The sequence below is a fragment of the Methanosarcina baltica genome (genome assembly GCF_055394095.1).
Genome location: NZ_AP042463.1, coordinates 1,095,754 through 1,153,424 on the forward strand (window position 1 = coordinate 1,095,754; position 57,671 = coordinate 1,153,424).

The 57,671-nt window shown below is 45.2% G+C and carries 40 protein-coding genes, 2 tRNA genes and 3 pseudogenes (2 of these 45 only partly in view); 20 read left to right on the plus strand and 25 right to left on the minus strand.

What is annotated here, in order from left to right; all coding sequences use genetic code 11:
- The 4 genes from ACZ5QV_RS04795 to ACZ5QV_RS04810 form a co-directional block, all read left to right on the plus strand.
- On the plus strand, positions 1 to 1,303 hold the 3' portion of the coding sequence (locus ACZ5QV_RS04795) for a U32 family peptidase (protein WP_464601466.1). 1,358 nt of this gene lie to the left of the window's left edge; only the last 1,303 of its 2,661 coding nucleotides appear in the window; the start codon falls outside the window, past its left edge; the stop codon is at positions 1,301 to 1,303.
- A gap of 38 nt (positions 1,304 to 1,341) precedes the next feature.
- Positions 1,342 to 1,860: a nucleoside 2-deoxyribosyltransferase gene (locus ACZ5QV_RS04800; protein WP_464601467.1), complete on the plus strand. Its 519-nt coding sequence runs from the start codon at positions 1,342 to 1,344 to the stop codon at positions 1,858 to 1,860.
- A gap of 63 nt (positions 1,861 to 1,923) precedes the next feature.
- Positions 1,924 to 2,172 carry a pro-sigmaK processing inhibitor BofA family protein gene (locus ACZ5QV_RS04805; protein ID WP_464601468.1) on the plus strand — a complete coding sequence of 83 codons (249 nt, stop codon included), beginning with the start codon at positions 1,924 to 1,926 and terminating at the stop codon, positions 2,170 to 2,172.
- A 798-nt stretch (positions 2,173 to 2,970) separates the two neighbouring features.
- Complete coding sequence (locus tag ACZ5QV_RS04810) at positions 2,971 to 4,083, plus strand: uroporphyrinogen decarboxylase family protein (RefSeq protein ID WP_464601469.1); 1,113 nt, start codon at positions 2,971 to 2,973, stop codon at positions 4,081 to 4,083.
- A gap of 100 nt (positions 4,084 to 4,183) precedes the next feature.
- Here the strand turns inward: ACZ5QV_RS04810 and ACZ5QV_RS04815 are convergent, their stop codons facing one another.
- The 10 genes and pseudogenes from ACZ5QV_RS04815 to ACZ5QV_RS04860 all read right to left on the minus strand — a co-directional run bounded on the left by ACZ5QV_RS04815 (position 4,184) and on the right by ACZ5QV_RS04860 (position 16,258).
- A complete protein-coding gene (locus tag ACZ5QV_RS04815) occupies positions 4,184 to 4,870 on the minus strand; it encodes a class I SAM-dependent methyltransferase (RefSeq protein ID WP_464601470.1) in 687 nt (228 codons plus the stop codon).
- A gap of 341 nt (positions 4,871 to 5,211) precedes the next feature.
- Positions 5,212 to 6,822 (minus strand): lysine--tRNA ligase, encoded by a 1,611-nt coding sequence (gene lysS / locus ACZ5QV_RS04820; RefSeq protein WP_464601471.1) that lies wholly within the window; start codon positions 6,820 to 6,822, stop codon positions 5,212 to 5,214.
- A 1,023-nt stretch (positions 6,823 to 7,845) separates the two neighbouring features.
- Positions 7,846 to 9,249, minus strand: a pseudogene (gene mtbB, locus ACZ5QV_RS04825) ([dimethylamine--corrinoid protein] Co-methyltransferase).
- A 187-nt stretch (positions 9,250 to 9,436) separates the two neighbouring features.
- Positions 9,437 to 9,586, minus strand: a complete 150-nt coding sequence (locus tag ACZ5QV_RS04830; protein WP_464601472.1) for a hypothetical protein — start codon at positions 9,584 to 9,586, stop codon at positions 9,437 to 9,439.
- A gap of 18 nt (positions 9,587 to 9,604) precedes the next feature.
- On the minus strand, positions 9,605 to 9,898 hold the full coding sequence (locus tag ACZ5QV_RS04835) for a hypothetical protein (RefSeq protein WP_464601473.1): 294 nt from the start codon (positions 9,896 to 9,898) through the stop codon (positions 9,605 to 9,607).
- A gap of 1 nt (position 9,899) precedes the next feature.
- The gene (locus tag ACZ5QV_RS04840; protein ID WP_464601474.1) at positions 9,900 to 10,946 is read right to left on the minus strand and encodes an EamA family transporter; all 1,047 of its coding nucleotides are present in this window, start codon (positions 10,944 to 10,946) and stop codon (positions 9,900 to 9,902) included.
- A gap of 270 nt (positions 10,947 to 11,216) precedes the next feature.
- The gene (locus ACZ5QV_RS04845) at positions 11,217 to 11,867 is read right to left on the minus strand and encodes a methyltransferase cognate corrinoid protein (RefSeq protein ID WP_464601475.1); all 651 of its coding nucleotides are present in this window, start codon (positions 11,865 to 11,867) and stop codon (positions 11,217 to 11,219) included.
- A 47-nt stretch (positions 11,868 to 11,914) separates the two neighbouring features.
- Positions 11,915 to 13,408, minus strand: a pseudogene (gene mttB, locus ACZ5QV_RS04850) ([trimethylamine--corrinoid protein] Co-methyltransferase).
- 27 nt (positions 13,409 to 13,435) lie between these two features.
- Positions 13,436 to 14,077, minus strand: coding sequence for a dimethylamine corrinoid protein MtbC (gene mtbC / locus ACZ5QV_RS04855; protein WP_464602033.1), 642 nt, complete (start codon positions 14,075 to 14,077; stop codon positions 13,436 to 13,438).
- Positions 14,078 to 15,085: 1,008 nt separating this feature from the next.
- Positions 15,086 to 16,258 (minus strand): (Fe-S)-binding protein, encoded by a 1,173-nt coding sequence (locus ACZ5QV_RS04860; protein WP_464601476.1) that lies wholly within the window; start codon positions 16,256 to 16,258, stop codon positions 15,086 to 15,088.
- Positions 16,259 to 16,542: 284 nt separating this feature from the next.
- Between ACZ5QV_RS04860 and ACZ5QV_RS04865 the strand changes: the two genes are divergently transcribed.
- From ACZ5QV_RS04865 to ACZ5QV_RS04880, 4 genes are all read left to right on the plus strand, one after another.
- A complete protein-coding gene (locus tag ACZ5QV_RS04865; protein WP_464601477.1) occupies positions 16,543 to 17,106 on the plus strand; it encodes a CDP-alcohol phosphatidyltransferase family protein in 564 nt (187 codons plus the stop codon).
- 194 nt (positions 17,107 to 17,300) lie between these two features.
- Positions 17,301 to 17,375 (plus strand) — tRNA-Pro (locus ACZ5QV_RS04870).
- A gap of 246 nt (positions 17,376 to 17,621) precedes the next feature.
- Positions 17,622 to 19,094 carry an IS66 family transposase gene (gene tnpC, locus ACZ5QV_RS04875; protein WP_464599339.1) on the plus strand — a complete coding sequence of 491 codons (1,473 nt, stop codon included), beginning with the start codon at positions 17,622 to 17,624 and terminating at the stop codon, positions 19,092 to 19,094.
- Positions 19,095 to 19,460: 366 nt separating this feature from the next.
- Complete coding sequence (locus ACZ5QV_RS04880; protein WP_464601478.1) at positions 19,461 to 20,333, plus strand: DUF2971 domain-containing protein; 873 nt, start codon at positions 19,461 to 19,463, stop codon at positions 20,331 to 20,333.
- Between the two features lie 364 nt (positions 20,334 to 20,697).
- Here ACZ5QV_RS04880 and ACZ5QV_RS04885 read toward each other — a convergent pair whose 3' ends face one another.
- From ACZ5QV_RS04885 to ACZ5QV_RS04905, 5 genes are all read right to left on the minus strand, one after another.
- Positions 20,698 to 21,093, minus strand: a complete 396-nt coding sequence (locus ACZ5QV_RS04885; protein ID WP_464601479.1) for a DUF1699 family protein — start codon at positions 21,091 to 21,093, stop codon at positions 20,698 to 20,700.
- 234 nt (positions 21,094 to 21,327) lie between these two features.
- Entirely contained in the window at positions 21,328 to 22,896 is a 1,569-nt protein-coding gene (locus tag ACZ5QV_RS04890) for an MAST domain-containing protein (protein WP_464601480.1), read from the minus strand.
- A gap of 91 nt (positions 22,897 to 22,987) precedes the next feature.
- Entirely contained in the window at positions 22,988 to 23,488 is a 501-nt protein-coding gene (locus ACZ5QV_RS04895) for a c-type cytochrome (protein ID WP_464601481.1), read from the minus strand.
- A gap of 9 nt (positions 23,489 to 23,497) precedes the next feature.
- Positions 23,498 to 23,722 carry an SHOCT domain-containing protein gene (locus ACZ5QV_RS04900; protein WP_464601482.1) on the minus strand — a complete coding sequence of 75 codons (225 nt, stop codon included), beginning with the start codon at positions 23,720 to 23,722 and terminating at the stop codon, positions 23,498 to 23,500.
- A 327-nt stretch (positions 23,723 to 24,049) separates the two neighbouring features.
- Positions 24,050 to 24,445 (minus strand): DUF1699 family protein, encoded by a 396-nt coding sequence (locus ACZ5QV_RS04905; RefSeq protein ID WP_464601483.1) that lies wholly within the window; start codon positions 24,443 to 24,445, stop codon positions 24,050 to 24,052.
- A gap of 1,148 nt (positions 24,446 to 25,593) precedes the next feature.
- Between ACZ5QV_RS04905 and ACZ5QV_RS04910 the strand changes: the two genes are divergently transcribed.
- On the plus strand, positions 25,594 to 27,018 hold the full coding sequence (locus ACZ5QV_RS04910; RefSeq protein ID WP_464601484.1) for a P-loop ATPase, Sll1717 family: 1,425 nt from the start codon (positions 25,594 to 25,596) through the stop codon (positions 27,016 to 27,018).
- A gap of 296 nt (positions 27,019 to 27,314) precedes the next feature.
- Here ACZ5QV_RS04910 and ACZ5QV_RS04915 read toward each other — a convergent pair whose 3' ends face one another.
- Positions 27,315 to 27,530 (minus strand): hypothetical protein, encoded by a 216-nt coding sequence (locus ACZ5QV_RS04915; protein ID WP_464601485.1) that lies wholly within the window; start codon positions 27,528 to 27,530, stop codon positions 27,315 to 27,317.
- 286 nt (positions 27,531 to 27,816) lie between these two features.
- Between ACZ5QV_RS04915 and iscB the strand changes: the two genes are divergently transcribed.
- The 7 genes from iscB (at position 27,817) to ACZ5QV_RS04950 (ending at position 46,781) form a co-directional block, all read left to right on the plus strand.
- Positions 27,817 to 29,166: an RNA-guided endonuclease IscB gene (gene iscB / locus ACZ5QV_RS04920; RefSeq protein WP_464601486.1), complete on the plus strand. Its 1,350-nt coding sequence runs from the start codon at positions 27,817 to 27,819 to the stop codon at positions 29,164 to 29,166.
- Positions 29,167 to 29,424: 258 nt separating this feature from the next.
- Positions 29,425 to 32,301, plus strand: coding sequence for a DNA mismatch repair protein MutS (gene mutS, locus ACZ5QV_RS04925; RefSeq protein ID WP_464601487.1), 2,877 nt, complete (start codon positions 29,425 to 29,427; stop codon positions 32,299 to 32,301).
- 43 nt (positions 32,302 to 32,344) lie between these two features.
- A complete protein-coding gene (gene mutL / locus ACZ5QV_RS04930) occupies positions 32,345 to 34,393 on the plus strand; it encodes a DNA mismatch repair endonuclease MutL (RefSeq protein ID WP_464602034.1) in 2,049 nt (682 codons plus the stop codon).
- Positions 34,394 to 35,327: 934 nt separating this feature from the next.
- Positions 35,328 to 44,090, plus strand: a complete 8,763-nt coding sequence (locus ACZ5QV_RS04935) for a DUF7507 domain-containing protein (RefSeq protein ID WP_464601488.1) — start codon at positions 35,328 to 35,330, stop codon at positions 44,088 to 44,090.
- A 64-nt stretch (positions 44,091 to 44,154) separates the two neighbouring features.
- Positions 44,155 to 44,634 (plus strand): hypothetical protein, encoded by a 480-nt coding sequence (locus tag ACZ5QV_RS04940; RefSeq protein ID WP_464601489.1) that lies wholly within the window; start codon positions 44,155 to 44,157, stop codon positions 44,632 to 44,634.
- Positions 44,635 to 45,133: 499 nt separating this feature from the next.
- Positions 45,134 to 46,162, plus strand: coding sequence for a cobalt-precorrin-5B (C(1))-methyltransferase (locus tag ACZ5QV_RS04945; RefSeq protein WP_464601490.1), 1,029 nt, complete (start codon positions 45,134 to 45,136; stop codon positions 46,160 to 46,162).
- Between the two features lie 31 nt (positions 46,163 to 46,193).
- Complete coding sequence (locus tag ACZ5QV_RS04950; RefSeq protein WP_464601491.1) at positions 46,194 to 46,781, plus strand: cobalt-precorrin-7 (C(5))-methyltransferase; 588 nt, start codon at positions 46,194 to 46,196, stop codon at positions 46,779 to 46,781.
- A 645-nt stretch (positions 46,782 to 47,426) separates the two neighbouring features.
- Here ACZ5QV_RS04950 and ACZ5QV_RS04955 read toward each other — a convergent pair.
- Complete coding sequence (locus ACZ5QV_RS04955; RefSeq protein WP_464601492.1) at positions 47,427 to 48,200, minus strand: A24 family peptidase C-terminal domain-containing protein; 774 nt, start codon at positions 48,198 to 48,200, stop codon at positions 47,427 to 47,429.
- Between the two features lie 303 nt (positions 48,201 to 48,503).
- Between ACZ5QV_RS04955 and ACZ5QV_RS04960 the strand changes: the two genes are divergently transcribed.
- Positions 48,504 to 48,577: transfer RNA gene (locus ACZ5QV_RS04960), tRNA-Val, on the plus strand.
- 126 nt (positions 48,578 to 48,703) lie between these two features.
- Positions 48,704 to 48,904 (plus strand): annotated as a pseudogene (locus ACZ5QV_RS04965) (hypothetical protein); the annotation flags it as partial.
- Positions 48,905 to 48,972: 68 nt separating this feature from the next.
- Here the strand turns inward: ACZ5QV_RS04965 and ACZ5QV_RS04970 are convergent.
- On the minus strand, positions 48,973 to 49,212 hold the full coding sequence (locus tag ACZ5QV_RS04970) for an MTH865 family protein (protein ID WP_464601493.1): 240 nt from the start codon (positions 49,210 to 49,212) through the stop codon (positions 48,973 to 48,975).
- 191 nt (positions 49,213 to 49,403) lie between these two features.
- On the opposite strand from ACZ5QV_RS04970, the gene ACZ5QV_RS04975 reads away from it, so the two are divergent.
- Positions 49,404 to 50,156, plus strand: coding sequence for a winged helix-turn-helix domain-containing protein (locus ACZ5QV_RS04975; RefSeq protein WP_464601494.1), 753 nt, complete (start codon positions 49,404 to 49,406; stop codon positions 50,154 to 50,156).
- A gap of 67 nt (positions 50,157 to 50,223) precedes the next feature.
- Here the strand turns inward: ACZ5QV_RS04975 and ACZ5QV_RS04980 are convergent, their stop codons facing one another.
- The 3 genes from ACZ5QV_RS04980 to ACZ5QV_RS04990 form a co-directional block, all read right to left on the minus strand.
- Positions 50,224 to 50,874, minus strand: a complete 651-nt coding sequence (locus ACZ5QV_RS04980; RefSeq protein WP_464601495.1) for a YggS family pyridoxal phosphate-dependent enzyme — start codon at positions 50,872 to 50,874, stop codon at positions 50,224 to 50,226.
- Between the two features lie 79 nt (positions 50,875 to 50,953).
- Positions 50,954 to 51,451, minus strand: a complete 498-nt coding sequence (locus ACZ5QV_RS04985; RefSeq protein ID WP_464601496.1) for an inorganic diphosphatase — start codon at positions 51,449 to 51,451, stop codon at positions 50,954 to 50,956.
- A gap of 66 nt (positions 51,452 to 51,517) precedes the next feature.
- On the minus strand, positions 51,518 to 52,174 hold the full coding sequence (locus tag ACZ5QV_RS04990) for a DUF2284 domain-containing protein (protein ID WP_464601497.1): 657 nt from the start codon (positions 52,172 to 52,174) through the stop codon (positions 51,518 to 51,520).
- A gap of 255 nt (positions 52,175 to 52,429) precedes the next feature.
- On the opposite strand from ACZ5QV_RS04990, the gene ACZ5QV_RS04995 reads away from it, so the two are divergent.
- Complete coding sequence (locus ACZ5QV_RS04995) at positions 52,430 to 53,584, plus strand: ribonuclease III domain-containing protein (protein WP_464601498.1); 1,155 nt, start codon at positions 52,430 to 52,432, stop codon at positions 53,582 to 53,584.
- 336 nt (positions 53,585 to 53,920) lie between these two features.
- On the opposite strand, the gene ACZ5QV_RS05000 is transcribed toward ACZ5QV_RS04995, so the two are convergent.
- From ACZ5QV_RS05000 to ACZ5QV_RS05015, 4 genes are all read right to left on the minus strand, one after another.
- Entirely contained in the window at positions 53,921 to 54,391 is a 471-nt protein-coding gene (locus ACZ5QV_RS05000; protein WP_464601499.1) for a hypothetical protein, read from the minus strand.
- A 382-nt stretch (positions 54,392 to 54,773) separates the two neighbouring features.
- Entirely contained in the window at positions 54,774 to 55,748 is a 975-nt protein-coding gene (locus ACZ5QV_RS05005; RefSeq protein ID WP_464601500.1) for a PGF-CTERM sorting domain-containing protein, read from the minus strand.
- An 8-nt stretch (positions 55,749 to 55,756) separates the two neighbouring features.
- Complete coding sequence (locus ACZ5QV_RS05010) at positions 55,757 to 56,455, minus strand: hypothetical protein (RefSeq protein ID WP_464601501.1); 699 nt, start codon at positions 56,453 to 56,455, stop codon at positions 55,757 to 55,759.
- A 407-nt stretch (positions 56,456 to 56,862) separates the two neighbouring features.
- A protein-coding gene (locus ACZ5QV_RS05015; RefSeq protein ID WP_464601502.1) for a type I restriction-modification system subunit M crosses the window boundary here: on the minus strand, positions 56,863 to 57,671 show its 3' portion. The gene runs 688 nt beyond the window's last position; only the last 809 of its 1,497 coding nucleotides appear in the window; its start codon lies off the right edge, out of view; its stop codon occupies positions 56,863 to 56,865.

Genomic DNA, 57,671 nt, shown 5'->3' on the forward strand with positions numbered 1-57,671 from the left:
AGTGGAGATTGCCGCAGGCCGGCCCCTTGCCCTCACCCTCTCGGACTTTGATTCCGACAGTGTGAGCGTCGAGTCCGAATACCTGGTCGAAAAACCCCTCAAAAAACCCACGGAAAAAGAGCAGATAGTCCAGCAGTTTTCCAAACTCGGAAACACGGGCTTCAGGCCGGAAAAAATTGATATTGACCTTAAAGAAGAGGTCTTCATCCCGATAAAAGAGATAAACCTGCTCAGGAACCGGGCCGTGGCCGAACTTGAGAAACTAAGGATATCAAAGGCAAAACGTGAGGAAGGAAACCTGTGCCAGGACTTCCAGCTGCCCGCAGTTCCGGAGAGGCCTGAAAATGGGGAGGAGAAGGGAGAAGAGAAGGGAGAGGAAAAAACCTCCACGGAAAAGCCTGTGCTTTCAGTTTCCGTGTATTCCCCGGAAGCCCTCGAAGCCGCACTTACAGGTGGGGTGGACCTTGTCTACTACGGAGAAGGGCTCTTCTCTCCCGGAAGAAGAAGAGAAAAAGAAAGGGAAAAAGAAAACCCTGAACAAAACCTCGAAAGTGCAGTCCTGCTGGCCCGGGAAGCCGGAAAGAAGATCTACTTTATGACCCCCGGGATAGTGAAAGATTCCGAAATGGAAGCCGCAACCGAAATTATTCAGGCCGCAAAAAGTCTGAAAGCGGACGGGGTGCTCGTCGCAAACCTCGGGGTGCTCAGGCGGGCAAAGGCCCTCAAGGTCCCATTTATTGTGGACAGCCCCCTGAACGTCTTTAACAGTTATTCTCTGGACTTTTTCAGCAGGGAGGGCGCGGAAAGGACGACTCTTTCCCCGGAGCTGACCCTGAAAGAAATAAGCCCGATTGCAGCAAGAGGACCCGTGGAGTGCATTGTCCACGGCAGGCTGGAACTGATGGAGTCCGAACACTGCGTTGTGGGAGGCCTTTTGGGTGGGAATAAAAAGCGCTGCTCGTCCCCATGCAGGACCGGGAACTTTTCCCTTACGGATGAGAAAAACTACGAATTCCCCCTTCTCCTGGACTCGTCATGCAGGATGCACCTTTTAAATTCCAGACCCCTCTGCATGATCGACCAGATCCCCAGACTGATCGAAGCCGGAATCTCAGGCCTTAGAATCGAGACCCTGGGAATGGATGACGGAGAAGAAGAAAGCGGAGAGAAAATCCGGGCCCTGACCGGGGCTTACAGAAAAGCAATCGACCTGTACCTTGAAAATGGGAAAACCGGACCCGAAAATTGTGAGGATTCGGGAAGAGAATTTACGACCGGGCACTATTTCAGAGGGGTCCAGTAAAAAATCAGGAAGTGTCGGAAAAGGGAAGGGGAAACAAGATGCTCGATCAAAGAAAGGAAGACAAAAAAATGGAAGTGGAAACAGCAGGCTCGAAAACCCCGTTAAAAATATTCCTTTCAGGCTCGATCCGGGGAGGCCGGGACCTCCTCCCAACCTACCGCCTCATATACGAGCTCCTGCAGGAAGCCGGGGCTGAGGTTGTGAGCTGGCACGTTGTGGACCCCGACCTCGAAACTGTTGAATCGGAAATGACGGAAGAAGATATCTATGCGCGAGACATGGGCCTGCTTTTTGAAAGTGACGCCCTTGTGGCCGAGGTCACGCTGCCTTCCCTCGGGGTGGGCTACGAAATCTGCCGGGCCCTTGCAAAGGGTTTGCCGGTGCTCTGTCTCCACCGACCGGAGGCTGCCGTATCCGCCATGCTGCTCGGAAACCCGGGGCCGGACCTGAAGGTTCTGGAGTATTCGGGCCCGGAGGAACTAGAGAAATATATTATAGAGTTTATAGAATGTATCGAATCAGGCAAAAAGAGAAACTCGACCCGGAAGACCGGATAAACCGGACTTCCCGGGCTCCTGACATTAACAATAATTAAATAACCGGATTCCATACTATAAGCCATGGAAGTAACGGTAATAGCAAGTCTGATACTTGCGCTGATAGCGGCCTTCATCCTGTACAAGGTCCTAAAGACCATCAAAAATATGGTGGTAAACACTGTCATCGGCTTAGTAATTCTTTTTGCGGCAAAGTTTTTACTCGGGCTTGACATAGCAATAAACGCGATAACCATCATGATCTGCGCAATTGCGGGCGTTGTCGGGGCCCTGATAGTCATCCTCCTGAGCTATCTGGGAGTAGGTTTCTGAAGAAAAATCCGGCCCCCTGTTTTTAAAAACAGACACGATTATTTAAACGGAGCTGCCCTGAATGGCACCTTCCATGATTTCTTCTTTTTCGGAGTTCTTCTTTTCCGTATTTTTTTTGATGACCTGCACTTAGGAATGAGTCAAATATAATATCAAGTATTTTTGTTTACCATTCCTTAACCACGGAAAAGCACGGAAGGACACGGAAACCGGCCTGATGGCCGGTGAGTAAGTTGGATCTTTATGCAATAGGATTCAAAAAATGCCCAGGATTCTTTAAAAAGGACGAAAAAATGCTGGAAAAAACGTAATTGCCGTCTTCCCCGAGTTCCGTTTCGGCACCCAAGTTTCGCTTCGGGATCACAGGAAATCGAAGATTTCCTGGGAGTTGCACTGCAAGTGCAACAGCACGGGGTCCGTTTCGCTCGCTTTGCGAGCTCAAGCGGACGAAAAAACGCCAGAACAACCTTAAATATTGTATTCCTGCCGTCTTTTTCCGTGTATTCCGTGTTTTCCGTGGTTTGAATGCACACACACCAAACACCCCCTCACACAAAAACACAACATGTATGAGTATGAAGCAACTCCCAAAATAAAACATGAAGTTATATTTTCACCATTCCTTAGTTTTCTCACATAATTTTGGAACTGAGTCATCGGACCGGACAGTTATATTATTTGTGAACTACCCCTGAGCTAAAGGCTCAGGGATTTTCTGCTATATTTTTATAAAATTAATTATATAATGATTGTCTGAAAACCCCTGGCTGAAACATTCAGGAGGAGGAGACAAAATTCATGGTTGAAAAGATGAGCTCCAGGGAGCGTTTTATCAATGCGCTCGAAAGAAAAGAAGTGGACCGGGTCCCTTACGGATACCTCTGGTTTGGCGCAGGACATGCGGTGCTGGAGCGGATGGGGAAAAGTCTCAAAGATGTTTATTATTCGGCAGAGGGAATTGCAAGGGCGCAAATCCTTGCCCGGGAGATGTACCACCACGATAACGTGATGTCCCCCTGGGGCTGCCTCCTTGTGGAAGCTGAGGCGCTTGGATCGAAGATGAAGATCAAGGAAAACGGGTACCCGACCGTGGAGAAATACGCTCTGAAATCTGCTGGAGAACATGAAAAGCTTGATCCTGAAGCCATCGGGCGGTCCGAACGGGTAAAGACCGTAGCCGGGTCAATCGAAATCCTCAAAAAGGAAATCGGGGACGAGGCCTTTATTAGCGGGGCAACGCTGGCTCCCCTGATGCTGGCGTCTCAGGTCCTGGGAGGGAGCAGGCTCTGCATTGACATGCTTAGAGCTCCCGAAGCCTTCCATGCCCTGCTCGAAAAACTTACGGAAAGCTGCATCCTCTTTGCCGACTCCATGCTTGAAGCCGGAGCTGATGGCATCTTTGTCGAAAACGGAGAGAGTACGGCCGACCTCTTCAGCCCTCAAATGGCAGAAGAGTTCATGCTGCCCTACACTAAGAAACTCTACGACCATATCAAGGCAAAGGGAGGATACGTAATTTCCCACAACTGCGCAGCCCTTGCCTTCCACGACCTGGAAATGAAACTTGAGCCCCATGCCCTCAACTTTGCCTTCGGGGATGTCAAACTGCTTGGGAAAAAGTACGGGGTCGAATGCATGAAACTCCACAACCACAACAATATAGGCTGCGGCCCCAGGCATTGCTTCAAAGAGTTTAAAGCTTTCTCCGAGGCCGGGATCTGCCTCATGGGCAACATCATCCCGGACGCCCCCCTGACCGGTTCCAGAGTCGAGATCGAGCATGAAGTGAAAAGCTGCCTTGAAGCTGCTCCCGAAAAAGGTTTTATCCTTTCCACAGGCTGCGAAATCCCACTGAACACACCGCCTGAGAAAATGGAAATGCTCTGGGATGCTGTAAAAGCAAGGATTTAAGATTACACTACAGACAACTGGCCAGTCAGATAGATAAAAGGGGCCTCCGAAATCCAAAAAGCACAGACTCCGGAAACAGCCCCATGAATACGAAAAAGAATCAGAGCAGCCGGAAAATGCCCCGGAACTGCTGCCTGAGGTAGACCTCACCCCTGAATTTTTTTTCTCTTTTAACTTCCTGAAAGTCAAGGACCTCAAAACCCTCAAAAAGCGAGAGGATTTCATCTTCCGTGAAATAGTGGTAAATAATCCCGGTCTGCCTCAAAAAAGTATTTTTTTCCGCAGGCTCACCCGCAGGCCCGGCAGGTTCCCCTCCATAACGCATGTCTTCGGAGCCAAAGGCCTCGAAAAAGACCAGGCCACCTTTCCTGAGCACCCGCTTAAATTCCCTGACCGCGACATTTCGCTCGGACTGGAAAAGGTGCTGAAGGACTCCGTAGCAGAGTACGGCATCAAAAGAGCCGGGCCTGAAAGGAAGGGTGTGGATGCTGGCTGCCACGTGTTCAGCCGCAAACCTGCTTTTTGCAAGTCTGGTCCTTGAGCTTTGAAGGGCCGTAAAGGAGACATCGGCCCCAACCGCACGGTAATATTTCGCAAGCTCTTTGAGGTAGCGGCCATTTCCGGAGCCTGCATCGAGAAGGCCGGAGCCTTCGGGCAGATACTCTTTTACCTGGGCGATAGAATTGGGGCCACCCCACTGGAGATGGGCATATTCCTTATCCCAGGCCAAAAAGTGAGCCATTGAAGAAAGTCCTTCTTTTTCAGGCCGGTCCGTTTTTTCTGTCATGATCATATCTCAAATCCCTTAACCACGGAAAGACACGGAAACCGGCCTGATGGCCGGGGAGTAAGTCGGATCGTTATATAATCGGATTCAAAAACACCATGGATTCTTGAAAGAGGACGAAAAAATGCCAGCACAACCTTAACTGTCGTCTTCCGGCCGTTTTTTTCCGTGTGTTCCGTGTGTTCCGTGGTTTCTGAGTTTTGCCAGGAATTTTTTAACCACAAAAGGACACGGAAACGGTTAACTGAATACTCCAAATTTTAATTATCCGTCCGTGTTTTTCCGTACCTTCTGTAGTTTTCAGGTTTTGCTTTTTCAAATACCAGGAAGATCTGAATTATTTATTCAGGACCGGAAACGGAAGCTTCTCTGAACCTTTCGACCAGGAAAGGCTGCTCGAAGGAGGAGAGGAACCAGCCGGCTTTGGGCCCTGAGGCCTGCCCGAGGATTGCGGTGTAGATTGCCTGGAAGAGCTCTTTCGGGTTGACCTCGATCTCTTCGGGAGAAACGCCCAGAGTTGCGGCAATTTTGCCCATCAGTTCGGAGTCCGGGGTCTTTGCGGAGTAGACGAGAGCATGGTAGTCTTCCCCTGTGAGTTCGCCGCTTTCCTCGATCATTTCTGCAAAAGCGCCCAGGAAGGCCTTCTGGAAGTCCGAAAGGGTCACGACCTCAGCGGGCATGGTTTCTTTTACGCTGAACTTCGCAAAGGGAGGAGCATATTGTTCCAGCCAGTTCGAGACATTTTCCGCAAGCTGCTTGACGGACTTTTCGTCCTCGTCTTTGAAGCCCGAGCGTTTCACGATCTTCAGGATCTGGTCGAAATCCCCGCTGGCCGCCTGGAAGATTGTGACCATATGCTTGAAGGGGATTTCGGACTGGACGATCCCGCTTGCTCTGGAAAGCTCGTAAATGCGGCGGTCAAAATCCCCGAGTTTCGGGTCTTCCTCCCTGAAACGGTCCCTGAGCTTTTCGTACTCGTCCACGAGGGTGAGGAGGGGCTGACCGGGGTCGAACTTGATGTGCTTTTCAGGCTTTGTCCTTATGATAAGGTAGCGCAGGACCTCAGGAGGCACGACTTTCAGCATCTCGCTAATCGAAACCACAACCCCTGTTGAAGAGGACATGGCCCCTTTCTGCCCGAGCATTATCCATTCATAAACAATCGGTGAGGGGGGCTGATGGGAGAAAATCTCTTCCGCGATGCGAATTCCGGTATCGTAGGAGCCGCCCCTTGAGGCGTGGTCTTTTCCGAAAGGCTCGATTGTAACGCCCAGAATACCCCAGCGAGCGGGCCAGTCCACGCGCCAGGTAAGCTTGCCTCCTCCTTTCATGAGTGCGGTCCCCTTATGCCCGCAGGAACATTCGTAATCCACGCTCTCCGCGTCAACATCAAAGCCCGTTACCTTCGTGCTGGTAATTTTGCCACATTCGGAACAGAGAGGGTTAAAGGGGCTCCAGTCCTCTAACACGGTTTTTCCGGAAACTTCTTCGAGAATTTTTGCGATTTCGTCTCTTTTCTGAAGGGCGGTCTTGATCGCTTCCACATACATGCCGCTCTTATACATATCGGCGGCCCGGTAAACTGTCGGGGAAATCCCGAGGCTCTTTAAGGCCTCCAGAAAGGGTTTGAGGAAATGCTCGGCATAATTTGCACATTCCCCGCAGGGGCAGGGGACTTCGGAAAGGGGTTTTCCGACGTGTTCAGCGTAACTTTCCGGCAGGAAAGGATAGACCTTTCTGAGAGGGTCGTAGGTATCGGCGATGTAGATGAACTCGGCCTCCGCGCCCCTGTCCAGGAGTGCCCTGTATGCAGCGTCCGCTGTCACAACTTCCCTCATGTTGCCGATATGGATGTGGCCCGAGGGGGTAATCCCTGTAGCAACGAGGTGCTTGCTGCTCTTTTTAAACGTATCTTCAGCAATAACATCTGCCCAGTGAATGATATCTGTCATAGTTCCACCATTTTTTTTAGAATAATAAGGAGATTTTTTTAAATGATAATAGTATCAGTATGAAAAATTGCCAGGAAAACCAGAACAAGCCTGCCTTTTCGGATCAGGCGACCTTATAAGGTCCGGGCATAGAGGGGGCTGCATTAAGTGTTTTAGTCCTTTCCGGCATTTTCCGGCCAGGCCTGAATACAGTTAGTATCAGGGCCGTTTTTGCCTCCTTTAATTATCCTGTATTATTATAAACTTTGGTTCTGCCGCAGGCTCCCGCAAAAACAAAACAGGAAAAATACGAAATAATGTTTTAGGCCCCTGGAGTTCCCACTATTATAAAACAAGAAAAAACAAAACAGAATTTGTTTTGGGAACATAGAGAAAAAAAGAAAAATGGAGGTTTAAAGGCAAGCATACTCTGGCATTTTTCAGATAAATTGAGATTTAAAAATGGCCCAAATTCAGCAAAACAAGTAAACTTGAGTTGCTAATCAAATATAGTACAGTACTAGTATATAAAGATATCGAACGATAAAAAATAAGCAAAACCCCCGAAAAAGGTAATGGGTTTTGAGGAGAGTTGTTGATCATTCCAAAAACTGAAAGTCACGAATAACTGGAAGCCAAAACCATATGCGAATAACCTGAAAAAAGAGAACAGTTCCAGAACGAAATAACCTGAAAAGGAAAATAAATCCAGACAGGCCTGAAACCTGCCTGAAAATAGGCCCTGAAAAGAAAGCCCCCAAAACGGAGAGGGGCCTCTGATCGTTTAAGCCGTTTTTAAGCCGTTTTTTAAGCCGTTTTTTAAACCGTTTTTTAAACCGTTTTTTAAACCGTTTTTTAAGCCGTTTTTTAAACCGTTTTTTAAACCGTTTTTTAAGCCGTTTTTTAAACCGTTTTTTAAGCCGTTTTTTAAACCGTTTTTTAAACCGTTTTTTAAGCCGTTTTTTAAGCCGTTTTTTAAGCCGTTTTTTAAGCCGTTTTTTAAGCCGTTTTTTAAGCCGTTTTTTAAGCCGTTTTTAAATGAAATTATGCGATCTGCTTCCTGAACTTATCACAGCAGTTGATCTCAATATCGAGGAGTTTCTCGATGTTCATCTTTGCGGCGATGCCCTTTGCGGCACCTGGCACAGAGGTGATGACCCCGATGTCGAGTTCCTCACGGAGTTCTCTCATGACGTACTCGTCGGAGAGGTCCATGGATTCGACGCCAAGTTTCTTTGCTACGAATTCCTTTGCTTCCCCGATTCTCATGTTCTTTGAGAATTCCATCCTTGCAACAAGGTCACCGGCTGCGCGGATACCGGTCATACCGGAGGCCATGATGTGGGAGATTGGCATACCCAGTGGGTCGCCAACTCCGATCTATATGCCGTCTACGCCTGCGATTTCAACCATTGCCTTGCTGGCTCTGGTCACAGCGTCGATAGGTGGGGTCTCAAGCATTGGGATACCGCCGACACCCATTCCCATGTCAACATGGCAAGGGAGGTTGGAGGCTTCGACTGCTGCCTTCATGAAGGTAACAGAGCGGGAGAGGTTCCAGGCTGAGGTCTTACTGGTGTTGGTGTTGCACACAGGTCCGAAGACGTTTGCGCCAGCTTTTTCAAGCAATGGAGCCTGCTCGTGGGGCCAGAGACCTGCGAGGGTTGTGCCGTCGTACTTGAGTTCTCCGTGCATACCGAGTACACATTCCCCGGCCATACCGGCTTCAATGTACATGTTCGGGAATTCTTTCCTGAGAGCTTCGATTGCGTGGAGGGAACCGTACATGTCCCCATCTCCTGCTGCCCCGACGGTGTCGAAGTTAATCCCGTCTGCTCCGCAGGCGAAGAGTTTCTGCATAATCCACACGGTGTCCCTGGTAAGGTGTTCTGCTGCGTGTTCCATGGCGTCCCAGGCTTCCTGAATCTTGAAAGCCTTCATGAGGTCGCCGGGGTTCTCGAAAGGACCGTCAGGAGTATAGTACAATCCCATGTTAGGCATTGCGCCGTAGAACATAGGAACGATCATGTTCTGCTGGCAGGTCTCCATTGTCTGGCACTCGTTGGAAATAACGGTCTTGACAGGTTTGTAACTGTAGTCGATGTGGCCGAGTTCCATTGTGTCGGCCCCAAAGGCTCTCTCGTGCATCATGCAACCGACAAGACGGCTGGAGGGGATACCCACACCGCTGTTACCTTGATCTCCATCAAGCCTGAGGGTCCCGATATCGTGGGTGACAGGTACTTCCATACCCTGTTCCACACTCACGGTCTTTCCGGGCATCATGATGATTTCTGCCAGCTTGTCCATCTCGTTGCCGGAAAGAGCGGAGATTGCACCGAGGTCTGCAGCGTCTGCGGAACCTGCTACGATCTCTTCAAGGATCCTTTCCTTTGTCAGGAAGATACGCTTACCGTCTCCCATCCTTAAAGTATATTCTTTTGCCATTTTTTTCACCTTATAATCTTAATAAAAGAAAGCTTTCAGGAAAACTCAGAACTGTAGTATTAAGATTCCAAAGTATCTCAGTAAATAAGAACCACAAATGGACACGGATACACACGGATTAAAGTTATCTGTGTTCATCTGTGTTCATCCGTAGTTTATTCTTAAATTTTGGAATCGATGTAGTAGCTTAGAACTGAGACACGAAGGTCCTTGCCTGATAAAGGGCGAGTACCGCCAGGACCACGATAAGAACCATCCATGTGATGTGCCCTGCGGGTACGAAAGAATTTGCCCAGTAGGCGTTGTACGCTTCCATTGCAGCTGCGGTTTGTACCATTTATTGAGCCTCCTTTGCTTACACATACCTTATGCAGGCATCTGAACTCCGGACTTTCCCGAAGTCAGTGATCACATACCGGTGCAGAAGGAAACCTTTTTTGTAGGTCCCATCCTCATCGACCTTCTGCTCGATATCCTTGAGCATCCCACCGGATGCCAGTTCTATGATGTCGAAGTTGATGCTGTCCCTGCAGTAGTCACTTTCCATGCAATACTCATCCTGGACCTTTGAGACAATATCATAGTTCCAGTGTTCTTTTTCATCCAGGAAAAGTTCCAGGATCCTGAACTTAATAGGCCTATTTCCCATCTTAATCACCTCTCAGAGATTCAAGTTCACTTGTGTCTTCCGTAATCATAATGAAACTCCCGGCAACACAAAGCGCTCCTCCGACCAGGATCGTCCAGCTCGGAGCATCTCCGAAGAAGAGGAAGATGAAGATAATAGCAAACAACCCGTAGAGGTTCCCGATCCCCTGGCCACGTCCAACCCCGATGAGCGGGAAAGACTTGTACCAGCAGACGTAACAGAACCCAAAGGTGATTCCTGCAAAGATCATAACCAGCATGGTCATGGGCTCAAAGGCCTGGAAAGCAAAGGAGTACATTGGATAACCAATCAATGCAAGCACGGGGATGATAATGACCCACCAGATTATGTTTTCACCAACAAATCTGAGGGTGAGGCCCACATCAGGCTCGGAAATATCAAGCCCTTTACCTGCGACAGCACCTTCAATACCCCAACCGGCAGCAGCCATAAGTCCGCCAAGATATCCGATCCACTGCACGTTTCCGGAAGAAAGCTCAGTTATAAGCCCGCCACCGAAGATCGTAATACCGCCGATAATAATGACTCCTATACCCATTGCTGCTCTTTTGGAGATCTTTTCCCCATACCAGTAGTAAGCCAGCACGGACCCGATAACCGGGTAGAGAAGAGCTGCGACGGCCGCAAACGCTCCGCCGATGAAACCCATAGCAATGAAAGAACCCAGGATTGCCATCGGACCGCCGAAAATAGAGGCCAGGAAAAACCACTTTGAACAGGGGTTGAACTCTTTTAGTGTCCTCTTCAGTTCGCCGAATTTTCCAAGTACTCCGTTCCAGAGCATTAGCGCAAGCATAACGGTAAGCGCATTAAAGGCCGTGATCAAAACCGCGGTAATGATAAGAGACGTCCCATCTCCGCTTGTAGCGGCAATAGTAGTGTACATTTCATCGAAGGGATTCAATACCCACACGACGGTTCCCGGCAGGTACCAGATACCCCAGAATACAGCACAGAAAAAGGCCCACATATACCCTTTACTGATTTTTCTCTTACTTTCCTGTTTTTTCAAGCTTTGCAAATCCACGAAAACTCCCTCCAATATTGCAAGCTGACTGCATGAGTTCTGACAAAAACGAGCAATTATGTCAAAATCTTACAGGCTTTCCGTACATAACGAACCATTTTACAGGTTCTGCGTAAATTGTGAACCTGTAACAGGTTTTTCATACATTGCAAACCGGCCCAAAAGGCAATATTCACAAGTAATGGTCCGTAAATGCTTAACAAAAAATATTATTTAGAAAAAAAATGCATCCGAAAGGATGCATTTTCTTCGTTTTTAAAGCCAGATGGCTTAAAGTAAAGCTTCTTTGACTTTGGTGACTGTGTCGGTTGCGTTTTCACCGTAGATGTCGGCACCGATCTGGTCTGCCCAGTCCTGGGTGCAGGGAGCTCCACCGACCATGGTCTTGATCTGGTCGCGGATACCTGCTTCTTTAAGCTGCTCTTCGAGCTGGATCTGGAGAACCATTGTAGTGGTCATGAGGGCGGAGGATGCAACAACTTCCGGCTTCATTTCCTTTGCCTTTTCTACGAAGGTAGAGACTGCGACATCTCTTCCGAGATCGACTACGTCAAACCCGCCGATGCTGAGCATGGAAGCAACAATGTCCTTACCAATGGAGTGAATATCCCCTTCGATTGTACCGATTATGACAGTACCTTTGGAGGTGGTCTGGGACTTTCTCCTTGCCATTTCGGGCTTGAGGACTGTGATCCCTGCGTTCATTGCTTCTGCGGCTGCAAGAACGTGAGGGAGGAAAAGGGAACCCTGTTCGAACTTTTCACCGACGATCTGCATGCCTGCGGTGAAACCTTTCTCGATGAGTTCTACGGGGTCGATGTCTGCTGCAAGGGCTTCCCTTGAAGCTTCTTCAGCTATCTCAGCTTCAAATTCGGTGATTGATGCCAGTGCTTTTGCTATAATTTCTTCTTTGCTTGCCATTTTTAGATCTCCTGAGTATTTTGAATTAAATAATCCCGGTTTTGCCTTTACCTGCTGTCTCTGAAGGCCTTGTCTGCTCTGTCAACAACAGCCTGCATGTTTGCGAGAACTTCAGCGCCGAGTTCAGGCACTACGTGGTTCTTGAGGATGTCTACTACCTTTTCGTGAGCAACGGTTGCGAGGTCCTTGGAACCTGCGTGTTCCCAGTCTCCGAACATCTTCCTGTCGATGAGCATTGGGTTGGAGGGATAATCCACGAGTTTCATGGTCTTCTTAAGTGCAAGGAAGTTGTTCCCGATGCCTACCTTCTGTATGGATTCGATGTCGAGGGTTTCCTCGGAGACAGGGACCCCTTCCATGACTTTTTTGGTCATCTGAACAATGTCGTTGTCGATAACGAGCTGTTCCATGGAGAAGGTCATACCAAGCTCAAGCATCCCTGCACCGTAGATGGTGTTTGCGCCAGAGAGGGCAGGAAGCAGACAGGTGAGTGTCTTTTCGTGACCGGACTGGGTGTCAGGGACCTTGGCGTCAGACTAAGTGCCTGCAACGAAAGAAGGAAGGCCGTAGAACTGTGCGAGTTTTGCAGCGGATGCACTGATGAGACCGAGTTCAGGAGATCCGACAGGTGCCGTACCCTTCTTCAGGTCGAAGGTTGTGGTGGAACTGCCGTACATACAGGCGGCACCGGGTTTTGCAAGCTGAGCGAGCACGATACCGGAGAGAACTTCGGCGTTATGGGTCACAAGGGTTCCTGCAAGGTAAACCGGGGAAGATCCGCCGGACATTGCCATACTCAGGACATTAAGAGGAATCCCGAGGCGGGCACCCTTGATGATAACCTGGCAGGCATTGACACTGAGCTCGAGTGGGCTGGTTGGGCAGAGCAGCATGGAGAAGATGGGGTTCAATCTTGCCATTTCTGCGTCCCCACCGTAATATGCGACTGCGAGGTCCCAGTAGTACTCGACGTTTTCACCGACAGGGTCGATGTGGTGGAAGTGCTTCTGAGTGTTGGTCAGGGAAGTGAAAGTTTCGTGGACGTCCTGTGCGCCCTTGCCTGCCCAGTCCCTTGCGGAAACAGGGAGGGAGAAGTAGTCAATGTTTTCTGCCCAGTCACAGAGTCTTGCGATTTCTGCGATGTCATTGTCAACGGAGTCAACGGTGGTGTACTTGCCAGGGGCTTCGTACTTGCACATCTTGACACCGGTACCGAAGCAGGTCCAGTGTACCTTTCCGCCGCACTCCATGAGGGTGTTGTACTTCTTTTGACGGCCAGCGAGGGTGAACCTTGAGGGGGCGAGCTGGAGTGCCTTTCTTATAAGGAACTCAGGGATCTTTACGACCTGGGTCTCTTCGTTTACTTCACAACCGTTTTCCTTGAAGATCTGCCTTGCTTCAGCGTCAGAGACCTGGATACCAGGGGTCTGCATGACTTCCATTGTGGCATAGTGGATTGCCTTGAGCTCTTCAGTAGTGAAAAGGTTTAATTCCACACCGTTAAGGGTGCGGCTTCCTGCAACTGCATTATTTTGTGCCATTTTTAAAAACCTCCGAAAAAATTAGAGTTATAAAAGAAGTTCCTTTGCCTTTGCCACAGCTTCGCTTGCGTTTTCCGCATAGCAGTCTGCGCCAATCTTTTCTGCCCATGCCTGAGTAGCAGGTGCTCCTCCGACCATCACTTTGACACTGTCCCTCATGCCTTCTTCCTTCAGGAGTTCAATAACTTCCTTCTGGCCCGGGAGGGTGGTGGTCATAAGTGCGGAAAGCCCGATCATGGTAGCATTGACTTCCTTTGCCTTGTCGATGAAGTTCCTGATTGGGACATCTCTTCCGATGTCGTGGACTTCAAATCCGGCAGACTGGAGCATGGTAGACACGATTGCCTTTCCGATGTCGTGAACGTCGCCTTCTACGGTTCCGTTAACGATAACGCCCATTTTGTTCCCATCCGCACCTTCTGGCATAAGGTCCTTGAGGGCATTGACACCCTGGGTCATTGCGTCTGCGGCCATCATTACATGGGGCAGGAAGAGTTTACCTCTTTCAAAAAGAGTTCCGACCTGGTTCATACCTACTGCAAGGCCATTTTCGATAATTACAGCGGGATCAATCTTCCCTCTTGCTTTTTCGACAGCGGCAAGTACGTTATCTTTCTTACAGGAAACTATTGCATCGGACAGTTCCTGAAGTAGTTCTTCGTTGCTAATGGTGCATCCTCCATATTATTTTTAATCAGATACCTGATTACCTGCAATTATCTGTCATTGATTCCCGGATCATGAGCCACACGATGATAGCCAAAGCTAAGCTGATAGCGCAGAGTCCAGAAGAACCGGCCCCACATTGAGAAAGCCAAGGCTAGTTCAGGTAGGGGTTCATGAGTCACAGAGGAAGCAATTCAAACACTCATAAATGGGATCATGAGTTGTCCGAATGGGAGTCACGGTACCCGGGAGTGGGAGTTGAAGTTCTCACGGGTGTGAGTCCACCTTCATTGTGGATTGGGAGAGCATGAATGATATGGGGTTCATGAGTTTTTGATATCGGGAAACATGCTTTGGACATTATTCAATGATTCCCTGCCATTAACTCGTAATATCACAGGTATCTCCACTAATGACTTGCAAAGTACTGGTATAAATATTTTGCTGATGGGTTGTGAGCCTTTTGGGAAATAGTATATATACTTTTATTTATCATCTTTGAAACAGTGGCCTTATTGTAAAATGTGCCCGGCATAAAGCAAAAAATATATATATTAGCTAGTATAATTAGTTCTGAATAATAAATAAAAAATAATTGCATCCAGACCTCAAGGGAATGCCAACCCGGAAAAAAGGCAGAGTTCAAACATACAGTTCTGGAACCCAAAACCCTCTTTTTTATAGACTTATACAGACATTTCAGGATCGGCCTCCTTGCTGGATGATTACTGCATTTACAGAACACCTCTCTTTAACTCAGGATGCAAAGAGAGAAAAACATGTCCTGAAGGAAATTACTCTATGCGGGAGACTTGGCCCCGGATTGGGCGGAACGCAATATTATTTGTTTTTTTGAAATATTCCCGAAATAAAAAGATTGATTCTTAAAAAAATAAAAAAAGGAAAATATTTGAAGTAGTCAATAAGCCCTGAAAACAAAGGGGCCTATAGATATCGTTTTTTAATGAGTAATATATAATATCATTAAAAAAATAATTATAAATTTAATGCTTATATATATTTTTTGGTTGACCCATCAGGCTGCTTGTAATCCATGATGCAGAGAGAATAAGCCCTGTTAGCCAATTCCAACATTTTAGAGTCGTCCCTGGCAATTTCCTTTCCGAAAGAACGGGCCAGGTACTCCGCAAGGTCTGCAACCTTCGGGTCCCCATCACCCCCGGCCTCAGTAAGGTTCTGCATACAACCCCCACAGTTTGTGATGATAAGGTCACAGCCAAGTTCCGCGGCGGCCCTGTGCCGGTCGGAGGCAATGTCCAGAGACTTTTCCGGGGAGCTTATCCTGACTCCACCCCCGAAGCCACAGCAGGCCGAGTTCTCAGGGCTTTTGTTGGCAAGCTCCGTTCCGGGAACCGCTTCAAGGACAGCCCTGGCCTCCCTGTAAACCCCCATGCTCCGGGTAAGGTGGCAGGGGTCATGGTAAAAGACCCTGTGTTCGAGCGGAATTTTCGGGACAAGTTTACCTTCCCGAAGAAGCCGCTCCAGATACTGGGAAATCTGAAGGACCTCAAAGTCCTGTTCCCCGAACATCCTGGGATAAATTTCCTTAAAAGCCTTGAAACAGCCCGGACAGGCTGTAACCAGGACTTTCACTCCTCTCTTTTTGAGTTCTTCCAGGTTCTTTTCCGCCTTCCTTTGAAGAGGCCCCGGATTCCCGGCTCCCGCAGAAACCGCCCCGCAGCAGTATTCAAGCCCACTCATAACCGAGTAATCAACTCCGGCTTCCTCAAGCAGAGCCACGGCCGCCTCGGCCATGCTGGTGTTGATGTAGGTCGCAGCACAGCCCGGAAAGTAAACGACAGGAGCAGGCCCGGCTTTAAACTCCGGGACTTCAGGCTCCCCGGTCATTTCGAGAATTTTTCTAAAAATGTTGTTTTCAGCATCCGGGTCAACCATGGTCTGCCGATCTCCGAGACCTCTTTCCCCAACAAGTTTCATCCGAGCAGGCGAAATAAGCATCTTAAGCCCCAGGCCCTCAGGACAGGCCTCGACACAGAGCCCGCAGGTCAGACAGGAAGAAAGCTTTTCCGGCTCAATTCCAGCCTCGCCCTCAAGAAAAGCGTATAATTTTTCAATAAGTCCAATATCCTCATGCATCGGGCAGACTTCCAGACATTGCCCGCAGAGCGTGCACAGTTCCTTATGCTTGGTCACAGGGTCCATTTTTGAAACTCCATCTAAAAAGTACAGAAATTATCAGTCCTGTCCAGAGCAATTCAGGGCATACTTAAAAACTTTATCGGAATCTGGCCCTGGATATTTAAAATATTTTCAGCTCCAATTCCGGCCCATCTTTTAAAAAAAGATAGGACTAAATCAAACAAACTCCCATTATAATCAAGTACCAAAATTCTATAACCAATATCAAAAGAAAATTTAAATTACGGAAGACACGGAAGAAAGAGGGGATCAAGATATTCAACGACCTGAAAAATAGTGTAAGGGACATGACAACCCCGCTTGCTCGAGGTATACCTCTGTCTCCAAACACTCTGACCCTCATTGGTTTTTTAGTGAGCATAGCCACAGGCTTTGCCTTTGCTCTCGGAAAGCCTGTTGAAGGAGGGCTTTTGATCCTTTTCAGTGGCCTTTTTGATTCCCTGGATGGAGCCGTGGCAAGGGCGAAGGGCCGCATAACCCCCTTCGGGGGAGTGCTCGACTCGGTTTGCGACCGCTATTCCGACGCCCTGATGTTTCTAGGGATCATTTACGGGGCAATTGACGGCAAACTTATCCTTTCCCCGATATTTGGAGTACAAACCTGGCTCTGGGCGGGTTTTGCCCTTACAGGTTCATTCCTTGTAAGCTACACCCGGGCCCGGGCCGAGTCCGCAGGCTGCGAAAAGCTTGCCGTGGGAATTGCGGAGAGAACCGAGCGTATGCTCATACTGACCGCCGGGGCTCTGCTGGGTTTTGTGGGCTGGGCCCTTGTGGCTATCGCAGTCCTTACCCATATCACAATTATACAGCGGCTGCTCAGGGCAAAAAGTTTGCTTGAAAAAAAACCCTGAAGCAAAACCCGGCCTGAATCGAGGCCATAAAATCCCATGCGGGTTAAAAAAAGATAGAGGATGAGTGGTAAAAGAGAAGCAAATATCTCTTAAATTACCCTCACACCGATATATATTTATACTACATGTATATTTAACATAGTTTTACGGTGGCAAGTCCTGTCATCGGGATAAGTTAAACAAAATTACTCTGCGGGGCCGTAGGGTAGTCTGGTCCATCCTGCAAGGCTGGGGGTCTTGCGACTTGAGTTCAAATCTCAGCGGCCCCATCATGACACTCTTATTTTCGGATTGTTTTTACCACCAAAGAGTTTTTACTTTCTTTGCTTTCTTATTTCTGTTTTTCTGTGTAATTTCTATTTTCAATATCCTTTCACTTTTTTAAGCTTATTTTTCGGAACCAGTGCCGGATTTTTAACATTTATTGTAACTATTCAGCCATACTTTGAACAAAGGCAATTTTTCCTCGTTTCGAGGAAAAATTGCATATAAAATAACTCTATCTCTTCAGTATCATGCTTACACGTGAAGAGATTCTTGAAATCTATGAAGAAGGCCCTGAAGCAGTCGTTGCTGTAATTCAGAGACTTGAGACTATCATAGAGAAACAGGCTTCTCAAATTGCTGAACTTGAGGAACGTGTAAGGGTTTTAGAGGCTCGTCTAAATCAAAACAGCCAAAACAGCAGTAAACCTCCTTCTACTGACGTTTTTGTGAATGAAAAACCTAAACCTAAGAGTAGCCGCACAAGAAGTGGGAAAAAACCTGGTGGTCAAAAAGGTCATTCTGGAAGTACTTTCGAAATGGTTGGGGATCCTGACCATATAATATTTCATTCCCCTCACTGCTGTGAAAATTGTGGTCATGATCTTGAAGATACTGAAGTTCGGGACTGTGAACGCAGGCAAGAAGCTGATATTCCTCCTGTGAACATCATATTTACCGAACATCGTGCTGAGTCCAAGAAATGCCCTCACTGTGGGAAAATAAACAAAGGTACTTTTCCAGACTCTATAAAATTCCCTATTCAATATGGACCTCGCCTTTTATCCTCTCTTGTATATTTAAGGAACTTTCAATTGATTCCTTATAAACGGATTTGTGATTTGTCAGAGGACTTTTATGGAATACGTATCAGCCCTGCTACCATAAAAAGAGCTGAAAAGGAATTATTCCAGAAATTGGAACCTTTCGAAAAAGCTGTTTTCGAACATCTACGGGTAGCCTATTCTGTACATTGTGATGAAACAGGAATGAGGGTTTTAGGGACAAAATGGTGGCTCCATGTTGTTTCAAACAGTCTGTGGACATACTATTTTGTACATCCAAAAAGAGGATCAGAGGCAATGAATGCTTTGGGTTTTCTTCCAGAATACAAGGGGGTAGTAGTTCATGATGGTTGGGCATCATACAACAAATATGGATGTGAACATGCTCTCTGCAATGCTCATCTTAAGAGGGACCTCACTGGAGTTGAAGAGAATTTTGAGCAGCAATGGGCTAAAAAAGTAAATGAACTTCTGAGTGAAGTAAAAAAATATACCGACGAATGCAGAGAAATGGAAATTCCAATAGATCCAATAAAAGTCAGGGCATTCGAGGAAATATACGATAAAATAATTAAAGAGGGAATTGAAGAAAATCCACCTCCTGACCTCTCAAAACAGGTTAAAAAAAGAGGAAGACCAGCACAAACAAAAGCAAAGAATCTCCTTGATAGGTTCATAAAATACAAGGATAGGATTCTGAAATTCCTCAATGACCTGAGAGTTCCATTTGATAATAATCAAGCAGAGCGAGACATCAGAATGATGAAGCTACAACAGAAGATTTCGGGAACTTTCCGAAGCATCGAAGGAGCGGTAGCTTTCTGCAGAATTCGGGGATACATATCCACTATTAGAAAGAATAGCTTGAATGTCATGGATGCTATTCGAGCGGCGCTCAATGGAGCGCCGCTATTATCCGATAGTTGCAACATTAGCTGAAACTATGCTTTTTTTATCAGTAGGCTGAATAGTTACCATTTATTTTCAAATCCAACGCTCTCACCGGCCGACGCAGAAGGCCGGGTTTTCCAAAAAAGAGAAATAACTTTTAGGTATACACATCAACTTCTTCGTCTATTCTATCATAAAAAAGGAGGGGATCAGTTTCTTATATTTTTGATGTCTCATTTATTGGTATCCTGTATAGCTCCTACTGCACGCAATCGATCTAGTGTTATGCCATGCGTGTAATGTCGTATAAAATCAATTACAATAGCTCGTAATTACTAAACACTTTGTTGTTGACGCGACACTACATAGTATTAACATGCTGTTGTTGCTAACCTTGGTGGGGATGAAGTTTCCATGAATTATGGTAAGCAAAATGAAATGCTATTTTTCAAGTATTGCAAAATAGATGAGTATACAAAAGAAAATTTGGAAAAACATCAATTATATTTTAAATGTCCAATCGAATTCAATGATCCATTTGATTCTAAAATAAATTATATGTATCGAGGAACGCGAAAAGAATGGGACGAATTTTTTAGAAAAAAACGTCAGATAAATAATTTGACTGATTGGATAAAAAAAGGCATAGTGACATGCGATAGAAATAGTAATTATTGTTTGGACCCAAATAGTGAAAACTTTCGTGAATATTTCAGTCATAATCTCAATGACTTAGATGAAAGAAACCCAATTAGGATTTGTTGTTTCAGTAAAACAGCCACTAATATTTTGATGTGGAGTCATTATGCAAATGATCACAAGGGGATATGCCTTCGTTTCAGGTCAAAGTTAAAAGAAAGTGAATATTGTTTAAATTTAGAGAGTCCAGTAATTCCATTTGTTGAGGTAAAATATACAAAAGAAATGCCATCTCCGGTAAATGTGTTAAAGTTAGATTATGAAAAACTTGCCATGTTTCCGTTTACTAAACATTCTGATTGGAGATATGAAAAAGAATGGCGATTACTCTCGTGGAAGGGAGATATTAAGGAGAACAACACGATAAATTATAAAAAAGAAGATTTAGAAGGTGTTGTTTTTGGATCGAAAGCACTTGAAAAAATAGAGGAAGACAATAAACAAAAAGAAAAAATTCACGAAATCATTGATATCATTGATAGATGCTATATAAAAGAGGGAATAGATGTTAATTTTTATAAAGCTAAAGAAATTCCTGGAAAATATGAGGTGAAAATTGAAAAACTAGACCCTCAGCTTTTAAGGTAATCCCGTGCTTAAAATCTTTCTTGCTAAATCTGCAGGCCGGTATATATAGCTCTTATTTACATACCCAAAAATTATATAATTATCTTATTTCTCTGCTCCTTTTCCCGCTCATACTTCTCCCGGATTTTCTCGACCATCTCCTCGTTGGCCTCGACAACGAAGGCCCCCACAGACCGGACAGAATCGAACAAGTATCCATCTGTAAGAGAAAATCCACTCCAAGAGGTATAATAAAAAATATCTAACAAGAATTAAATTTAAAAATTGGAGTTCTTCGCCGGGAATCCCGAAACATCGGCCTTAAAAAAGGAAAAATTAAAACCGATCAGGATTTGATCGGCAAACAAATTCTTTTTTAAATAAATTAGGATGAGATAATGAAGTTTACATAGTCGGAGCTGAGTCCGGACTCCATGACAACCTTTTCAACAATCTCCAGCTCGGAAAGCCCTTCTGACCTGAGTTCCTTTATGCGGTCAAAGACCCGGGGAGAAACTTCCGAATATTCATTGATGTCTTTCCTGTGTCCCCATACATCACCCTCAAGTAAGGCAATGCCCTGCATTGAGAGATACATCTGGGCAGAGTCGGAAAGGGTTTTCTTGTATGAATTGGGGATATGGATCGCTTTTACCTTCGGGCACCTGATAATAAGTTTGAATATATCTTTGTTGGAGGGCCTGAATGCAAGGTGAACGAGTTCTTCACTTTCTTTCAATGTTTCAATTTCGTCTTTTGAACTTACAACGCGAAGTTTCATAAATATCACTTTTGTTTTGTGGGTTTTTTTAAGGATTTACTGTGGGGAGTGGAAAAACTTACCAATAATTACAAGTAAGAAATACAAATAAGAGTGGCTTCATTTAAAAACGTTGGCTTTTGTTAGACAATTATAAAATATAGTATATTAGAATACAAAAAAATATTAAAAGTGGGGTTGTAAATCAAAATACATACTTTTGTGTGTTTTTAAGAAAATTTCCTTATTTAGCCCTTACTTCCATAGTTTTCGGAAGGAGGCAGCTCCAAGGACTCCTATTGAAAACAGCAGCTCAAAGCCTGGAGTAGATTTTCCTTCATCCGGCTCTGTTTCTTCTGGCTCCTCCCCGGAATCATTTTCATTGGCTTCTTCTTCAGTTTCGGCTGTTTCGACGGTTTCGTTTTCAGCGCCTTCTGGGGCCAGGTCAATTATGATTTCCCTTTCAGAGAACTCCGGGATATACATCGCCATCATGGCTGTTTCGTTGTCGTACATCAGATAACAAAGAGGCGTTGTGTTTCCGGCAAACAGTTCGTCGATGCTGTCTGCCCGTCTCATCTGAGTGCCGTCATGCCATATCCGGATGCGTTCCGGGCGAGTGAGGTCCATAGTTTCGCGGTCAAGATTTACCGTGACGACCTGACCTTCTTTTAGGTCCGATGAAACGCCCAGAACCACCCGGTTCCGGGCCGTTTCCTTTAGCTGAACGCTGACCGGGGTGTAGTTCATCATGGATACCGATTGCCCTCTATTCCGGATGCTTATCTCAGCGCCCACATTTCCTCCTGCAATTCCCCGGTTAATCCGGTCGTGCATGTGCGTCCAGTTCTCCGAATAGCGGAACAGGGTCTGGTGCTGTTGCGGGAGCATGGGTACGGCCCTGAAGACCAGCCAGTTATCCCTGACAAGGTCCACAGTTACGGTTTCCCCCGTGATATCGACTGCAACCTCCTGGGGGTCTCCAGTTACATTCCCTCCGGGGTAATCCCTGCTTGCGATAAGGTAGCCTTCAAAGTTATTCTTGCTTATTTTTACGAGGACCACTTCATCCGCTTCTTCGGAATCCAGGCCTGCACTGACGTCTTCCGCCAGGTCGAAAACCACTTTCGTATCCGCAAGCGCCCTGACCTGTAAGGCTGCCATGGGGCCATCATGCAGGCTGATAATGCCGGAACTGCCGGTATATACAGCGCTTGCTCCGTAAATCTCCTGACTCTTGAAATCAAAATCCGAAACCTTCACGGAATCGAACAGAAGGTCCCCGGAAACTGCAAAATTGCTTATTTCTCCTGATTCGTCAAAGCCGAAAGTTGTGTAATTTCCGTATGCAGACATCCCCTGCATCATAAAATTAAGGCCATCCACCCTTCCGTATGCCCTCATCCCCTGCATGGCCTGCTGCCTCATATCCACGAGCCCTCTTCCGCTTGCAGAAGTTGAGATGTTCCTCATATGAAGAGCCATGTAATTTGCGGTCATATCAACCGACACCCCGGATTCAGCCTCGATCTCGGCAATTGTCTTATTCGGGTCGGTATCTGCGGGCAAACTCAGGTCGGCAATTATGTCTTCCACCGGGACCCCGAACATACTCGAAAGCTCCAGAAGGGTATGTCCCCCAAATCCCATAAAGCGCTCATCCATATGCCCAAACTGCTCCCCATGCATCCCTCCCCCCATGGAACCGGACCCCATAGAACCCTGGCCCATCGCCTGGGCAAAAGCAAAGGGTGCAGCTGCAACCAATAGTAATATGCTGAAAACCAGAATAATGCCTGATAGAAGTAGATTTGAATATTTCATGTTTTACTCCCCCAATATATTGCATCAGCTTCCCGGTAGATTATAGAAACTTTTTCTCGCATCAAGATCTCTATCAATTCCTTTTTAAGCTTCAGAGAGTTTTCAAATAACCGAGCAGGTCCTCGATATCCCTGTCAGACATCTGCCACCCGGGCATGGTAGGGTCAAGCGGATTCCCGGCCGGGTCAATCCCGTCTCTGATAGCAATTATTATGGTCTCATTTGTATAAGGCGAATGTTCGTCTTCCCCATGTTCCGCCCCGGAAGTCAGGCTGGCATAGGTAATATCAGTCGGAATTTCCGTAGCCATCATGACAGGCACCCCTCCCCTGCCGTTTACCCCGTGGCAGTCCACGCAACTTCCCCCGTGCATGTATAGCCATACAGGCCCCCCGGTGGTCCTGATACGCTGTCCCTGGTCGTTGTATCCGGTGTAGTATATCTGTTCCCCGTTGGATTGAAAGCTGGTTTTTAAGTCATTGCCATAAAAAGATTTCATGTATCCCGGGCTGTCGTACGTTAAGAACAGCAGACCTCCAAGGCCGATAAGGATCATCAGAATGGCAATTGGAGGGATCGATTTTACGTTCATATTCCCCCCTCAGACCAGACGCTTTTTCATCTCTTCAAATTCTGTTTCGCTAATCTCACCTTTTGCGTACCTGGCCTTTACAATCTCCAGCGCAGACATCTGCCCCTCTCCGCGGCTTTTGTTCTGCTCAACAAACCATTTGATTAGCAGATAGGTACCTGCGATTATCAGAATCCAGAATATGAGTCCGAAGAACATATGAGTATAGCCCAACCCGTACCCGTAATTACCCATATAGCCATCTATTGTAATCCCCCCGAATTGCAATGATTATATTATTTGATCTATTTTTATTTAATGTATTGTATTCATTTTCAAGAACAGACCTCCCGCTAAAGCAGACGGTGAGAGGCCCTTTTTTCTGAAAACGAACTTAAAAACCACGCTGCAACATTATGAAAAAAGTTAAAAAAGTTATAGCGGTATTTCGCAGATGTCGCTTTCCCTTTTTCCCGTAAAATAAAGAAAAAGAGCAGAAAATAAAGAAAATCAAAATCAATAAATGAAAAAATAAAAGCCGATCAGGATTTGACCGGCAAACAGAGTTACTTTTTTAAAACATCAATTGGACATAATAAAGCTTACAAAGTCTGAGCTGAGTCTTGTCTCCCTCATAACCTTTTCAACGATGCCCGGCTCGGAAAGCCCTTCGGACTTGAGTTCATTTATGCGTTCAAAGACCCGGGGGGAAACTTCCGAATATTCATTGATGTCTTTCCTGTGTCCCCACACATCACCCTCAAGTAAGACAATGCCCTGCATTGAGAGGTACATCTGAGCGGAGCTGGAAATTGTTTTCTTGTAGGAAGTGGGAATATGGACCGCTTTTACATTTGGGCACCTGATAATAAGGTTAAATATATCTTTGTTGGAGGGCCTGAATGCGAGGTGAACGAGTTCTTCACTTTCTTTTAATATATTAATTTCTTCTTTTGAACTTACAACGCGAAGTTTCATGTATATCACAATTCCTCAGGCAGGATGCCTGCGACTTTAGTCCTATGGCGTCATTATGGGGTTGGAAATGTTGAGTTTGAAAAGCCAATTTTCAACTGATTATTCGTCTTCAAGCTATCGTTTTTGTTACGCCAGGTAGTTTTTGTATATAACTCATGTTTTGTGTGACGGTTCCACTACAATATATCTACCATTCTGCAGTAAAAAACGCCATATTAGGCACGTAGAAGCAAAATAGGCTGCTATGGTGGGGGTTTATTGACATTTGTTTTTGGGTTTTTTTAAGAATTTACTATATGGTTGGAGATAACTTGCCAATAATTACAAGTAAGAGAAGCCTTATTTAAAAACTTTGGCTTTTATTATATCATGCTTAAATTTTTAATACCGGCATATAAAATAGTTTTAAAAGAAGAAAATGTAATTAAAATTTATGAATTCTAAAGTTCTATGAAGGGCCTGCGCGGAGATGTTGGTTCTTCATATTATTACTCAGTTTTCAAGAACAGGCCTCCCGCTAAGGAATGGTGAAAATATTACTTCAGGTTTTATTTTGGGAGCTGCTTCATACTCATACATGTTGTGTTTTTGTGTGAGGAGGTATTTGGTGTGTGTGCATTCAAACCACGGAACACACGGAATACACGGAAAAAGACGGCAGGAAGACGATATTTAAGGTTGTTCTGGTGTTGTTTAGTCCGCTTGAGCTCGTAAAGCGAGCGAAACGGACCCCGTGCTGTTGCACTTGCAGTGCAACTCCCAGGAAATCTTTGATTTCCTGTGATCCCGAAGCGAAACTCGGGGAAGACGGCAATTAAGGTTATTCCAGCATTTTTTAGTCATTTTTAAATTTTGAATCCTATTGCATAAAGATCCAACTTACTCACCGGCCGAAGGCCGGTTTCCGTGTCATTCCGTGCTTTTACGTGGTTAAGGAATGGTAAACAAAAATACTTGAAATTATATTTGACTCATTCCTAAAGCGGTCGGTGAGAGGCCCGTTACTCCAAAAACGAATTCAAAAACCGGGCTGCAACTTTAGGAAAAAAAATTAAAAATCGATTTTTTCTAGATGTACATGCGAAATAACTCACTGACAATTGGAATAATTTAGAAATCATTTTATCCATTGAACTTTTTTTACCCTTATGTCTTTTAAAAAAATTGCTTTTGGAAAGTCATCTGCTGAAAAGGAATTACCGAAACTTCTTATAGAAGGTTTCCTAGACAACGGCTATGTAGATAAATTGATTAATTCTGATGATTTTCTAGTTTTAGGTCCAAAAGGATCAGGTAAATCAGCCATAGGTGTAAGATTAGAATTAATGTCAAGAAGTAATAATGAAATCCAAGTTAAAAAGTATGATCTGGCAGATTTCCCTTACAAACCTTTTTCAAAAATAATTCCTAGCAAAGAAGCTCGTGAAATTAAGTTTCAAAACGATTGGGAATATATTCTTTTAGTTGCTTTAATAAATAATATATTAAAAGATGAGACTGCTCTTCATGATAACCCACTTTTGAAGAAAGTTGCAGCAGCACTTGAAAGCTATGGAATTTTGCCAAGTGAAGACCTAACCCATATTGTAAGCACAACCGTAAATAAAAAAGCTGGGATAAAGGCTTATATTTTTGATGCTTTGGGGTCTTCAGAAAAGGAAAAAATACCTTTTGATATTTCAATGTTGTTTGAAACTTTGAAAAGTTTATGTTATTCATTGAAACTGAGAACAAAAAACTTGATCGTAATAGATGGGCTAGATAATGTGTTGACCCTAGATCAAAAAGATAGACAATACACATCTCTTGGAGCTCTTATTTTAGTTGCAGATAGAATCAACACGAGATTAAAGAAAGCAGAAATAAATGCTAAATTTATTATCTTATGTAGAACAGAACTATTTGAGAAATTACCAGGATCAAATAACAATAAAATAAAGCAAGATTCTGCGATAATACTCAACTGGTACCAAGACAAAGATATAAATTCTACAAACCTGTTGAATCTTATAAATTTACGCGCAAAGAATTCACTGGGGAAACCTACTGATGTTTTTGAGGAATTTTTTCCTAAAACGATAACGAGGCATAACAAAAATACTCTACCATTTTTGTTAAATTATACCCGTCACACTCCCCGAGATCTCATTATATTACTCAACAAAATTCAAGAATCGACTAAAGGAGACATTCCAAGTGAAAGAGAGATTTGGAATGGTCTTGATGAATATTCAACTTCGTACTTCATATCAGAAATTCGAGATGAGTTAGATGGATTTATAACTATGGAAGAAATTGATAGCACAGTGAAGCTATTACAACTAATGAGAGTAACTAGATTTTATAAATCCGATATAGAGGACAAGTCTAATAGTCATAGGGGTTTTATTGCCTTTGATTTGGATAAAATTTTAGATCTTCTTTTTAATTGTAATGCTATAGGCAATGTAGATGAAAATTCATATCATTCCCTTAAGTATCGTAATATCCACAGTCATTTTATGGGAGATCAAAAAATAGTAGTTCATAAAGGCTTGTGGAAGGCTTTAAATTTAAAACCAAGCAATGACTGATGCCGACCTTTAACAGAAGTCTACAAAAATACCACACATATTCCCAATATGGCCACGAGTTAAAAATAAATTCACCACAATATTGAGAATATTGGGCAAATGATAGTGTCCCGAATTTTCTGTAAAATCATAAATCTTAAAAAGTCATTGAAAAAATAATTCCACGTCAGAATACACAAAACACAGACAATACACAAAAATTCGGCCTAATATTTACAGCAAATTTGGGACAATGTCCTTGAGAAGGCATGTACTTAGGATTTAATATTTGCATGCCCACGAATTATTGTACTTCCTTATTTCTCTTTTTCATCTTCCTTTTCCTTCTGTTTTTCCCGCTTATACTTCTCCCGAATTTCCTCAATCATTTCTTCATTACCCTCGACAACGAAAGCCCCCATATACCCGCAGGCTTTACAGTGATAGACCTTGCCGGTATAGCCTCCGGCTTCATAATAGAGATCCGAACTCCCGCAGACCGGGCAGACCCTGACTAATTTTCCATCTGTCAAAAAATTACACCTCTGAGAACACAGTAGAAAATCTCTAACTATTGTTAAATGTCAACTACCCCCACCTGTCAGCCTCCGGCTGCCGAGGAAGGGGCTTGCTTCAGTAAGTCCTAGTTGAATAGCCTATCTCGTTATACTGGTCATGATATTCGTGGATACTCCACACGTTCCCGGAGATTTCGACCTGGATTAAACATCCCTGAGAGGTAGGGGAAGTGTTCAGGTCATTAACAAGCCAGTATAACAGTGGCGATGTGGACTGACTCCAATCAAGGAGGACAAATTAATGAAGATATTTGTCAAAAATTCATACGATAAGCCCTTGATGCCAACAACACCGAGAAAAGCAAGAATATTGCTTAAATCAGGTAAGGCCGAAGTGGTACAAAGAAATCCATTTACAATCAAACTATTATATCTCACTAATAACTACACTCAAGATGTGGTATTGGGGATAGATAGCGGTTTCCTCAATATAGGTTTTTCAGCAATATCCGAAAAAGAAGAACTTATTTCAGGAGAAGTAAAACTTCTTGCAGGAATGCCTGAAAGAAACGAAGAACGGAAAATGTATCGAAGAAACCGGAGGAATCAAATAAGGCACAGAAAACCTGGCTTCGACAAAAACACAAACAGAGAAGGCTGGTTAGCTCCATCTATCAAGCATAAGCTTGAAAGTCACATAAGAGTTATCGAGGATCTTTCTAAAATAATCCCAATAACTAAAATCGTTGTTGAAGTTGGGAATTTCGATATTCAGAAAATTAAAAATCCAGAAATTGAAGGCAAACAGTATCAGGAAGGAGAGCAAATGGGATACGAAAATATCCGTGCGTACATTCTACACCGGGACGGTTACAAATGCCAAAATCCCGACTGTATGAACAAATCGAAACAGTCTTTGCTTGAGGTCCATCACATTCAGTACAGAAGTAACGGTGGCTCAAATCGACCTGCCAACCTGATAACACTTTGCAATAAATGTCATACTCAGAAAAATCACAAAGGGTTCCTTTTAACATGGAAACCAAAAGTAAGAGGCTTCAAAGATGCAACATTTATGAATATAGTACGTTGGAAGCTTTTGGACATTTTAAAAGAAACGTATGATGTAAAAGAAACTTACGGATACTTAACAAAGTCCAGAAGGTATGAGCTCAATCTTGAGAAAACCCATTCAACCGATGCTTTTTGTATTGCTGGAGGGAACACTCAGGCTCGATCCGTGCCTCATGAAATCCGGCAAATACGAAGAAACAACCGGAGCCTTTCAAAATTTTACGATGCCAAATATATTGATTCACGGGATGGCACTCAGAAAACCGGACAAGAATTGAATTCTGGAAGAACTACCAGAAACAAAAATCTTAACGGAGAAAATCTGAGGACTTACAGGCTCAGAAAAACAAAGAAAGGAAGGTACAGCATCAGGAAAAAACGCTATCCTATTCAGCCAATGGATTTAGTTGAGTACAAAGGACGTTTGTATTATGTTGTGGGATCTATCACATACGGTAAATATGTGAAACTTCGGGACTTAGAAAACAAATCAGGCATAATTGCAAACAGTCAAAAAGTCAAAATTGTAAAATACGGAAAGGGACTTTGCTGGGTTGATCCCTCAGTGCCCTGTTGAAACCGGCCCCTGTAGCCTTGACGCATTCATCTCCCACCTGCCAGCCTCCGGCTGTCGAGGAAGGGGTCTTCTGCTGTCTGAGATAAATAACATGATTCGAAAGGAAAGACTATATCTCAGCACAATATCTCAAACATCAGAGATTCTATTCTTGTTTAATTATACTATCCTCATATCATTAATCATTATCACAAACATATCATATTGACTATCCGGGCCCTTATTAATCAGCAAAAATTCAAACATAGTGAGTAAAAAATGAATAATCTAACCCCTGCGATGCGCCAGTTCTACGAAGCCAAGGAAGCCTACCCCGATACCCTGATCTTCTTCCGGATGGGGGACTTTTACGAGTCTTTCGGAGAAGACGCCAAAACGATTGCAAAGGAACTTGAAATCACCCTGACCGGCCGGGGGAAGGACAAATCCGGAGAAAAGATGCCCCTTGCGGGAATCCCCTACCATGCCATTGATACCTACCTGCCGAGGCTCATAAACAAAGGCTACAGGGTAGCCATTTGCGAGCAGCTCGAAGACCCCAAAAAGGCAAAAGGAATCGTGAAGCGGGGAGTTGTCCGGGTTGTGACTCCGGGCACAGCCATAGACTCGGCCATGTTTTCCGATTCCTCGAACAACTACCTCATGGCCGTCACGGGCCGGGAATTCGGGGGGAGTGGAAGCAGGAATAAAAGTAAGACTAATATTAAGGACAAAAACGGAAATGGAAACGGAAACGGAAACGGAAAAACAGGTAGGGAAACAGAGGAAAAGCCGGACAGGGACCGGGACAGAGACAGGGAAATGGAATTCGGCATCTCATTCCTGGATATCTCCACAGGCGAATTCCTGACGACCCAGTTCAGAGACCCTGAAGGCTTTGAGAAACTCAAAAGCGAACTTGCCCGCATGAGGCCTGCCGAATGCATTCTCCCGACATCCCTTTACGAAAACCGGGAAGTTCTGGAGCTATTAAAGGAACAGACAATCGTGCAGGAATTTTCCCCGGAACTTTCCGGAGGAGCTGGGGACTCTGGGGACAAACTAAGGAAGCACTTCGGAGTAATGACCCTGGAGGGTATGGGCTGTGAAAACCTTCCCCTTGCCCTTTCCTCGGCCTGGGCAGCGCTCGAATACGCAAAAGCGACCCAGCTCAGGGACCTAAAGCACATCAGCACCCTCAGGACTTACTCAAACACGGACTTCATGGTGCTCGACTCGATCACCCTCAAAAACCTGGAAATCGTGAAAAACGTGCGGGACGGAGGAGACGAAAACACCCTTTTCCGGATACTCGACAAAACGAAAACCCCCATGGGGAGCCGGACCCTTAAAAAGTGGCTCTTAAAACCCCTTCTCTCCGTGGAAAAAATCAACAAGCGCCTGGACGCAGTCGAAGAACTGGCAGGAGACGCCCTGCTCCGCTACGACCTCCGGGATGCACTTTCCGGGGTAAGAGATATCGAGCGGCTGGTAGGACGGGTTGTTTACGGAAACTCAAATGCCCGGGACCTCCTGGCCCTGAAAAAGTCCCTTGAAGCCGTAACCCCCATAAGGGACCGCCTCCTGAAAAACGCAGAAAAGGAAGCGGAAGTGGAAGCGGAAGTAGGGCTCCTCCGGGAAATTGCAGAAGAACTTTCAGCTTTTCCGGAACTTGAAGCCCTTACCGAACTGCTCGAAAAGGCAATTGCCGAGGAACCTCCCCTGACAGTCAGGGAAGGAGGAATGATCAGGCCCGGCTACAACGCGGAACTGGACGAACTCCGGGGACTCGCGAGCAACAACAAGCAATGGATTGCGGCCTTCCAGCAGAAGGAGCGGGAAAAGACCGGAATCAAGTCCCTGAAAATCGGGTACAACAAGGTTTTTGGCTACTACATCGAGGTCACGAAGGCCAACATCGGCCAGGTATCGGAGGACTACATAAGGAAACAGACCACGACCAATGCGGAGCGTTTCTTTACCCCGGAACTGAAGGAAAAGGAAGTCCTGATCCTCTCGGCCAACGAAAAGGCCGTGGCTCTGGAACACGAACTTTTTTCCGAAATAGTAAAGGTCCTTTCGGAGCACTCCAGAAAACTGCAGCTCACGGCTGGAGAACTCGGGACTCTCGATGTCCTGGCCTGCCTTTCGGAAGTTGCCGAAGATAAAAACTACACCCGTCCGAAGGTCACGGAGGATTGCACGGTCCTCATCCGGGACGGGCGGCATCCGGTTGTGGAAAACTCCGTGCCGGGAGGTTTTGTCCCGAACGATACGGAAATGGACTGTAAGGAAAAACAGTTCCTGCTGGTAACAGGTCCCAACATGGCCGGAAAGTCCACCTACATGCGCCAGACCGCCCTGATCGCCATCATGGCCCAGGCAGGCTGTTTTGTGCCTGCCTCCTATGCAAGCATCGGGACCGTGGATAAGATATTTACAAGAATCGGGGCCTTTGACGACCTCGCAAGCGGGCAGAGTACCTTCATGGTGGAGATGGTGGAGCTTGCCAATATCCTGAACAATGCAAGCCCCAAAAGCCTGGTCCTCCTGGACGAGATCGGGCGGGGAACGAGCACTTACGACGGGTACAGTATCGCAAAGGCGGTCGTCGAGTTTCTGCACAACAAAGGCCGGGTGGGAGTCAGGGCCCTTTTTGCGACCCATTACCACCAGTTAACGGCCCTTGAGGAGAGGTTAAAAAGGGTCAAAAACTGCCACATCGCAGTAAAGGAGGAGGGCCACGAACTCGTCTTCCTCAGAAAAATCGTGCCCGGTGCAACGGATAAAAGTTACGGGATCCAGGTGGCCCGCCTGGCCGGGGTGCCGCAAAAAGTAATTGATAGGGCCAACGAGATCCTTACGGAACTGGAGCGGGAAAACCTGCTCGAAGAGGCCGGGACCGGAGAAGGGAATGAAAATGGAAGCCGGAGCGGAAAGAAAAAGAGAGGAAAAGCCACCACCAGGTACACCCAGATGCTGCTTTTCGATCCCGGAAACGGAGCGGAACAGGCCCGGTGCCGGGAACCGAATCCGGTGAATCCGGTGGAAGAGGCCCTTAAAGCCCTGGACGTGAACGGGCTGACCCCTCTGGACGCCCTGAACAAACTATTTGAACTGAAAAAACTGGCCGAAGAGGAAAAAGAAGAGGAGTGAAGAGTAGGAAAAAGGAGGGCAGGAAAAAGTGGAGCGAAAAAAAATGGAAACCCAGGGAGATATCATCCGGGTCCTTGATAAGGACACCATAAACAAGATTGCCGCAGGAGAAGTCATTGAACGCCCCGCATCTGTCGTAAAGGAACTTGTGGACAACGCGCTTGACTCCGGGGCCACGGACATAAGGATCGAGGTTGAGAAAGGTGGAAAAGAGCTCGTCCTGATCCGGGACAACGGCTGCGGGATGAGCAGGAAGGACGCAGTCCTTTCTTTTGAGAAACACGCAACAAGCAAACTCGAAAAGGTCGAGGACCTGGAAAGCGTTAGCACGATGGGTTTTCGGGGAGAGGCCCTTTCATCCATCGCATCCGTTGCCAGAGTGGAACTTGTAACCCGGCCCCGGGAAAAGCTTGAGGGGACGAAGGTTGTTATTGAGGGAGGAAAAGTCGAGGAGATTTCGGACACCGGGACAGCTCCGGGAACTTCTGTACAGGTAAGAGACCTTTTCTACAACATCCCTGCCCGGCGCAAGTACCTGAAAGGCGACCGGACCGAACTTGCCCATATAACGGACATCGTCATGAACCTGGCCCTGGGAAACCCGGAAATCTCCTTTACCCTCTTAAGCGAGGGAAAGGCCCTGCTCCGGAACCCGGGCTCAAAGGAACTCTTCAATACGGTCGTGAACCTGCTCGGGCCTGAAACCGCCCGTTCCATGCTTCCCCTTTCAGAGAACGGGACCACCGGAACCGCCGGGGTCAGAGGCTACGTCTCAAAACCCGAACTGACCCGGGGCGGGCCCGACCAGCTCTTCCTTTTCGTAAACTCGAGGCCTGTGACCTCTAGGGCCCTGAATGCCGCAATAAAGCTCGGCTATTACACAAAAGTCCCGAAAGGGCGCTACCCGGTCGCGGTGATCTCCCTTATCCTGGACCCACGGGAAGTGGACGTAAACGTACACCCACGAAAGACCGAGGTCCGCTTCAGCCGGGAAAAGGAGGTATGTGAGACTGTTACCCTGGCGGTTGAAAAGGCCCTGTCGGAGCACGAACTTGTGCCCGAGATGAGGGAAAAACGGCAGAAAACGGTCCAGCAAGCCTTTGTGGACTCGGCCACGGGAAAAATGGAGACCGGGAAAAACTCAGAGCAGAACTCAAAACAAAACTCAAAGCAGAACTCGGAGCAGAGCTCAAAGCAGAACTCTCCCGAACCGCCTTTTTTGCGGGCCACTACGCCCGAAGAACTTCTGGAAAGTAGCCGGGAGACGGTAAAAGAGAAAAACGAGACCTACAGCTACCCGGTCCGGGACACGGAAAAACGGCTCAGGAGGTCGGAGCGACTGCTTGAAGAGCTAGCTCCGAAAAATGAAAAATATGAAGGGGAGAAGGAGAGAGCTGTAGAAGAGGAAAAGCGAGAGGAAAAAGAAGGAGAAGAAAATTTAGGGGAAAAGGAGGAAAAGAAAGAAGAAAAAATCCTAAAAAGTTCCGCATCCTCAACTTCCGACCCCTCGACTTCCGCACCTCTCGAAGGCCTGCGTGTAATAGGGCAGGTCTCCAAGCTCTACATCCTGGCCGAAAAAGCGGGGGACCTTGTAATTATTGACCAGCACGCAGCCCATGAACGCATCCTCTACGAACAGATCAGGAAAATGAAAAAGGCCAGGGTCCAGGAGCTTATAACCCCCGTGACTATCGAGCTGACCCCTAAGGAAAAGGTGCTTATGGAAGAGTACATCCCCTTCCTTGAGGAATACGGCTTTGGGGTCTCGGAGTTCGGGGACAATACTTACGTTGTCACTTTTGTTCCGGAAATATTTGGGAGGCTTGGAGACCCGGAGCTGGTCCACGACATCATTTCGGATGTCCTTGCGGCCGGGAAGGTCAAAAACGAGACAGGAGTTTCGGAAAAGCTCTGCAAGACCCTGGCCTGCAGGGCCGCGATAAAAGGAGGTGCCACATGCTCAATCCGGCAGATGGAGGAACTTTTAGAGCAGTTGAAAAAAACGGAAAATCCTTACTCCTGCCCCCACGGGAGACCCACAATAATCACCTTCACAAGAGAGGAACTGGACAGGATGTTTGCACGGAGCTGATAAAAAGCACCAGCCTTCCACCCACATTTATATAACATTACACAAATAGTCAATCTGGTGTTAGCTGAAGAGATAACACCTGTGGCATCATCCCTAAAAACTATTTTTCACACACACACCAACCCCCCAATTCGGAATGTCCCCTCATTATTTCCGAAATGGAAAAACCCTAAATTTTAGAAAAATGCATGAAACACCCCCCAATATCCTCGCGGGATGGTGCCACACCCCTTTTTTCCAGAAAGCTACAAATCTTTGTTTTTAAAATTCGAGATTTGATGATTTTATGAATGCTTCATGATTAATCTCAGACAGCAGAAGACCTCTTCCTCGACAGTTCCGACTTTGTCGAAAATGATCTTGAGTAAGGATTGACGTGTGTTTTGCATTCAGCCGGTTTTCATTGAAACATACAAAATATATCCGGCTTCAAAAAAAAATAAAGTATTTTCAAAATAAAGGGGATATTTTTTATTTTTCGGGCTTCAGATTTTATACATAAATCATGTAAAACATCAGGTATTTTGTTTTTTTGTGTGCAACCATCATAAAAACAGATTCAGTCTTGAATTAAGATTTGTTATATTGGACAAACATTAAATGACCCTTTTGACTGTGCCGCTGCTTTTCTGTAATATATCTAAATTATGTGGTATATCGATTGAACTATCTTCACCATTGTATATTTACATAATTATATTCATAAATTTATATTTTATTAAGTATATAAACTAACTAATAGTATTTGAGATATATGTTCAATAACTATATTTCCGTATATTTAAAATATGGTTTATTCCCACTCATATACACAAGAGTCATCAAGTAAATCGGTATTGATGAAGATTAGCGGTACCTTCACGGTACCATGATGCCGAGATTTGGGGGCGTTACAAATGAAAATAGATAAGGGGGTATAGATATACAACAGATAGTGTTTACTTTCCTCAAAAAGAGGGAACATGACCGGAAAAGCAAAAATTACCTTTGCTTTTTTCTGCTGATAATCGGAACGTTATTATTAACAATACCAGCAGCCGCTGATACAAATCCATTTAGAATTGCCGGGGATTACAACGGCTTCATATTCGAGGATGTAGAGCATGTTGGAGGCATCAGTGAAGGCGCTTTAGCCCTGGGGGGCAATGCAGATCTTACTAAAAATGTTAGCATAGGAACTTTATTGCCTCCGGGTGGTAACTCTGTGGGAATCGGAATGGTTGTAGGGGGCAATTCGGACTGGACAGAACAAGCGGGGAATTCGGGACAGGTGATTGAAGGTGATATGCACGTTGGTGGAACCGTCAACCATGAGTCTGTAGGGATTCTCAATGGTACTTTGTATAACCCCAGTTTTCCAATCAACTTTACAGCAGAGGAAGAGTACCTTAAATCCCTATCCGCATACTGGGCCAACCTCTCAGAACCGCCGGGAACGACGGTTACCATTACCGGAAGCGGGGCCAATAAGATATTGAATTTAACAGGCACAAGTCCAACCCTTAACGTTTTCCATGTTGATGATACAGATTGGAGTAAGTTAGGGGATGTTACCCTGAATGTTCCACCAAATTCAAGCGTCATCATCAATGTTGATAGGACAAACTGTAACCCACAGTCGAACCTTGATATGCGTTTCAACGGGAATAACAGTGGAGCTGCCTGGCAGACTACTATCTGGAATTTCTATAATGCGACAAAGATATCAATAGACAATATGGACTGGAAAGGCAGCATTCTGGCTCCATATGCTGATTTTGAATATAAAAACTCAAAGGTGGAAGGACAACTGATTGCTAAATCGCTGGAAAATACAAATTCAGCAGATAAAACAGGGCTTTACTTTTACCCGTTTAGAGGGGTTGTCCCAATACCTCTGATGATTGATTTAAAAAAGTTAACCAACGGCAATGATTCTGCCACTCCACCCGGGCCCATAGTTCCCGTAGGAGAAACGATCACATGGGAATACCAGGTAAACAACACGGGTAACGTGAATCTCACTAACATTACTGTAACTGATGACCAGGGAGTAACTCCAGTTTACCAGTCAGGAGATGTTGGAGACGATGATATACTCGAACCTGGGGAAGTATGGATCTATAACGCAACAGGAATTGCGACGGGAGGACAGTACACAAACGTAGGTAATGCAACAGGCGAGTTCTATGGTATTAACTATTCCGATGACGATTCGAGCTATTACTTTGGAGCGAATGCGTCGATCACTCTCGCTAAATTAACCAACGGCAATGATTCTGCAACTCCGCCCGGGCCCATAGTTCCCGTAGGAGAAACGATCACATGGGAATACCAGGTAAACAACACGGGTAACGTGAATCTCACTAACATTGCTGTAACTGATGACCAGGGAGTAACTCCAGTTTACCAGTCAGGAGATGTTGGAGACGATGATATACTTGAGCCTGGTGAAGTATGGATATACAACGCAACAGGAATTGCAACGGGAGGCCAGTACACTAACGTAGGTAATGCAACAGGCGAGTACAACGGGACTGAATATTACGGTGAAGATTCAAGCTATTACTTTGGAGCGAATGCGTCGATCACTCTCGCTAAATTAACCAACGGCAATGATTCTGCAACTCCGCCCGGGCCCATAGTTCCCGTAGGAGAAACGATCACATGGGAATACCAGGTAAACAACACGGGTAACGTGAATTTCACTAACATTACTGTAACTGATGATCAGGGAGTAACTCCAGTTTACCAGTCAGGAGATGTTGGAGACGATGATATACTTGAGCCTGGTGAAGTATGGATATACAACGCAACAGGAATTGCAACGGGAGGCCAGTACACTAACGTAGGTAATGCAACAGGCGAGTACAACGGCAATAATTATTCAGGGGAAGGTTCGAGTTATTATTTTGGAGCGAATGCGTCGATCACTCTCGCTAAATTAACCAACGGCAATGATTCTGCAACTCCGCCCGGGCCCATAGTTCCCGTAGGAGAAACGATCACATGGGAATACCAGGTAAACAACACGGGTAACGTGAATCTCACTAACATTACTGTAACTGATGACCAGGGAGTAACTCCAGTTTACCAGTCAGGAGATGTTGGAGACGATGATATACTTGAGCCTGGTGAAGTATGGATATACAACGCAACAGGAATTGCAACGGGAGGCCAGTACACTAACGTAGGTAATGCAACAGGCGAGTACAACGGCAATAATTATTCAGGGGAAGGTTCGAGTTATTATTTTGGATCGAATGCTTCTATTGACATAGAAAAGTCAACCAACGGAGAGAATGCCGACACTCCACCAGGCCCGACGATTCCGATTGGAAACGATGTAATCTGGATTTACAATGTAACCAATACCGGGAACGTGAATCTCACAAACATTAACGTAACTGATGACCAGGGAGGAGTAAATCCTGTTTATCTGTCCGGTGATAATGGAAACAATATACTCGAACCAGGTGAAGTCTGGACCTACAACGAAACAGGAACTGCGACTTTAGGCCAGTACGCAAATAACGGGACGGCTACCGGCCATTACAACGGCTTCTCCGTCAATGATACGGATCCGAGCCACTACTTTGGATCGAATGCTTCTATTGACATAGAAAAGTCAACCAACGGAGAGGATGCCGATACTCCACCAGGCCCGACGATTCCGATTGGAAACGATGTAATCTGGATTTACAATGTAACCAATACCGGGAACGTGAATCTCACAAACATTAACGTAACTGATGACCAGGGAGGAGTAAATCCTGTTTATCTGTCCGGTGATAATGGAAACAATATACTCGAACCAGGCGAAGTCTGGACCTACAACGAAACAGGAACTGCAACTTTAGGCCAGTACGCAAATAACGGGACGGCTACCGGCCATTACAACGGCTTCTCCGTCAATGATACGGATCCGAGCCACTACTTTGGATCGAATGCTTCTATTGACATAGAAAAGTCAACCAACGGAGAGGATGCCGATACTCCACCAGGCCCGACGATTCCGATTGGAAACGATGTAATCTGGATTTACAATGTAACCAATACCGGGAACGTGAATCTCACAAACATTAACGTAACTGATGACCAGGGAGGAGTAAATCCTGTTTATCTGTCCGGTGATAATGGAAACAATATACTCGAACCAGGTGAAGTCTGGACCTACAACGAAACAGGAACTGCGACTTTAGGCCAGTACGCAAATAACGGGATGGCTACCGGCCATTACAACGGCTTCTCCGTCAATGATTCGGATCCGAGCCACTACTTTGGATCGAATGCTTCTATTGACATAGAAAAGTCAACCAACGGAGAGGATGCCGATACTCCACCAGGCCCGACGATTCCGATTGGAAACGATGTAATCTGGATTTACAATGTAACCAATACCGGGAACGTGAATCTCACAAACATTAACGTAACTGATGACCAGGGAGGAGTAAATCCTGTTTATCTGTCCGGTGATAATGGAAACAATATACTCGAACCAGGTGAAGTCTGGACCTACAACGAAACAGGAACTGCGACTTTAGGCCAGTACGCAAATAACGGGACGGCTACCGGCCATTACAACGGCTTCTCCGTCAATGATACGGATCCGAGCCACTACTTTGGATCGAATGCTTCTATTGACATAGAAAAGTCAACCAACGGAGAGGATGCCGATACTCCACCAGGCCCGACGATTCCGATTGGAAACGATGTAATCTGGATTTACAATGTAACCAATACCGGGAACGTGAATCTCACAAACATTAACGTAACTGATGACCAGGGAGGAGTAAATCCTGTTTATCTGTCCGGTGATAATGGAAACAATATACTCGAACCAGGCGAAGTCTGGACCTACAACGAAACAGGAACTGCAACTTTAGGCCAGTACGCAAATAACGGGACGGCTACCGGCCATTACAACGGCTTCTCCGTCAATGATACGGATCCGAGCCACTACTTTGGATCGAATGCTTCTATTGACATAGAAAAGTCAACCAACGGAGAGGATGCCGATACTCCACCAGGCCCGACGATTCCGATTGGAAACGATGTAATCTGGATTTACAATGTAACCAATACCGGGAACGTGAATCTCACAAACATTAACGTAACTGATGACCAGGGAGGAGTAAATCCTGTTTATCTGTCCGGTGATAATGGAAACAATATACTCGAACCAGGTGAAGTCTGGACCTACAACGAAACAGGAACTGCGACTTTAGGCCAGTACGCAAATAACGGGACGGCTACCGGCCATTACAACGGCTTCTCCGTCAATGATACGGATCCGAGCCACTACTTTGGATCGAATGCTTCTATTGACATAGAAAAGTCAACCAACGGAGAGGATGCCGATACTCCACCAGGCCCGACGATTCCGATTGGAAACGATGTAATCTGGATTTACAATGTAACCAATACCGGGAACGTGAATCTCACAAACATTAACGTAACTGATGACCAGGGAGGAGTAAATCCTGTTTATCTGTCCGGTGATAATGGAAACAATATACTCGAACCAGGCGAAGTCTGGACCTACAACGAAACAGGAACTGCGACTTTAGGCCAGTACGCAAATAACGGGACGGCTACCGGCCATTACAACGGCTTCTCCGTCAATGATACGGATCCGAGCCACTACTTTGGATCGAATGCTTCTATTGACATAGAAAAGTCAACCAACGGAGAGGATGCCGATACTCCACCAGGCCCAACGATTCCGATTGGAAACGAGGTAATCTGGATTTACAATGTAACCAATACCGGGAACGTGAATCTCACAAACATTAACGTAACTGATGACCAGGGAGGAGTAAATCCTGCTTATCTGTCTGGTGATAATGGAAACAATATACTCGAACCAGGCGAAGTCTGGACCTATAACGAAACAGGAACTGCGACTTTAGGCCAGTACGCAAATAACGGTACGGCTACCGGCCATTACAACGGCTTCTCAGTAAATGATACGGATCCGAGTCACTACCTTGGATCGAATGCTTCTATTGACATAGAAAAGTCAACCAACGGTGAGGATGCCGATACTCCACCAGGCCCGACGATTCCGATTGGAAACGATGTAATCTGGATTTACAATGTAACCAATACCGGGAACGTGAATCTCACAAACATTAACGTAACTGATGACCAGGGAGGAGTAAATCCTGCTTATCTGTCCGGCGGTAATGGAAACAATATACTCGAACCAGGCGAAGTCTGGACCTATAACGCAACAGGAACTGCGACTTTAGGCCAGTACGCAAATAACGGGACGGCTAAAGGTGATTACAACGGCTTCTCTGTCAATGATTCGGATCCGAGCCATTACTTTGGATCGAATGCTTCTATTGACATAGAAAAGTCAACCAACGGAAAGGATGCCGATACTCCACCAGGCCCGACGATTCCGATTGGAAACGATGTAATCTGGATTTACAATGTAACCAATACCGGGAACGTGAATCTCACAAACATTAACGTAACTGATGACCAGGGAGGAGTAAATCCTGCTTATCTGTCCGGTGATAATGGAAACAATATACTCGAACCAGGCGAAGTCTGGACCTATAACGAAACAGGAACTGCGACTTTAGGCCAGTACTCCAATAATGGTACGGCTACCGGCCATTACAACGGCTTCTCAGTAAATGATACGGATCCGAGCCATTACTTTGGATCGAATGCTTCTATTGACATAGAAAAGTCAACCAACGGAAAGGATGCCGATACTCCACCAGGCCCGACGATTCCGATTGGAAACGATGTAATCTGGATTTACAATGTAACCAATACCGGGAACGTGAATCTCACAAACATTAACGTAACTGATGACCAGGGAGGAGTAAATCCTGCTTATCTGTCCGGTGATAATGGAAACAATATACTCGAACCAGGCGAAGTCTGGACCTATAACGAAACAGGAACTGCGACTTTAGGCCAGTACTCCAATAATGGTACGGCTACCGGCCATTACAACGGCTTCTCAGTAAATGATACGGATCCGAGTCACTACCTTGGAGAAGAAGCACCGGCTCCGGCAATTGACATCGAGAAGTCAACGAATGGCTGTGATGCTGACACTTCACCAGGCACGTCGATTACGGTTGGGAACAATGTAACCTGGGAATATGTGGTAAGCAACCCAAGTATAGTTAATTTCATGAACATTGTTGTAACTGATGACCAGGGAGTAACTCCGGTTTACCAGTCAGGAGACGATGGAGACAATGTACTGGAGCAGGGAGAAGTATGGATATATAAAGCCACAGGAACGGCAACACTGGGACAGTACGCAAACATAGGCAATGTAACAGGCCAGTACAACGGGACTAATTATTCCGATGAAGACCCGAGCCATTACAATGGGATATCATATGGTTGCCTGGGGCCGGTATACGCACTATCATTTGCTTTCCCAGGTGTCCCGCAATTTGCTTTCTACGATTACAACATAAATGGCGGCACTGTCGGGGCTTTTGATGATGATGATTCGGGATACATCGATATGGACGGTGACGGTGTAATCGACCCGAACATTGACGTGAGGATCACGCCCTGGCATAATGTTCCAGCCAATGATTCACAGTTTAAGTATCCTGCAAACACCAAGGTTGCCAATGACGATGACCAGGGGCGTCCTCTTGTGGTTCCAGCGGGAGGACAGGTTGTGCTTTATTTCATTGATCTCGAAAACGATGGAAGATATGACATCGAAGATCCCATTTATGTTGATGTAAACGCCGGAGATGGTGGTCTTGTCGTCGAAGTTCACGACATAAGGCTTACTGCCAACGGATGGGGATACAGCGCATACACCACAGTCGGAGCATATGATGGTGACAAAGGACAGACGCTTACTCTGATGCCAGACAATCCGGACAACCCTGCAGCTGCAGGAACATTTGCAGACCTTCTAGGTTACATCGATGATGATTGCAGTACTGACTGGACCTGCCCTGACAAACTCTATCTGCAGCAGCCCAAGAACAACGATACTACCGGGGCAAGTGGTGATTTCGATGTAAACGCTAACTTCTTCGTAACTATCGGAGATCTGAGAATCTACATTCCACCTGCAATCATTGAAAATGAGTACTGGCCTTCTTGTGGGACAAAGGTTGAAGAAGGAGATATTGATGCGGTTTATACACTCAGTACTCCTACTAACCCTGCCAATGGTCAAATAGGAGTAAGAATCGGTTTCTACGACTTCAGTGGTGGTGATGGTGTATTTGATGGAATAGACAGTGCTTACATAGACATTGTAAACATTTCTGGGTCGCCGGGTGTCGTTGATAACGGGGATGTGAGGATCACACCCTGGCCCAACGTCCCTGAAGGTCACCCGGATTTCAAGTATCCGGCGAATACCAAGGTGATAAATGAAAATGACCAGGGAATGCCCCTTCTATATCCGTCTCAAGCTGGCCTGATCAAATTCTTTGATGTAAACAACGCAGCTGGCCAGCCGGGATATGATATTTCGGACCCTCTTTATGTGGATATGGACAATAACAGCATAATATCACTTTATGATATCAGACTCACTCCGAGAGAGGAATATGGCTATAAGGCCTACACTACAGTTCGGGCAGGAGATCTGGACCTGCATGATCCCTGGCCTTTCTGGCCGGTAGGTGAATTTACTACGACGCCTGCACAGTTGATTGGTTACATTGACGATGACTGTAGCGGCACCTGGACATGTCCGGACAAGCTTTACCTTGAGCAGCCAATCTATAACGTTACTACCCAAAAATTGCTCGGATTTGACCGCTTTGTAACCATCGGTGATATGAGACTGTATATTCCGCCGGAAGCCATTGCAAATGAGTGCTGGCCTTCCTGTGGAACAAAAGTTGAACTTTGTGATGTTGATGCAGTTTATGTGCTGAAAAACCTGGGTATAGCCACTGCAGAACTTAAATTCTACGACTACGATGGTGACCTGGTTTTCGATGATAGGGACACCCTGTACATAGATGTTGACAACAGCAATAATGTAATCGAAGCCGGAGATATCAGACTCACTCCGTGGCATAACGTGCCAGCGAATGATTTGGATTTCAAGTACCCAGCAAACACAAAGGTAGCCAATGATCTTGACCTGAACAAACCGTTGATTCCACTTACTCCCGGCTTGGCCACTCCTGGACTGGGTTATAACGTGGCATTCTTCGACATCAATGGTGACATGACGTATGATCTTGGTGATCCGCTCTATATAGACATAAGTTCCGCTGCTGGTCTTGGTCGGGTATCACTCTTTGACGTGAGGTTGACTCCAACTAAAGGCTATGATGCCGCCTATACCACCGTGAGAGCAGGAGATTCCGATCTGGTCGAAGCTAGAGTATTGGATGTACACCCATTAGGAGGAGCAATCGCAAATTCAATTGGTTACATTGATTCCGATTGCTCTGACACCTGGACGTGTGTGGACAAGCTTTACCTTAACCAGGTGTTTCCGCCCTTGCCTGCGCCTGTTCCAGGTCTTGTGGGTTTTGCCACCATCGGGGACTTAAGGCTATATCCCTCGCCGGAGAAGATCTATGACGATGATGAACAGGAGTTCTGGGTACAGTACGACACCAACCCGAAAGATGGTGAAATCAACGACGATGAAGTACTGGCTGCACTTGGAGACTATTTCGATCCTGGCAGTGAAATGATTGATGATCAGATACTGAACGTACTAGGAAAATACTTCAGTTAAATTGAGTTGAGGAAGTGACTCACTTCCTCTACTTTGTTTATTTGGGAGTGAAATCAGACAGGTTGTGGAAATACAGTCTGCATGTTTCAGTTATGTGAGTGCCCCCGGGCTTTCTTTTCCGGCCGATGTTTCAGGCACTACTGTTACATTCTACCTTTTCGGGCAGACAAGTTTCAACTACGAGCCCTTTCTTGAGGAATACGGTTTCGGAGTCTCGGAGTTCGGGGATAATACTTACGTTGTCACTTTTGTTCCGGAAGTCTTTGGAAAGCTTGGGGAGCCGGAGTTGATCCACGACATCATTAAGAACGTTCTTGCGGCAGGGAGGATCAGGAATGAAACAGGGCTTTCGAAAAAGCTTTGCAAGACCCTGGACTGCAGGGTCGCTATAAAAGGGGGAGCAGCATGTTCTACCCGACAGATGGAAGAACTTGCAGAGCAGTTGAAAAAAACGGGAAAAACCTACTCCTGCCCCCACGGGAGACCCACGAAAATCTCCTTTACAAGAGAAAAACTGGACAGGATGTTTGCGCGGACCGGGTAAAAAAAATCCGTTTTAACCAATGTATTTATATGACATTACACAATTGATTTGTCTGGTGTTAGCTGAAAAGATAACATCTGTGGCATCATCCCTAAAAACTATTTTTCACACACACACCAACCCTCCAGCTCGGAATGACCCCCCTCATATCCGAAGCGGAAAAACCCAAAATTTTAGAAAAACGTATGAAACCCCCCAACATCTCCTCAGTATGATGCCACATCCCCCTTTTTTCAGAAAGCTACAAAACTTTGCTCATTCTCTTTTACTCTTCACTTTTACTCTTCACTTTTACTCTTTATTTCTACTCTTCATTTTTACTCTTTATTTTTACTCTTCACTTTTACTCTTCACTTTTACTCTTCACTTTTACTCTTCACTTTTACTCTTCACTTTTACTCTTCATTTTTACTCTTCATTTTTACCTTTTATCACCCAATCATTGCCCATCGTCTTTCTACGTCAATAGATTTATAATAAAAAACTCGAAGTATCTACTATGATAGATCCCGTTAACAATTTTAAGATCCCGGAAGAGTGGATCGCCCTTACAGGGATTCCGGAAGCTGAGCTGGAAGAAAAGGTGGCCTCCGGGATGGTCGTGGTCCTGAGCGACGGATCTATACTGAAGCGCGGGTACACCACCGGGACAACTGCGACTGCGGCTGCAAAAGCTGCGGTCCTTTCTCTGAAAAAAAGGGTTGAAAACGTTTCGGTCCCGACACCTGTGGGCCTCCGGGCCCACCTCAAGGTCGAGCGAGCCGAAAAAGGCCTGGCTTCCGTAAAGAAAATCTACAACGACCATGAGTCCGATATCACAAGAGGAATCGAATTCGTGGCCGAGGCCCGGGAGGTAGACGGAATCCTCATCCACGGTGGAAAAGGAATCGGTAGGGTGACGAGGGACGGCCTTCAGGTCCCGAAAGGCGAGCCCGCCATAAACCCGAAACCCATGGGGCAGATCAGAGCCGCAGTCCGGGAAGCTGTCGAGGAACTGGGGCTCAGGGGTGCGGAAGTTACGATCTCTATCCCGGATGGGGAAAGGATCGGAAAGGAGACTCTGAATAGCAGGATAGGGGTCGTTGGCGGGATTTCCGTGCTCGGAAGCACTGGTTTTGTGGAGCCCTGGAACGACCACATGGGCGAGACCAAAGGAGACCTTATCAAGGACGCGAAAAAAGTCGTGCTGACCACCGGCCGAATAGGGATGCGCTACTCGACCATGCTTTTCCCGGACCACACCGTTGTGATGGTCGGGAGCAGGATCTCGGAAGGCATGGGGTCTGCCGCAGGAGATAGGGAAATCGTAGTCTGTGGCCTGCCCGGCCTTGTCCTCAAATGGGGAAACCCGAAGATGCTGGAGAAAAGTGGGTATGCGACGGTTGTTGAGATGCTTAAAATAGCCCCGGAACACGAACGCCTTAGGGAAGCTTTTGAGATGGCGATCGAGAAAGGAAACGGGGCCCGGATTGTGGTTATCGAGAGAGACGGGACTGTCCTTATGGACAGCAAATCTAAAAATTACTGAATTTATAAAAAAACAGAAGGGGAATTAAAAAATGATAGTTGTAGGAGTAGGCGTTGGCCCCGGTATGCTCACCGAGGAAGGGATTGAAGCTATAAGGGATGCATCTGCGGTTTACGGCTCAAAACGGGCCCTCGAACTTGCAGAGAAATATCTCCATCGTGAAGCAAGCACGATTAAGGACTACAAAGCCCTGCACCTCCTGCCGGATGATGCGGTTGTGCTCTCAACAGGCGACCCCATGTTTTCGGGCCTCGGAAAGTTTGCGGGGGAGAAGGACAGGATAATCCCGGGAATTTCCTCTCTTCAGGTAGCCTGCGCCCGGACGAGGGTAAACATCACCAACCTGACCGCAATCACGGCCCATGGCAGGAACTTTGAGCCCGCAAAAGCCGAACTTATTCAGGAACTCAAAAACGGCCGGAATATTTTCCTGCTGCCGGACTCGAAATTCGGCTCTGTGGAGGTGGCCGGAGTCCTTCGGAAACTCGGGATAGAGGCCGAACTCTATACCTGCGAAAACCTGGGCTACCCGGAGGAACGCATTGAAAAAGGCACGCCTGAAAATCCCCCACTTGCCGAGACCATCCTTTACGGGCTCTTGGTCGTGCAGAAACGGTGAACTACCCCAGATAGACAGGGATTAAAACAATGCGTGTTTATCTGTGTTCATCTGTGTTCATCCGTGGTTTAATTATTTTTCCGGACTCTTTTAAGCACGGAAAACACGGAATGACACGGAAACCGGCCTGACGGCCGGTGGATTGCCGGGTCACTAAAATAACAATTTCAAAAACCATTTGGATAAAACGCCAGAGCAACCGAAAATGGTGTATCTCCGGCGTTCTTTTTTCCGTGTGTTTCCGTGCCTTCCGTGGTTTGAGTGCACACACCAAACGTCTCTGCCAACAAAAACACAATCTGTATGAGTATGAAGCAACTCCCAAAATAAAACCTGAAGTTATATATTCACCATTCCTAAGGAATGAGTCAAATATAATATCAAGTATTTTTGTATACCATTCCTTAACCACGGAAAAGCACGGAAGGACACGGAAACCGGCCTGATGGCCGGTGAGTAAGTTGGATCTTTATGCAATAGGATTCAAGAAATGCCCCGGATTCTTTAAAGAGGACTAAAAAATGCTGGAAAAACCGTAATTGCCGTCTTACGGCCTTTTTTTTCCGTGTATTCCGTGTGTTCCGTGGTTTAAATTTTGCCAGGACTTTCCAAGAAAATATGGAAAAATCCCGGAAATCCGGCCTTTCAGCCCACGATAAAAAACAGAGTCATGTAAAAGATCAGGTCCCCGAAGAGCACGGCCGCAATAAAGCCCCCGGTAATTGAGAACATGAAGGGTAGGCCCGGGGTTACCCAGACTTTGTTTTCAATAAGCCCTTTTTTCATATAAGTTTCAAGTTCGCTGTGCTGGTTTGCCTCGAAGTTTAAACCGGCCCTGGCATATTTTCTTTTTATTTTGCCGTCTTCCGTTTCTTCGAATTTCTCAAGGAGAGCCAGGTGTTCTTTTTCCCCGAGGGAAGACACCGGGGTCCTGTACCCGATGAACATGTAAAACGGTTTTTTGAGCATATCCGGGGAGAAGTGCAGAAGGTTGTAGCAGAACATCCCCAGGGGAACGATGATTGTCAGCAGGAGGGCGTTTCCGAGTACGGTAAAGGTAAAAAGCCCGATTGGGGGAAGGCCCAGGAGGGGATAATTTACCCCCAGGAACTCAAAGACCGGGTATGTGGGAAGCAGTATGGAGAGTACTATAAGGCCTTTAGCGTCCCCCCCCCCGAAGGCCCCGAACTGGAAGAGGACATATACGGTTACAAAGACCAGCACCGAGGAAAACAGGAGGGCTTTCAGGTAGGTGAAGGGGGGAAACACCCCGAAAAAGAGTTCGTAGAACACGAAGACCGAACCCGAGGCGAGCATGTATTTCCAGAGCCTGTTTGAGACCATGCGACTTTTGAAGTCAGAATAGCAGGAGTAGAGTAAAAAAGGCATGCAAAAGAGAATTTTCAGGATTTCTATCATGGGAACCCGCGCATTTGAGAGATATTTTTGTTTTTCAGAACTTACGGCAATTCTTTTTTGTTAAAAATTCGTAGTGGAAAAGGGACCTGTATAATTGAGGATATTATAATAGAAGAACATTTGAAGGATATTACTATAGAAATAATTGTGAATCAGGCATATATAATCACCGGTGCGAGCAGCCCACAGGCCCGAATCACGACAACTTTAAAAAAGAAATTAAATGGCCCGGCCGATAAGCTTATACATTAGAAGTTCTATTTTATGTTGCTTAAGATTAAAGCACTTATCCGAAACCTTAGTGGGCTCGTGGTCTAGTCGGTTATGACGTCGCCTTCACACGGCGGAGGTCCTGAGTTCGAATCTCAGCGGGCCCACTCTCTTCTTCATTCTTCTTTTCTGATTCCAGGTGTTTTGAGAGCTTCTTTTCCAATTTTTCCGGTCTTGATTCGAGGTCTGATCTGGCTTTTGGTTGTACAACTTACAGGTTGCCATCGAAATTGTCGTCCAAAGAGATTAGGGAACTACAAAAGAAAATATCCAGAACTTTCCAAAGAATAGAAGGAGCAGTAGATTTCTGCAGAATTCAGGGATACATACCCCTATTAGAAAAAAATAGCTTGAATGTTGCGGAAGCTATTCTAGCGGTGCTTAATGGAGCGCCACTATGCCACTATTATACTGATAGTTGCAGCATTATGTGAAACTATACGTATTTTATCAATGGGCTGGATAGTTACTGTTTTTTAGAAAAGAAAAAGAAAGGGGGTATTTATAATCCTGCCCTTTCAACGAGGACGTCTGCTATCTGCTTTGCACTTTTGACTGGGAAGTCCGCTGCCGTAAGAAGCTTTCCTGCTTCACCTGCGGTTATTTCGACGTTTCCTGACTTACATTTGGTATCTGCACCTGCCGGAAAGGCTGCAAGTAAATCTTCTGGTGTTTTGATAGGGAATTTTGCACCTGCAAGTGCGCCAGCGATCTGGGAATGAATCTCTTCTTTTACGCTCATATTTGTTGCTCCTTTATTTTATTATGATGGTTGTATATCCTCTGGAAGGATAGAGCCACAATACGTAATACTACGGTTACTCATATATACTTAATCGGCACTGCACTGCACTTAATACATTAGAGTGACTCCAATGACCCTTAGAGGCTTACCAGAAACTCTTATAAAGCATGTGCATAAGTTTCCTTATTATGAATGAAAATTCCGATTCTGAGATTGGCGATATAAAAACAAAACTCGATGAGATCCAGGGAGATATCAGGACATTTATCGAGGATTCCAACAGGCAACATTTTGAATCCATTCTGGCATTTGTCAGAAGTGACTATTCGGATGTCCTGGAAAAGCATCTTATTGCTGATACCGAGATCGGACTTTCAAAAAATATGGTCAAAAAATGTGACAGGCTTGAGCAATGCAGGTCCGTTTTCACAGATATGTTACAGAAAAATGCAGCTCTTATTAAGCAGCCCTCTGTCGATGGTGAAATTATTGAAAATAAACGTGTTGAGCTCAAGACTCTAAGGAAAGAAATGCCTTATAATAAATGTGACATCTGTTTTTCCGAGGTATCAGATCTTTTCGAAAAACAGGTCAACCTCATGCAATCTTTGAGAATATATGAAGTAAACAAAGATCAGAAAAAGAATATTTCACTTACCCCGTCACAGGCTGTGATCGATGATATGCTCGAACCTCTCTGTCATCCCAGGCGTTTTGATATATTAAAAGCCGTCTCCTGCCAGTCAATGAGCTTCTCTGCCCTTTCCAAACTTACAGGCCTTCGTGGAGGAAACCTTTTGTTCCACCTGCAAAAGCTATCGGATAGCAGAATGATCATCCAGCAACATGAAAGAGGTGATTATATGATCACAGGAAAAGGTTTCAAAGTTATGGAAGGGGTCAGTGAAATGTATTCTGATCTTGTTCCTGAAGAGAATTGACATTACTTAATTATAGCGTTTTCAATAACATTGAGCTCCACACGGCGGAGGGCCGGGAGTTCGAAGCTCAGGACTCCCTCTCCCCGAATATGGCAGAACCCACGCGCACCATCGTGGCTCCTTCCTCGATGGCAATCCTGTAGTCCCCGGACATGCCCATTGATAGTTCCCTGATATCGATGTTGTCCCGGTTTTCCTGCTTCATTTCATCAAAAAGGACCTTCATCTTCCTGAAATAGGGACGGGTTTGTTCAGGGGGTAAAAAAGGAGGGATGCACATGAGGCCTTCCACCCGGACATTCCTGAGAGAACGGATCTCTGTTATTACCTTTTTTATTTCATCCAGTCCGAATCCGTATTTTTGTGGCTCGTTGCCTATGTTAACCTGAAGGAAGACTTTCTGTATTTTGTCAATATCGCCGGCTTTCCCGTTAACATTCCTTATCACCTTCAGGGAGTCAATTGACTGAATAAGATCAAAGAGATCTACGGCTTTTTTGACCTTATTTGTCTGTAGATGGCCTATAAGGTGTGTTTCACAGGGCAGTATATCCTCACACTTGTCCTCATATTCCTGGACCCGGTTCTCTCCGATGATACGAGCCCCGGCCCGAATGGCTTCGTTTATCCTTTCAGATTCAATCGTCTTGGTGACACAAACCAGTGTTGTGCTTCCAATCTCCTCAAGGATCAACTTTGTATTTTCATAAACTGACATGCTGTTCCCAAAACTGTTTTTGTTCAAAACTAGCTGTATTTAAATGATTCCAATTGTGGCTTTATGCAAGCCCGGCCAATTACTTATTTTGCTCAAGATATCGAGATTTAGCTTCCCGGAGGGTCTTGACTGCTGTTTCGAGCCCTTTCCAGCCAAATATCTTCACGTGTTTGTGTTCTAAATTCTTATAAGTTTCAAAGAAGTGGGCAATTTCCTTTAATAAGTGAGGAGGGACCTGATCAATTGATTCTATATAATTCCACAGGGGGTCAGTTTCCGGAACACAGAGTATCTTTTCATCCCGGCCCTTGTCATCTTCCATGTCAAACAATGCAACAGGATGTACATCTATAATACAGCCCGGAAATGTAGGTTCCCAGGTTAAAACCATGGCATCCAGAGGGTCCCCGTCAAGGGCCAGAGTATCGGGAAAAAACCCATACTCGCAGGGATAGACCATTGAAGAAAAAAGCATTCTGTCGAATTTAATTACTTTTTTTACTTTATCATACTCATATTTGTTTCGGCTTCCTTTTGGAATTTCTATAGTAACACATTCAACCTGTCTTTCAATCATATAAACACTCCCTACTTATTAAATAAAAAATAAAAAGAGAAACTCCGGATTCGGGGAATCCCCTGGTCAATCCAGTAAAACCAGCGTATAAGGCGACGGAGCCGTATCGTCCATCGGAAACTTCTGGAGCTGTGTCCCCAGTTTTTCAAGCGTCTTGTCCATTCTCACCCCGAGCCCCATGAGGCAGGGCCTGCGGAGGGTGGGATGATGGCAGGGGCCAGCTGCACCTGCGCACTTTACGTCCGAATAATCACTTGTGGCGCACCAGGCGCACATGCCAGGGAAGGTTGCAAAGGCGGTGTTGTAGCCAAGAGTCCAGGCGAGTTTTTCGATTTCAAGGACTCCAGGCTGGATTATTTCTTTGCGGTCTTTTAATACGTTTTTCAGGTTTTCAAAAAACTGGCGTTTTGTTTCTTCGTTTTCTGGGAGTTCGACGCTAAATTTTATGAAATTTTCGCTGACTTCGCGGGTAAAGACATTTTCGGATTTCCATTCAATGAGGAGAGCCCAGTCATAGTCGGCAAGCATTTTCTTAAACTCGCCCACAGTTGGTATATAAGGGGGACAGACCTGGCTTCCGTAACCGTTGCAGCCAAAAATACACTTTAAGATGGTCCGGTCCTCAACCACGATGGTTTCTGCCGGGATCAGCCTGACGGCTTTTGCGCCAAGGGTTTTTGCTTTTTCTTCAAGGAGTCGGTAGTTATCAGCGTCAATCATCATGATGTATATAACAAGATATCAAATAAAAATAGTTTTGTGCATCGAAATGACCTTTCTTCAGGCGAAAGGAGGCCATTATTCCTCCACCATATTTCGAGACTTTTTATTATTTTCTGTTTTTAGAATATCTCCTCTCACCGTACAAAACAACAATATTTTAATTATACAGACTAATTGGATGAAATTTCAGAGTGTCCTCCTGTATTTGGGGCACTCAATAATAAATTAAAAAGTGTCATATATTAAGAGCGTGGATTGAAATACATGATGAACCGAGCTGAAATTCAGGAGTTGTTTTTACTCGAAGATAATCCCCTATTATTCGATACTGCACTTCGCCCACCCTCATGCGGAGGCGGAGCAGAATTTGAACAACTCGCCCTATACGGCGATTTAGTAATTAACATGCATTTGTACGACTACTTAATAAGCAAAGGTCGGGAAAGGAAAGGAGATATTACTTCGTGTAAGGTGACAATACATGATCAGCCAGTCATCAAAGCGTTCGCAGATGAATTTTTAGGTATTCCAGATATATTAACTCCCCTAGATGCGAACTATCAACCTCAAGACAGAGACCTGGCGGAAACTGTGGAAGCCTTAATCGGAGCGTCGTTTAAAATCAATGGTCTAGAAAGATGCAGGCCCATAGTTTACTCGTTTATAGAATTCGCCATAGAAATACAGAAAAAATTACGAGAACAAAATGAATTTGACGAATCACAGAATTACTTTGGTGAGTTGATGGAATTATTCAGAAACCCCGATTTAAGTAAATCCCCTGTGATTTTAAAAAAATCCGATATCGAACCAATCCGAGAAGAATATGGGGATGGATCACACACATACCGATTTGAAGGCAAAATAACTTTCAATGAGGTTGAATATGAAATATCCACTCATTATTGGAAAAAAAAGGATGAAGCCAGAAACGAAGCCGCATTTCTTGTCCGTTGTGACATTGAGGGCAAGGACCCCAAATATACAAAGTACGATCCCGCAAGAAGTAAACCACCATTACAAGAAAAAGCGGTGCAACCTACAGAATCCATCGATAGTGAAGAACTTATTTTCCGTAAACCTGACTTACAGAACGAATTGATAAAAGTAAGCCATAATAAAGATGAATTTTTGGTAGATTGGGTAAAGCGCAAGGCTCAGAAAGATCCCTGGAGAATGTTGATCCTGCTCAGTGCCCGGCTCGACACTGTAAGTGTAGCATCCTGGACTTGTGGAATTTCTTCAGATGTGTTAGCCATTATAAATTTACAACTGGAGGAACATAAGTATTTTGCATTTGGATTTGGGCCGTCAAAGACAAAAGCCCGAAAAGCCGCAGGAAAAAAAATGCTAATGGAAGTAAACCTTACTGAATGGATTGATAAATGTTATCCGAATCAGACTATTTGACTATATTTTGAATTTTTGTTGCATCGAAGAGATGAAATTATTGGTTGACACATTACCGTGACAAATAGGAAAATCAATATCAAGTGAACTAAATTTTTAAATTTATTAGGATGAATTCCTCTTTCACTGTGAACCTGAATTTGACAGGACATTGCCAACAAATTAAAGAAATTATTATTAAAGAAATTCACAACCTGTGCTGATAATCGATAGCAGTAAAAAATAAAATGGATTTTTATGTTTACCTGCCGAATTTAAGTTACCTGATAATACTGGAAGAAATTTAAACCACAATTATAAAAACTTGGATGTGTCTGCATAAGCAGACACCCCTATTCAATTCCCGTCTCCGCTTCCATTAATCGTGAGCATGATCACCTTGAAACTTTCCAGGGAGGCCTCCATATTCTCGATGATTTCATTTGCAAGAATATCGGGGTCCGGAAGGTTGTCCAGGTCAGCCAGGCTTTTGTCTTTTAACCAGAAGATATCCAGGTTCGTTTTATCCCGGGCCACAATTTCGTCATAGCTGAATTTACGGAACCGGCCTTCGGGAGTTTCCTCGCTCCAGGTCTCTTCGCGCCTGAGGCGGTCTTCGGGGAAATAGCATTTGACGAAAGCTTCAAGGTCTGAAAATTTCAGAGGATTCTTTTTCAGGGTATGGTGCACGTTTGTGCGGTAGTCATAGATCCAGACCTCCTTCGTCCAGGGCTCTTTTGCCACGGGTTTTGCCTCAAAGAAAAACAGATTCGAGAGAAAGCTATTCAAAAGTACGAACTCCGATGAGAATAATTCTGAATCTATCACCTTTGACCCGACTTCTTGCCGCAACTCCGGCGAAATGAAAATAGTAGTAAATAGTTCACAAGATAACCATGTTAGTAGATTAATTGGTTTCTTTCGAATTCCGGCTCTCTAGAAATCCTCTAATTTGAGGGAATTATCCAGAAATTAAGGCCGGATTTAAGCAAATCTGCGTAGAAATACCACGTTTTTTCGGCACAAAAAATGTAAAAGGGAGACTTTGATAATTTCAAATGAGCTTAAAATTTAAGAAGTCATATAGTGGGATCAATTAATGAAAAACGCAAAACGAAGGATAGCTTTCAAATCTGACCAAACAAGGTGAAAGGGTTGGGTCAGATTTAATCAAAGACTCAACTACTGGACTACAATTTACTCTGTTTTATCATCTTCTACACAGGAATACTCCAAGTAAACCTATTATTCCATAAACAATTTCAAAACCAGGAGTACTTTTGCTTTCTTCACCAGATATGTTATTCTCATTTTTATTGGCTTCCTCGACCACGACTAAGTTGTTGAACTTTAGCTCAAAACAAAAAGGATTACAGACGGAATCATTTGCAACCAGAATTGAGGTACCTCTTATTCTTATATACCTTGGCTTCTCCTCTGAGAGATACAAGAAGCCATTACCATCCGGAATTCTGCTTTCAGCACTGTAAACGTAGGTGTCCCCCGGCTCGATCATTTTATTTGTGCCCACAAATGCGCCGGGTAAAGTGCAATTAACTTTCAATTTTTCGTCTTTTTTATCCATCGCAAAGATATCATAATCCAGTTTGCGCAAAATGAATGGCACTGTATTAGGATTATAAACAGAAATATTCGTGGTGACCAGAATATCCCTCAGCTTCCCGCTGTTGTCAGTCAGCTTATCTATTTGAAAATCAACCGCAGTTATTTCAGGCTCTTCCACTTTCATTGCACCTTCAGTTTCAAGGAAAATTGTTACATCTTCCTGGAAAGGAACTGTCAAACCATTCCCACTCTTTTCAAAAAAAAGCTCCCCGCTGAATGCAACGTTTGTAGACCCTTTGAGATAAAAATTTCTCAAGGCATTGCACCAATATAATTGATGCCTGCTCTGCTGGACGATAGACTCCTTTGCTTTGAGGGACAGAGGAGTTCCAAATTCAGAGGAACTGCTTGCTCCCACAGGATCCGAAATAGAGAGCTCTACACCCCTCAGGTAAAGATCTGTTTCCCCGGGATTATTGATGACCATATCAACAAGCAGATATTCCGAGGACTCTACGGTAATATTGAACTCCACCGTGGGATTTTCTTCTGCGGAACAACAAGTTATAGTTGCAATAACAAAGAAAAAAGTCAGTAAAAAAAGAGAAATGAGGTTCATGATTTACCTCACTCCGCCTTTAAATTCTCATCGATCACAAAAGAATTCAAAGAGGTTTCAAAGACTTTCTCATAATTGCTTTTGTAGTTATCGGAGCAAAAAGCATAGAACGTGTAGTAATAGTCTTCAACGTCAAATACAGCAACACATGCTACTACTGTTGAATCACTATTAGACAAAAACACTGGATTGGAAATTAGTTCAGTCCCTTCTCTGCCATTTATAGTAACAGTTTCAAATTTCATTACGCCCCCACTTTGTTCCGCCGCTTCAAACATTTCCTTATCTGCAATCCACCATTTTGCCTCGCTCTCATTAGAAAATACGGTCACGAGTATAGCAGCGGAATAGGAGTCCTCACCAGATGGATTAAAAGCCATACCACCCAGACCACCTACACCTGCCTGTTCCCAGGTTTCAGGATAATCGACGGAAAATCCAAAAATATCATCAGTATAACGTGAAAATCCCTTTGCAAGAGGCACTTCTATGAGAGGCGTTTTTGAAATAGATTCATTTTCCTCCACAGGATTAGCTGTTATATTTTTGTCATCAGAGATATGAATGCCTTCATATTGTGTATTATTACTTTCAGACACTATATCTACAGTCGTGTTATTCTCAGAAGTATTTTCCTCTTCCCCAGTACAACCAGAAAAAAGAACAACAGATAAAGCAAGCAGAAAAACTATAAGAAACTTTTTCATCAGAGTCCTCCAAAAATAAATTAGATTGTACATGGCAAAAGATAGTTAAATAATTTTCTGATAGTTGGTTTATGTCTTTACATTCTATTTTAACATCTAAATTTAAATCATAGAGGCGGCAGCGCGAATTTGCTGTAAATTCAAAGCCAAATTTTTGTGTACTTTGAGGGGATTTTAGCTTCTGATATGAAATTATCTACCAAAGAACTTCTTGAGAGTTATAATTTTATAGAAAATCGGCACACTACCAAAAATCGCAGCCCCTCATGAGCATGGTATATCCTATTTTCACAGAAGTTTCCGATAGCAAGAAGCCGCCACACGGCGGAAGTCCTGAGTTCGGATCTCAGCAGGTCCACTCATTCTTTTAAGGATGGAGTTGTGTCTGCATAAGCAGACAACACTATTCAATTCCCGTCCCCTTCCCCATTAATTGTGAGCATGATCGCCTTGAAACTTTCCAGCGAAGCCTCCATATTCTCGATGATTTCATTTGCAAGAATGTCGGGGTCCGGAAGGTTGTCCAGGTCAGCCAGGCTTTTGTCTTTTAACCAGAAGATATCCAGATTCGTTTTATCCCGTGCCACAATTTCGGCATAGCTGAATTTACGGAACCGGCCTTCGGGAGTTCCCTCGCTCCAGGTCTCTTCGCGCCTGAGGCGGTCTTCGGGGAAATAGCATTTGACGAAAGCTTCAAGGTCTGAAAATTTCAGAGGATTCTTTTTCAGGGTATGGTGCACATTTGTGCGGTAGTCATAGATCCAGACTGCCTCTGTCCAGGGCTCTTTGGCCGCGGGTTTTGCTTCAAAGAAAAGCACGTTTGCCTTTACCCCATTTGCATAGAAAATCCCGGTAGGCAGGCGCAGGATTGTGTGCAGGTCGGTGGTTTCAAGAAGTTTTTTGCGGATGGTTTCTCCGGCTCCCCCTTCAAACAAAACGTTGTCCGGCAATACTACTGCGGCCTGACCCCCGGTTTTGAGGATTGTGTGGATATGCTGCACAAAGTTGAGCTGCTTGTTGCTTGTGGTGGTCCAGAAGTCCTGCCGGTTGTAGGTAAGGTCTTCTTTTTTCTGCTCGCCTTCTTCATTTGTGAAGGTCATGCTGCTCTTTTTTCCAAAAGGCGGGTTGGTAAGAATATAGTCGTAGCGGTACCCCGGATCGGCTATGAGGGAATCGGAGTTGGAGATCATGGGCTCTCCGTCTATTTCCCCGATGT

Excerpts from the sequence above, each read along its gene's own strand:
- ACZ5QV_RS04800 (WP_464601467.1), top strand. The coding sequence starts at position 1,342 with ATGCTCGATCAAAGAAAGGAAGACAAAAAAATGGAAGTGGAAACAGCA.
- ACZ5QV_RS04805 (WP_464601468.1), top strand. The coding sequence starts at position 1,924 with ATGGAAGTAACGGTAATAGCAAGTCTGATACTTGCGCTGATAGCGGCC.
- ACZ5QV_RS04810 (WP_464601469.1), top strand. The coding sequence starts at position 2,971 with ATGGTTGAAAAGATGAGCTCCAGGGAGCGTTTTATCAATGCGCTCGAA.
- ACZ5QV_RS04815 (WP_464601470.1), bottom strand. The coding sequence starts at position 4,870 with ATGACAGAAAAAACGGACCGGCCTGAAAAAGAAGGACTTTCTTCAATG.
- lysS (WP_464601471.1), bottom strand. The coding sequence starts at position 6,822 with ATGACAGATATCATTCACTGGGCAGATGTTATTGCTGAAGATACGTTT.
- ACZ5QV_RS04830 (WP_464601472.1), bottom strand. The coding sequence starts at position 9,586 with ATGGTACAAACCGCAGCTGCAATGGAAGCGTACAACGCCTACTGGGCA.
- ACZ5QV_RS04835 (WP_464601473.1), bottom strand. The coding sequence starts at position 9,898 with ATGGGAAATAGGCCTATTAAGTTCAGGATCCTGGAACTTTTCCTGGAT.
- ACZ5QV_RS04845 (WP_464601475.1), bottom strand. The coding sequence starts at position 11,867 with ATGGCAAGCAAAGAAGAAATTATAGCAAAAGCACTGGCATCAATCACC.
- ACZ5QV_RS04860 (WP_464601476.1), bottom strand. The coding sequence starts at position 16,258 with ATGGACCCTGTGACCAAGCATAAGGAACTGTGCACGCTCTGCGGGCAA.
- ACZ5QV_RS04865 (WP_464601477.1), top strand. The coding sequence starts at position 16,543 with ATGACAACCCCGCTTGCTCGAGGTATACCTCTGTCTCCAAACACTCTG.
- tnpC (WP_464599339.1), top strand. The coding sequence starts at position 17,622 with ATGCTTACACGTGAAGAGATTCTTGAAATCTATGAAGAAGGCCCTGAA.
- ACZ5QV_RS04880 (WP_464601478.1), top strand. The coding sequence starts at position 19,461 with ATGAATTATGGTAAGCAAAATGAAATGCTATTTTTCAAGTATTGCAAA.
- ACZ5QV_RS04885 (WP_464601479.1), bottom strand. The coding sequence starts at position 21,093 with ATGAAACTTCGCGTTGTAAGTTCAAAAGACGAAATTGAAACATTGAAA.
- ACZ5QV_RS04890 (WP_464601480.1), bottom strand. The coding sequence starts at position 22,896 with ATGAAATATTCAAATCTACTTCTATCAGGCATTATTCTGGTTTTCAGC.
- ACZ5QV_RS04895 (WP_464601481.1), bottom strand. The coding sequence starts at position 23,488 with ATGAACGTAAAATCGATCCCTCCAATTGCCATTCTGATGATCCTTATC.
- ACZ5QV_RS04900 (WP_464601482.1), bottom strand. The coding sequence starts at position 23,722 with ATGGGTAATTACGGGTACGGGTTGGGCTATACTCATATGTTCTTCGGA.
- ACZ5QV_RS04905 (WP_464601483.1), bottom strand. The coding sequence starts at position 24,445 with ATGAAACTTCGCGTTGTAAGTTCAAAAGAAGAAATTAATATATTAAAA.
- ACZ5QV_RS04910 (WP_464601484.1), top strand. The coding sequence starts at position 25,594 with ATGTCTTTTAAAAAAATTGCTTTTGGAAAGTCATCTGCTGAAAAGGAA.
- iscB (WP_464601486.1), top strand. The coding sequence starts at position 27,817 with ATGAAGATATTTGTCAAAAATTCATACGATAAGCCCTTGATGCCAACA.
- mutS (WP_464601487.1), top strand. The coding sequence starts at position 29,425 with ATGAATAATCTAACCCCTGCGATGCGCCAGTTCTACGAAGCCAAGGAA.
- mutL (WP_464602034.1), top strand. The coding sequence starts at position 32,345 with ATGGAAACCCAGGGAGATATCATCCGGGTCCTTGATAAGGACACCATA.
- ACZ5QV_RS04945 (WP_464601490.1), top strand. The coding sequence starts at position 45,134 with ATGATAGATCCCGTTAACAATTTTAAGATCCCGGAAGAGTGGATCGCC.
- ACZ5QV_RS04950 (WP_464601491.1), top strand. The coding sequence starts at position 46,194 with ATGATAGTTGTAGGAGTAGGCGTTGGCCCCGGTATGCTCACCGAGGAA.
- ACZ5QV_RS04955 (WP_464601492.1), bottom strand. The coding sequence starts at position 48,200 with ATGATAGAAATCCTGAAAATTCTCTTTTGCATGCCTTTTTTACTCTAC.
- ACZ5QV_RS04970 (WP_464601493.1), bottom strand. The coding sequence starts at position 49,212 with ATGAGCGTAAAAGAAGAGATTCATTCCCAGATCGCTGGCGCACTTGCA.
- ACZ5QV_RS04975 (WP_464601494.1), top strand. The coding sequence starts at position 49,404 with ATGAATGAAAATTCCGATTCTGAGATTGGCGATATAAAAACAAAACTC.
- ACZ5QV_RS04980 (WP_464601495.1), bottom strand. The coding sequence starts at position 50,874 with ATGTCAGTTTATGAAAATACAAAGTTGATCCTTGAGGAGATTGGAAGC.
- ACZ5QV_RS04985 (WP_464601496.1), bottom strand. The coding sequence starts at position 51,451 with ATGATTGAAAGACAGGTTGAATGTGTTACTATAGAAATTCCAAAAGGA.
- ACZ5QV_RS04990 (WP_464601497.1), bottom strand. The coding sequence starts at position 52,174 with ATGATGATTGACGCTGATAACTACCGACTCCTTGAAGAAAAAGCAAAA.
- ACZ5QV_RS05005 (WP_464601500.1), bottom strand. The coding sequence starts at position 55,748 with ATGAACCTCATTTCTCTTTTTTTACTGACTTTTTTCTTTGTTATTGCA.
- ACZ5QV_RS05010 (WP_464601501.1), bottom strand. The coding sequence starts at position 56,455 with ATGAAAAAGTTTCTTATAGTTTTTCTGCTTGCTTTATCTGTTGTTCTT.